52 protein-coding genes (1 of these 52 cut by a window edge) are annotated in these 56,446 nt (G+C 67.6%); 20 read left to right on the top strand and 32 right to left on the bottom strand.

Going from position 1 to position 56,446, the window contains the following annotated elements:
- On the bottom strand, positions 1-873 hold the 5' portion of the coding sequence (locus BME24068_RS32675; protein ID WP_040144221.1) for a saccharopine dehydrogenase family protein. It extends 228 nt beyond the left edge of the window; 873 of the gene's 1,101 nt are visible here — the first part of the coding sequence; its start codon is at positions 871-873; its stop codon lies beyond the left edge, outside the window.
- A gap of 125 nt (positions 874-998) precedes the next feature.
- Between BME24068_RS32675 and BME24068_RS32670 the strand changes: the two genes are divergently transcribed.
- Positions 999-1,193, top strand: a complete 195-nt coding sequence (locus BME24068_RS32670) for a hypothetical protein (RefSeq protein ID WP_174928551.1) — start codon at positions 999-1,001, stop codon at positions 1,191-1,193.
- Positions 1,194-1,317: 124 nt separating this feature from the next.
- Here BME24068_RS32670 and BME24068_RS32665 read toward each other — a convergent pair whose 3' ends face one another.
- Positions 1,318-1,782, bottom strand: coding sequence for an Lrp/AsnC family transcriptional regulator (locus BME24068_RS32665; protein WP_006755043.1), 465 nt, complete (start codon positions 1,780-1,782; stop codon positions 1,318-1,320).
- 360 nt (positions 1,783-2,142) lie between these two features.
- Between BME24068_RS32665 and BME24068_RS32660 the strand changes: the two genes are divergently transcribed.
- Both BME24068_RS32660 and BME24068_RS32655 read left to right on the top strand, forming a co-directional pair.
- A complete protein-coding gene (locus BME24068_RS32660; RefSeq protein ID WP_096505227.1) occupies positions 2,143-2,691 on the top strand; it encodes a Spy/CpxP family protein refolding chaperone in 549 nt (182 codons plus the stop codon).
- A gap of 128 nt (positions 2,692-2,819) precedes the next feature.
- Positions 2,820-3,251, top strand: coding sequence for a PGDYG domain-containing protein (locus BME24068_RS32655; RefSeq protein WP_174928550.1), 432 nt, complete (start codon positions 2,820-2,822; stop codon positions 3,249-3,251).
- A 33-nt stretch (positions 3,252-3,284) separates the two neighbouring features.
- Here BME24068_RS32655 and BME24068_RS32650 read toward each other — a convergent pair whose 3' ends face one another.
- The 8 genes from BME24068_RS32650 to BME24068_RS32615 form a co-directional block, all read right to left on the bottom strand.
- A complete protein-coding gene (locus BME24068_RS32650; RefSeq protein ID WP_174928549.1) occupies positions 3,285-3,647 on the bottom strand; it encodes a DUF3022 domain-containing protein in 363 nt (120 codons plus the stop codon).
- 13 nt (positions 3,648-3,660) lie between these two features.
- Positions 3,661-4,449, bottom strand: coding sequence for a YhfC family intramembrane metalloprotease (locus BME24068_RS32645; RefSeq protein WP_174928548.1), 789 nt, complete (start codon positions 4,447-4,449; stop codon positions 3,661-3,663).
- A 54-nt stretch (positions 4,450-4,503) separates the two neighbouring features.
- Positions 4,504-5,547 (bottom strand): LacI family DNA-binding transcriptional regulator, encoded by a 1,044-nt coding sequence (locus BME24068_RS32640; RefSeq protein ID WP_174928547.1) that lies wholly within the window; start codon positions 5,545-5,547, stop codon positions 4,504-4,506.
- A 358-nt stretch (positions 5,548-5,905) separates the two neighbouring features.
- Positions 5,906-6,871: an NAD(P)-dependent oxidoreductase gene (locus BME24068_RS32635; RefSeq protein ID WP_174928546.1), complete on the bottom strand. Its 966-nt coding sequence runs from the start codon at positions 6,869-6,871 to the stop codon at positions 5,906-5,908.
- 4 nt (positions 6,872-6,875) lie between these two features.
- The gene (locus BME24068_RS32630) at positions 6,876-8,156 is read right to left on the bottom strand and encodes an MFS transporter (protein ID WP_124830450.1); all 1,281 of its coding nucleotides are present in this window, start codon (positions 8,154-8,156) and stop codon (positions 6,876-6,878) included.
- Between the two features lie 250 nt (positions 8,157-8,406).
- A complete protein-coding gene (locus tag BME24068_RS32625; protein ID WP_174928545.1) occupies positions 8,407-9,399 on the bottom strand; it encodes a sugar kinase in 993 nt (330 codons plus the stop codon).
- A gap of 28 nt (positions 9,400-9,427) precedes the next feature.
- Complete coding sequence (locus BME24068_RS32620) at positions 9,428-10,192, bottom strand: sugar phosphate isomerase/epimerase (RefSeq protein WP_174928544.1); 765 nt, start codon at positions 10,190-10,192, stop codon at positions 9,428-9,430.
- A 163-nt stretch (positions 10,193-10,355) separates the two neighbouring features.
- Entirely contained in the window at positions 10,356-11,249 is an 894-nt protein-coding gene (locus BME24068_RS32615) for a LysR family transcriptional regulator (protein WP_096505211.1), read from the bottom strand.
- Between the two features lie 111 nt (positions 11,250-11,360).
- On the opposite strand from BME24068_RS32615, the gene BME24068_RS32610 reads away from it, so the two are divergent.
- On the top strand, positions 11,361-12,428 hold the full coding sequence (locus BME24068_RS32610) for a YeiH family protein (RefSeq protein WP_174928543.1): 1,068 nt from the start codon (positions 11,361-11,363) through the stop codon (positions 12,426-12,428).
- 115 nt (positions 12,429-12,543) lie between these two features.
- Complete coding sequence (locus BME24068_RS32605; protein ID WP_203368169.1) at positions 12,544-14,277, top strand: ClcB-like voltage-gated chloride channel protein; 1,734 nt, start codon at positions 12,544-12,546, stop codon at positions 14,275-14,277.
- A 93-nt stretch (positions 14,278-14,370) separates the two neighbouring features.
- Here the strand turns inward: BME24068_RS32605 and BME24068_RS32600 are convergent, their stop codons facing one another.
- Positions 14,371-14,991, bottom strand: coding sequence for a TetR/AcrR family transcriptional regulator (locus BME24068_RS32600; RefSeq protein ID WP_096505203.1), 621 nt, complete (start codon positions 14,989-14,991; stop codon positions 14,371-14,373).
- A 192-nt stretch (positions 14,992-15,183) separates the two neighbouring features.
- Here BME24068_RS32600 and BME24068_RS32595 point away from each other — a divergent pair, with 192 nt between their 5' ends.
- The 4 genes from BME24068_RS32595 (at position 15,184) to BME24068_RS32580 (ending at position 22,199) form a co-directional block, all read left to right on the top strand.
- Complete coding sequence (locus BME24068_RS32595; protein WP_174928542.1) at positions 15,184-16,293, top strand: efflux RND transporter periplasmic adaptor subunit; 1,110 nt, start codon at positions 15,184-15,186, stop codon at positions 16,291-16,293.
- On the top strand, positions 16,290-19,439 hold the full coding sequence (locus BME24068_RS32590; protein ID WP_174928541.1) for an efflux RND transporter permease subunit: 3,150 nt from the start codon (positions 16,290-16,292) through the stop codon (positions 19,437-19,439). Before BME24068_RS32595 ends, BME24068_RS32590 begins: the two co-directional genes overlap by 4 nt.
- Positions 19,440-19,441: 2 nt before the next feature.
- A complete protein-coding gene (locus BME24068_RS32585) occupies positions 19,442-21,040 on the top strand; it encodes an efflux transporter outer membrane subunit (RefSeq protein ID WP_174928540.1) in 1,599 nt (532 codons plus the stop codon).
- Between the two features lie 130 nt (positions 21,041-21,170).
- Positions 21,171-22,199: a MerR family transcriptional regulator gene (locus BME24068_RS32580; RefSeq protein WP_174928539.1), complete on the top strand. Its 1,029-nt coding sequence runs from the start codon at positions 21,171-21,173 to the stop codon at positions 22,197-22,199.
- A 123-nt stretch (positions 22,200-22,322) separates the two neighbouring features.
- On the opposite strand, the gene BME24068_RS32575 is transcribed toward BME24068_RS32580, so the two are convergent.
- Positions 22,323-22,850: a M949_RS01915 family surface polysaccharide biosynthesis protein gene (locus tag BME24068_RS32575; protein ID WP_174928538.1), complete on the bottom strand. Its 528-nt coding sequence runs from the start codon at positions 22,848-22,850 to the stop codon at positions 22,323-22,325.
- A 75-nt stretch (positions 22,851-22,925) separates the two neighbouring features.
- Positions 22,926-24,323, bottom strand: coding sequence for a sigma-54 interaction domain-containing protein (locus tag BME24068_RS32570; protein WP_174928537.1), 1,398 nt, complete (start codon positions 24,321-24,323; stop codon positions 22,926-22,928).
- A gap of 223 nt (positions 24,324-24,546) precedes the next feature.
- On the opposite strand from BME24068_RS32570, the gene BME24068_RS32565 reads away from it, so the two are divergent.
- Genes BME24068_RS32565 through BME24068_RS32555 form a run of 3 tightly spaced genes read left to right on the top strand, consistent with a single transcriptional unit; the run spans position 24,547 to position 27,978 of the window.
- Complete coding sequence (locus BME24068_RS32565; RefSeq protein ID WP_239008141.1) at positions 24,547-25,458, top strand: MBL fold metallo-hydrolase; 912 nt, start codon at positions 24,547-24,549, stop codon at positions 25,456-25,458.
- 29 nt (positions 25,459-25,487) lie between these two features.
- A complete protein-coding gene (locus BME24068_RS32560; RefSeq protein ID WP_174928536.1) occupies positions 25,488-27,155 on the top strand; it encodes a bifunctional protein tyrosine phosphatase family protein/NAD(P)/FAD-dependent oxidoreductase in 1,668 nt (555 codons plus the stop codon).
- Positions 27,156-27,171: 16 nt separating this feature from the next.
- Positions 27,172-27,978 (top strand): sulfite exporter TauE/SafE family protein, encoded by an 807-nt coding sequence (locus BME24068_RS32555; RefSeq protein ID WP_096505191.1) that lies wholly within the window; start codon positions 27,172-27,174, stop codon positions 27,976-27,978.
- An 88-nt stretch (positions 27,979-28,066) separates the two neighbouring features.
- On the opposite strand, the gene BME24068_RS32550 is transcribed toward BME24068_RS32555, so the two are convergent.
- The 4 genes from BME24068_RS32550 to BME24068_RS32535 form a co-directional block, all read right to left on the bottom strand.
- Positions 28,067-28,888 (bottom strand): ABC transporter permease subunit, encoded by an 822-nt coding sequence (locus BME24068_RS32550; RefSeq protein ID WP_096505189.1) that lies wholly within the window; start codon positions 28,886-28,888, stop codon positions 28,067-28,069.
- Positions 28,885-29,814, bottom strand: a complete 930-nt coding sequence (locus BME24068_RS32545; protein ID WP_096505187.1) for an ABC transporter permease subunit — start codon at positions 29,812-29,814, stop codon at positions 28,885-28,887. The genes BME24068_RS32550 and BME24068_RS32545 overlap by 4 nt, the downstream gene beginning before the upstream one ends.
- The gene (locus tag BME24068_RS32540; protein ID WP_096505185.1) at positions 29,811-30,971 is read right to left on the bottom strand and encodes an ABC transporter ATP-binding protein; all 1,161 of its coding nucleotides are present in this window, start codon (positions 30,969-30,971) and stop codon (positions 29,811-29,813) included. The genes BME24068_RS32545 and BME24068_RS32540 overlap by 4 nt, the downstream gene beginning before the upstream one ends.
- Before the next feature lie 86 nt (positions 30,972-31,057).
- Positions 31,058-32,152 (bottom strand): polyamine ABC transporter substrate-binding protein, encoded by a 1,095-nt coding sequence (locus BME24068_RS32535; RefSeq protein WP_096505183.1) that lies wholly within the window; start codon positions 32,150-32,152, stop codon positions 31,058-31,060.
- Positions 32,153-32,623: 471 nt separating this feature from the next.
- Between BME24068_RS32535 and BME24068_RS32530 the strand changes: the two genes are divergently transcribed.
- The gene (locus BME24068_RS32530; RefSeq protein WP_174928535.1) at positions 32,624-32,827 is read left to right on the top strand and encodes a DUF1289 domain-containing protein; all 204 of its coding nucleotides are present in this window, start codon (positions 32,624-32,626) and stop codon (positions 32,825-32,827) included.
- Between the two features lie 75 nt (positions 32,828-32,902).
- On the opposite strand, the gene BME24068_RS32525 is transcribed toward BME24068_RS32530, so the two are convergent.
- From BME24068_RS32525 to BME24068_RS32515, 3 genes are all read right to left on the bottom strand, one after another.
- A complete protein-coding gene (locus BME24068_RS32525) occupies positions 32,903-33,547 on the bottom strand; it encodes an OmpW/AlkL family protein (protein ID WP_174928534.1) in 645 nt (214 codons plus the stop codon).
- Between the two features lie 65 nt (positions 33,548-33,612).
- Entirely contained in the window at positions 33,613-34,803 is a 1,191-nt protein-coding gene (locus tag BME24068_RS32520; protein WP_174928533.1) for an NAD(P)H-dependent flavin oxidoreductase, read from the bottom strand.
- A 129-nt stretch (positions 34,804-34,932) separates the two neighbouring features.
- Positions 34,933-36,369 (bottom strand): aldehyde dehydrogenase family protein, encoded by a 1,437-nt coding sequence (locus tag BME24068_RS32515; RefSeq protein ID WP_174928532.1) that lies wholly within the window; start codon positions 36,367-36,369, stop codon positions 34,933-34,935.
- Positions 36,370-36,626: 257 nt separating this feature from the next.
- Here BME24068_RS32515 and BME24068_RS32510 point away from each other — a divergent pair, with 257 nt between their 5' ends.
- On the top strand, positions 36,627-36,992 hold the full coding sequence (locus BME24068_RS32510) for a hypothetical protein (protein WP_096505175.1): 366 nt from the start codon (positions 36,627-36,629) through the stop codon (positions 36,990-36,992).
- Positions 36,993-37,026: 34 nt separating this feature from the next.
- On the opposite strand, the gene BME24068_RS32505 is transcribed toward BME24068_RS32510, so the two are convergent.
- Positions 37,027-37,491, bottom strand: a complete 465-nt coding sequence (locus BME24068_RS32505; protein WP_098556359.1) for an Lrp/AsnC family transcriptional regulator — start codon at positions 37,489-37,491, stop codon at positions 37,027-37,029.
- 133 nt (positions 37,492-37,624) lie between these two features.
- Between BME24068_RS32505 and BME24068_RS32500 the strand changes: the two genes are divergently transcribed.
- Positions 37,625-38,671: a zinc-dependent alcohol dehydrogenase family protein gene (locus BME24068_RS32500; RefSeq protein ID WP_174928531.1), complete on the top strand. Its 1,047-nt coding sequence runs from the start codon at positions 37,625-37,627 to the stop codon at positions 38,669-38,671.
- A gap of 112 nt (positions 38,672-38,783) precedes the next feature.
- On the opposite strand, the gene BME24068_RS32495 is transcribed toward BME24068_RS32500, so the two are convergent.
- The 3 genes from BME24068_RS32495 to BME24068_RS32485 all read right to left on the bottom strand — a co-directional run bounded on the left by BME24068_RS32495 (position 38,784) and on the right by BME24068_RS32485 (position 43,904).
- The gene (locus tag BME24068_RS32495; protein ID WP_096505169.1) at positions 38,784-39,263 is read right to left on the bottom strand and encodes a YjjA family protein; all 480 of its coding nucleotides are present in this window, start codon (positions 39,261-39,263) and stop codon (positions 38,784-38,786) included.
- Between the two features lie 389 nt (positions 39,264-39,652).
- Positions 39,653-41,245 carry an ABC-F family ATPase gene (locus BME24068_RS32490; RefSeq protein WP_096505167.1) on the bottom strand — a complete coding sequence of 531 codons (1,593 nt, stop codon included), beginning with the start codon at positions 41,243-41,245 and terminating at the stop codon, positions 39,653-39,655.
- 376 nt (positions 41,246-41,621) lie between these two features.
- Positions 41,622-43,904 (bottom strand): AsmA family protein, encoded by a 2,283-nt coding sequence (locus BME24068_RS32485; RefSeq protein ID WP_174928530.1) that lies wholly within the window; start codon positions 43,902-43,904, stop codon positions 41,622-41,624.
- 151 nt (positions 43,905-44,055) lie between these two features.
- Here BME24068_RS32485 and BME24068_RS32480 point away from each other — a divergent pair, with 151 nt between their 5' ends.
- Together BME24068_RS32480 and BME24068_RS32475 are read left to right on the top strand one after the other, a co-directional pair.
- Positions 44,056-44,757, top strand: a complete 702-nt coding sequence (locus BME24068_RS32480) for an ABC transporter ATP-binding protein (protein ID WP_174928529.1) — start codon at positions 44,056-44,058, stop codon at positions 44,755-44,757.
- Positions 44,754-45,557 (top strand): ABC transporter permease, encoded by an 804-nt coding sequence (locus BME24068_RS32475; RefSeq protein ID WP_096505161.1) that lies wholly within the window; start codon positions 44,754-44,756, stop codon positions 45,555-45,557. The genes BME24068_RS32480 and BME24068_RS32475 overlap by 4 nt, the downstream gene beginning before the upstream one ends.
- A gap of 117 nt (positions 45,558-45,674) precedes the next feature.
- Here the strand turns inward: BME24068_RS32475 and BME24068_RS32470 are convergent, their stop codons facing one another.
- Together BME24068_RS32470 and BME24068_RS32465 are read right to left on the bottom strand one after the other, a co-directional pair.
- Positions 45,675-46,226, bottom strand: a complete 552-nt coding sequence (locus BME24068_RS32470; protein WP_174928528.1) for a DUF6013 family protein — start codon at positions 46,224-46,226, stop codon at positions 45,675-45,677.
- Positions 46,227-46,398: 172 nt separating this feature from the next.
- Positions 46,399-47,415, bottom strand: a complete 1,017-nt coding sequence (locus BME24068_RS32465) for a zinc-binding alcohol dehydrogenase family protein (RefSeq protein ID WP_174928527.1) — start codon at positions 47,413-47,415, stop codon at positions 46,399-46,401.
- Positions 47,416-47,546: 131 nt separating this feature from the next.
- On the opposite strand from BME24068_RS32465, the gene BME24068_RS32460 reads away from it, so the two are divergent.
- A complete protein-coding gene (locus BME24068_RS32460; protein ID WP_174928526.1) occupies positions 47,547-48,488 on the top strand; it encodes a LysR family transcriptional regulator in 942 nt (313 codons plus the stop codon).
- A gap of 204 nt (positions 48,489-48,692) precedes the next feature.
- Positions 48,693-49,538 carry a phosphoserine phosphatase SerB gene (gene serB, locus BME24068_RS32455; protein ID WP_096505155.1) on the top strand — a complete coding sequence of 282 codons (846 nt, stop codon included), beginning with the start codon at positions 48,693-48,695 and terminating at the stop codon, positions 49,536-49,538.
- Between the two features lie 72 nt (positions 49,539-49,610).
- On the opposite strand, the gene BME24068_RS32450 is transcribed toward serB, so the two are convergent.
- From BME24068_RS32450 to rimO, 4 genes are all read right to left on the bottom strand, one after another.
- Positions 49,611-50,795, bottom strand: a complete 1,185-nt coding sequence (locus BME24068_RS32450) for a cystathionine beta-lyase (protein WP_096505153.1) — start codon at positions 50,793-50,795, stop codon at positions 49,611-49,613.
- A gap of 122 nt (positions 50,796-50,917) precedes the next feature.
- Complete coding sequence (locus tag BME24068_RS32445; protein ID WP_174928525.1) at positions 50,918-51,460, bottom strand: hypothetical protein; 543 nt, start codon at positions 51,458-51,460, stop codon at positions 50,918-50,920.
- Positions 51,461-51,622: 162 nt separating this feature from the next.
- Positions 51,623-52,549 (bottom strand): sugar kinase, encoded by a 927-nt coding sequence (locus BME24068_RS32440; protein ID WP_174928524.1) that lies wholly within the window; start codon positions 52,547-52,549, stop codon positions 51,623-51,625.
- 3 nt (positions 52,550-52,552) lie between these two features.
- A complete protein-coding gene (gene rimO, locus BME24068_RS32435; RefSeq protein WP_096505147.1) occupies positions 52,553-53,914 on the bottom strand; it encodes a 30S ribosomal protein S12 methylthiotransferase RimO in 1,362 nt (453 codons plus the stop codon).
- 290 nt (positions 53,915-54,204) lie between these two features.
- Between rimO and BME24068_RS32430 the strand changes: the two genes are divergently transcribed.
- Positions 54,205-54,459: a hypothetical protein gene (locus tag BME24068_RS32430; protein ID WP_096505145.1), complete on the top strand. Its 255-nt coding sequence runs from the start codon at positions 54,205-54,207 to the stop codon at positions 54,457-54,459.
- A gap of 359 nt (positions 54,460-54,818) precedes the next feature.
- Here BME24068_RS32430 and phaR read toward each other — a convergent pair whose 3' ends face one another.
- Complete coding sequence (gene phaR, locus BME24068_RS32425; protein WP_011549704.1) at positions 54,819-55,385, bottom strand: polyhydroxyalkanoate synthesis repressor PhaR; 567 nt, start codon at positions 55,383-55,385, stop codon at positions 54,819-54,821.
- A gap of 118 nt (positions 55,386-55,503) precedes the next feature.
- Complete coding sequence (locus tag BME24068_RS32420) at positions 55,504-56,244, bottom strand: 3-ketoacyl-ACP reductase (RefSeq protein ID WP_096505142.1); 741 nt, start codon at positions 56,242-56,244, stop codon at positions 55,504-55,506.
- Between the last annotated feature and the right edge of the window lie 202 nt (positions 56,245-56,446).

Here is a 56,446-nt window from a genome sequence, read left to right as displayed (position 1 = left end):
CACGTCCTGCACGAGCTGGCCGTCCTTCACGCCCGTCACCGTGACGAACACGAGCACGACGTCCTGCTTCGTCGACGGCACGGCGCGGCGCATGATCGACTTCAGCGTGTCGCGGTCGCTCGACAGGCGCAGGTCTTCGAGCAGGAACTGCACGAGTTCGCGGTGGCCCGGATAGCGCACCGACTTGTAGTCGAGCGTCTCGACCTTGCCCGACAGCGTCTCGCACAGCGTGCCCAGGCCGCCCGACGTATTGAACGCTTCGTATTCGGTGCCGTCCAGCGAGAAGTGCTCGAGGCCTTCGAGCGGCTGCACCCACTGCTTGCGGCCGTCGCGGATCGCTTCGCACGGCTGGCAGTATTCGTTGATCAGACCGTCGACGCTCCACGTCAGGTTGTACTTCAGCGCATTGGTCGGATACTCGGGCAGCGCGCCGACGCGCATCTTCACGTCGCGCACTTCGCTGAAGCCGTTCACGAGCTCGTGTGCGGCGATGCCGATGAAGCCCGGTGCGAGGCCGCACTGCGGCATGAATGCACGGTCCGAACCGTCGGCGAGTTCGCGGATTGCGTGGGTCGCGCGCACGTCTTCGGTCAGGTCGAAGTAGTGAACGCCGGCAGCCTTCGCAGCGGCCGCGACGTTGACCGCGAGGTAGTACGGCAGCGCGTTGACGAGCGCATCGAAACCCTTCACGGCTTCACGGATCGCATTGGCGTCGGCCGAATCGACACGCTGCGTCGCGATCCCTTCGCGCGACAGCTTCGCGAGCGCATCGGCATCGCGGTCGAACGCGACAACTTCGTAGTCGCCCGTTTCACGCAGCATGTGAGCAATGGTGTGGCCGATCAGACCTGCGCCGACGATGGCGATTTTCATGCGCTTATCTCCTGATGATGGGTTTGGTGTTTGTGTACGGCGTCGAGCCATGAACACAGTTTAGGGACGCGCAAAATCAGTTCCAAGACGAAGAATGATGCGAAACGACCGATGGATTCGACGGAATGACGACATTTTTCGTCGTAACGACCAAACCGTCTGAAAATCGTATCAATCGCCGGCTGCAACGGGCCGCGCAAGCGGCGTCCGGGCGCTCGGAAAGAACGAACTCAAACGGGGTCGAGGCGGAATGCAGGAAGGCGCATGAGCCGTTGCTCGCGCCGGCACCGGCAGCAGTCGACGCAACGACGCCGGCGTGACGATGCGCACGCCAACGCGCCGCCCTGCGGCAAGCGCAAACGGCGAGCGTCAATGAAAGATAAAGGAGGAAGGCCTGCGCAACGATCGCGCTGCGACGTCACGCGCGACGCCGCACGCGACGCATTACCCGCCGATCGTGCCGCGATCGATCTTGCGCGACAGAATGATCGACGTCGTCGTGCGCTCGACGCCCTCGAGCGTGCCGATCTGGTCGAGCAGATCGTTGAGGCGCTCCGGCGAATCGGCGCGCAGCCAGGCGACATAGTCGTACTCGCCGCTCACCGCGCACAGCAACTGCACCTCGGGCATCCGGTCGAGCCTGCGCAGCACGTCCTTGCCGAACTTCGGCGTGAGGATGATGCCGACGTACGCGTAAATGCTCGCATCGAGCACATCCTGTCCGAGCCTCACGCTGTATCCGGCAATCACGTTCGTCCGCTCGAGCCGCGCGATGCGTGCGACGACGGTCGTGCGCGCGACGTCGAGCTGCCGCGCGAGATCGGCGACGCTTGCGCGCGCATCCGCTTGCAGCAGCGCAACGAGTTGCCGGTCGAGGTCGTCGAGTTGGTCGAGGCGGGGTGGACGCATGAGGCTGGGCCGGCGTGCAGCGCACCGGCGAAATGGAACGTGACGCGATGATAGCGCCGAACGCCGGGCCGCCCAACCGGGATCGTGCATCGTGGCAACGATCGCACCGGGACATCGCGCGGCCTGTTTCGCACGCATCGATCGCGCGCCGATCGAGCGCTGCCGTCGTCGCCCGAACGTGCCCGACACCGCGTCCACCCACTATGTCCCTTTCAATTTCTATTCGTATCGGTTGTAAGCAAGTGTCGCTTTCGCTGTCGTGTCGTGCACAACGTGCTACTAATAGCGGCGACGCGAGATGCGCGCTCGCGGCAGTTGCCGCCGCGCCCGCTCGCACGACACCACCCCGGAGAGCCAACCATGAAGAAAATCTCGCTCACCCTCGCTACGCTCGTCGTTGCGGCCAGTGCATTCGCGCAGACCCAACCGCAATCGCAGCCCGCTCCGGCCGCGGCCACGCCGACGGCCGCGTCGGCACCGAGCGCCGAGCAGCGTGCGGCGCACCGTGAAGCGCGCATCGAGCAGCGCATCAAGTATCTGCACGACCAGTTGAAGATCACGTCGGCGCAGGAACCGCAGTGGAAAACGTTCGCCGACGCGATGCGCGAGAACGGCGAAACGATGGGCCGCCTCTATCGCGCGCGGATCGAGAACCACAACGTGTCGGCGGTCGACGACGTGAAGCAGTACGCGGAGCTCGCGCAGGCGAACGCGGACGGCGCGAAGAAGCTCGCCGACGCCTTCGCGCCGCTCTACGAGAGCTTCCCGGCCGAACAGAAGGCGCTGGCCGACACGACGTTCCGCAACTGGCTGCACCACGGCGGCGAACACCGCGGCAAGGGCAAGGCCAGGAGCAAGGAAGGCAAGGCAGCCGCCGCGCCCGCCGCAAGCGCTCCCGCCCAGCCCTGATCTCCGCATTGCCGGCGCCGCGCTGCCCGTCCGGGCCGAACGGCGCCGCGCGTCCCGCAGGCAGTCGGCGCGTCACACGGCGCGCCGATTTCGGGATAAGCTGCCGGCTTTTCCCGCACTTCCCCGCCATGCTCGAACTCAAGCACCTCGATCTGCGTACCGATCCGCAGGCCCGTCGCGTCGTCAAGGACGAAACCGTCGCGGTCGCCTTCGCGGATGCCGACGGCGAACTGATGAGCCTCGAAGGCCCGAACCGCTACGTCGCGGGCGACGCGCTGATCACCGGTTCGACCGGCGATCGCTGGGTCGTGTCGCGCGCGCGCTTCGATGCCAAGTACCTGCCCGCGGACTCCGCGCTCGTGCACGGCGCGCCGGGCGCGTACCGGAACCGGCCGACCGTCGTGCTCGCCCGCCGGATGGACGAGCCGTTTACGATTGCCCGCTCGGAAAACGGCGACACGCTGCGCGGCATCGCCGGCGACTGGGTGATGCAATATGCGCCCGGCGACTACGGCGTCGTGCAGGCACAGCGCTTCGCGCAGGTCTACCACGACGCGTAACCGGCCGCGCCGGCATTGCGCCGGCGCTTACGCTTACGCGAAATCTTCGTCGAGTTCGAGTTCCGCGTCGCGCTCGATGGCCTGGCCGGCCGCGTGCCGCTCCTCGAGCGAACCCAGCATCGCTTCCGTATACGCATGCAGCACCGCGTGGCTGCGTGCGCGCTGCATCGGCCGAAGCGCCAGATAGCGCGCGAGCGCGGCCGGCACGATACGGATATCGAGCGTCATCCGCTTCGGCGTCGCGCCGAAACGCATCGCGAGCCAGTGCACGGACAGGAACCGCCCGCGCGCGTCGCTGCTTTCGACAAAACGCGTCTGCTCCGGAAAGAGATCGCAGATCACGCGCGCGAGCGCGTCGAATTCAGCGCTCCGGCATTCGATCAGATAGTCATCCATTCCCGCTCTCCCGTCAGGCCGCCGCACGCCGCGGCCGGCACGTTTTCACCAGCACGACGACCAGGATCGCGGTCAGCACGAAATACACGGCTTCGAGCCATCCGGCCGGCAGCACACGGACCTGGTAAAGCAGCGTCGGCGCGAGCGCGAGCGCATGCAGCACGATCGCGAGCGGCAGCACGCCTGCGCGGCCGGCGCGCACGCCGCGCCACACCAGCACCGACAGCGCGAGCTGCACCACGAAGCCCGAGCAGCGTTCGAGCAGCAACAACAGGATCGACGGCGCCGACAGCGTCGCCAGCATCACGTGCAGCCGCACGACGGTATCGCCCGGCAGGTCCGCGAGCTGCGTTTCGAGCTGGCCGCGGCTCGCGAGCCACGCGAGATACGACCACTGGCCCCACACGAGCACGCCGACGAACCACGCTTCGGCGCCCGCATGGCCGATCCCGTAGCCGATGCCGCGACCATCGCCGGCCGATGCGCCATAGCGGCGATTCAGGAAACGCATCCCCAGATAGCGGCCGGCTTCCTCGAATACGGCGGTCGCGAGCGCGCTGTATGCGACGAACGCGAGCGGCTGCGTGAGCCACCCGCCTGCCGGCGTCTGGCTCAGCACGAGACCGTGGAAAGCGCGTTCGACGATCATCGCGAACAGCGTGAAGACGGCGACGCCGACGATCGTGTCGCGGCGGTCGAGCGCAAGCGGCTTGCGCAAAATACGGAAGAGAACGAACGGCAGCAGCGCGATGATCAGCGTGGCGGCGATCAGCACCGCCAGCGTGACGGGGGCGACAGTCATGTATTTCCTTGTTCAGGGCAGCGCACCTGACGCGCTGCGTGCCCCGAATGATACTCAGCTTGCCGTCGACGCGCGCGCAATCAACTCGCCGGGCAGCATCGCGACGCGCACGTCGCCGGCCGCGCCGTCGATGCGTTCGTGCACGAATTCGACGGCCTTGTAGCCGATTTCGTAGGTCGGCTGGCGAATCGTCGTGATGCCGATCAGCTCGGCCCACTCGGGATCGTCGATCGACAGCAGCGCGGCCTTTGCCTGCCACGCGGCACCGAAACGCGCGCGCAGATGGCGCGCGATCGCGAGCGCGACCGGCGCGTTCGCGGCGAACAGCGCCGCGCGCACGCCGCGTTGCGTCGCGGCGTCGATGCGCGCGTCGAGGTCGGCGAGCGCCGCCGCGGCCGCATCGGGTTCGTTCAGGTCGAGTACGACCGTCGGCGGCACCGGCAGCCCGCGCGCGTCGAGCGCCGCGCGGAAGGCGGCCTCGCGCACGCGCCGCGAACTGACCTGCTCGAACGGCTGCACGACGAAATGGATCGCATCGAAGCCGCGCTCGATCAGGTGCGCGAGCGCCGTCTCGATCGCATCGGCGTTGTCGAGGCCGATCAGGTCGGCCTCGAAGCCCTCGACGGTCCGGTCGACGAGCACGGCCGGAATGCCGCCGCCGCGCAGCGGGCGCAGCACTTCCTCTTCGGCGCCGAGCGCGTTGACGATCAACCCTTCGACGCGATACGTCGTGAGCAGTTGCAGGAAGCGCCGCTCCATCTCGACTTCGTTCGCCGCGTGACAGATCAGCGGCATGTAGCCGAGCGCGTGACACGCGGCCTCGACGCCCTGCAGCACTTCGACGGTGTAGGGATTGGTCAGGTCGGCCGCGAGCATGCCGAGCAGCCGGTTGCGGCCGCGCTTGAGCCCGCGCGCCATCTGGTTCGGCCGGTAGTTGAGCCGGGCGATCGCCGCCTCGATCCGCTGGCGCAGATCGGCGGACAGCACGTGCGTCTCGCCGTTCAGGTAGCGAGAAACGCTGGTCTTGCCCGTGCCGGCTTCGCGCGCGACGTCGCTGATCGTCGCCGGACGCTGCGTGGTAAGTTGCGAATCGGTCAAGTCGTGCCTCGCGACGGTCGATCCGCGCCGCTTCATGTGCGGACGGACTTTGTTGTTGGATACGAAAGCCACCCGGCGCGGGCCGCTGTCGATCAGCGTCGGCGCTTCAGCGCCCATGCCGATCCGATGCCGCGCGATCGACCGAAGCCGGCGCATTCGCGCCCGCTCCGGTCATCTGCTGCAACGAACAGCGGCCGGCCGCACCGGATCTGGCACGGATGCCCGTCGCCGGACGCCGCCGGCAAGGTGGGCCGGGCCGCGGATGCGACGAGCGGGCGATCATAACGCAGCCTGCCCTCCGGTACCAATACTACCGGCTCTAATGGGGCCGGCGGCCTCGCCGGCCGGCCGTCGGCGCTCAGGCGCGCGCGAGCGCGCCGGGATTGACGAGATTCGTGCGCAGCGTGCCGGCCAGCGCGCCGACCAGGTTTTCCGCGGCGCAGCGCGCCATCGCGTGGCGCGTCTCGTGCGTCGCCGAGCCGATATGCGGCAGCGCGACGACGTTGCGCATCTGCAGCAGCGGCGAATCCGCCGGCAACGGCTCCTTCTCGAACACGTCGAGCCCCGCGCCGCGGATCGTGCCCGCGCGCAGCGCGTCGATCAGCGCGGCCTCGTCGACCACCGGCCCGCGCGATGCGTTGATCAGGATCGCGCCGCGCTTCATCTTCGCGAATTCGGCCGCGCCGATCATATGATGCGTTTGCGGCGACAGCGGCACCTGCAGGCACACGAAATCCGACTGCGCGAGCAAGGCGTCGAGCGTCACGCGGCGCGCGCCGTACTGCGTCTCGGCTTCCGCGTGCGCGGACCGGTTCGCATACAGCACCTGCATCCGGAAGCCGAGCGCCGCGCGGCGCGCGACCGCCCCGCCGATCCGCCCGAGCCCGACGATGCCGAGCGTCTTGCCCTGCACGTCGGTGCCGTACAGGTCGGGGCCGATGCTGCGCTGCCAGTGGCCCGCCTTCACCCACTCCGCCAGTTCGACCACGCGCCGCGCGGACGCGAGGATCAGCGAGAACACGGTGTCGGCGGTCGATTCGGTCAGCACGTCGGGCGTATGCGCGAGCACGATGCCGCGCCGCGTCAGGTCGTCGACGTCGAAGTTGTCGTAGCCGACCGAGATCGTCGACCAGGCCTTCAGCCGCGGCGCGCGATCGAGCATTTCGGGCGTGACCTTCAGGCTCGCGCCGATCGCGCCGTCCGCGTCGCCGAGCGCATCGGCGAGCGTGTCGGCGCCGTCGGCCTGCACGACCTCCGCATGCTCGCGCAGGTACGCGAGAACGTCATCGGGCAGCGGCTTGTACGCGACGATACGGGGCTTCATCGTTTCATTTTCCTTGCAGCGGCGCCGCGAGCGAGTGCTCGTCGCGCGCCTGGGGTTTGACGGACAGCGTGAGGATCACCGCCGCGACGAGCGCGACGCTCATGAACGCATACGATGCGACCGGCGACCCGGTCGCCCCGTTCAGGTAGCCGACGAAGTACGAGCCGACGAACGAGCCGAGCGCGCCCATGCTGTTGATCAGCGCCATCGCGCCGCCGGCGACGTTCTTCGGCAGCAGTTCCGGCACGATCGCGAAGAACGGGCCGTACGGGGCATACATCGCGGCGCCCGCGACGACGAGCAGCGCATACGAGATCCAGAAATGCGACGAGCCGAGCGCATACGACGCGGCGAATGCGGCAGCGCCGACCAGCAGGAACGGCCACACGAAGCCGCGGCGCGAGCCGACCTTGTCCGACGCCCACGATGCGACGAGCATCGCGATCGTCGCCGCGAGATACGGCAGCGCCGACAGCCAGCCGGTCGCGACCATCCCCAGTGCGGAGCCGTTCTTGACGATCGACGGCAGCCACAGCACGAAGCCGTACACGCCGATGCTCCAGCAGAAGTACTGTGCGCACAGCTTGATCACGGCCGGCGAACGGAACGCCTCGCCGTAGTTGCGCATCGGCTTGATCGCCGCCTGTTCGGCCGCGAGCGCCGCGTCGAGGTCGCGTTTCTCCTGTGCGGTGAGCCACGGCGATTCGGCCGGCTTGTCCTGCACGAGGAACCACCAGCACACGGCCCAGATCACGGCCGGCACGCCTTCGGCGATGAACATGTGGCGCCAGCCGAATTCGTGGACCAGATAACCGGACACGACCGACATCCACAACACCGTCACCGGGTTGCCGAGGATCAGGAACGTGTTCGCGCGCGAGCGCTCGTTCTTCGTGAACCAGTTGCTGATGTAGATCAGCATCGCGGGCATCACGGCCGCTTCGACGACGCCGAGCACGAACCGGATCGCCATCAGCGACGGGATGTTGCTGACGATGCCCGTGAGCGCCGCGCAGCCGCCCCACAGCACGAGGCTGACGAACACGAGCTTCTTGACGCTGCGGCGCTCCGCATAGATCGCGCCCGGGATCTGGAAGAAGAAGTAGCCGAGGAAGAACAGCGCGCCGATCAGCGACGACAGGCCCTTGCTGATCCCGAGGTCCTGGTTGATGCCGGCCGCCGCCGCGAACCCGTAGTTCGCGCGGTCGAGGTAAGCGAGGCTGTAGGTGATGAAGACGATCGGCATGATCGTCCACCAGCGTCGGGCTGCGAGATTGGCTGCCATCAGTGTGTCTCCTATGTCGGTGGGAGTTAGCGCTTCAGCGCTGACTCCCACCCCATGCCGCTGTTGGTGAGTGTTGGCGCTTCAGCGCCTACTCTCACCCTGCGGCGGTCGGTGGAAGCCGGCGCTTCAGCACTGCCCCCCACCCTTTCGGGAATCGACCGGCATCGGCGCATCGGCGCCGGATCCGGCCTCATGCAAAACCGTGCACGAAGCACGAACTGGGTCCGCGGATTGTGCCGTGCCCGGCCTCTCATTGCGCGGCGGCGGTTTCCTGCAAGCGCTCGGCGCAATTGTCGACGTTTTCGAGCCGATCGAGTGCCGCACGGGTCGGCAGGCCTTCCGAGTCGCCGATCACCTGGATCGCCAGCGCCCCGATGCGGTTGCCGCGCGCGACGGCCTGCTCCACGGAGCGGCCTTCCAGCAGCGCGCTGACCACACCGACCGCGAAGCCGTCGCCGGCCCCGACCGTGTCGACCACGTTCGCGACGCGCTCGCCGGTCACCGTGCCCTCGCGGCCGTCGGCCGTGCGGAAGTACGCGCCTTCGGCACCCAGCTTGATCACCACGCCGCGCGCACCCTGCGCCAGGTAGAAACCCGCGATGTCGGCCGGCGCGTCGTGCCCGGTAAGCTGCCGCCCTTCGGACAGGCCCGGCAGCACCCAGTCGGCGAGTGCCGCCAGCGCGTTCAGCGTCGTCGCCATCACGTCGGCGGACGGCCACAGCGTCGGGCGCAGGTTCGGGTCGAACGAAATCGTCTTGCCGGCCGCGCGCATCTCGCGTGCGAGACGAAACGCGAGCTCGCACGACGTCGCGGAGATCGCCGGCGCGACACCCGTCAGGTGCAGGTGACGCGCGCCGAGCACGTAGTCGGCCACGTAGTCGTCGCACGACAGGTGGCTCGCGGCGGAGCCCTTGCGGAAATATTCGACGGCCGGGTCGCTGCCGTCGTCGTTGCGCGACTTCAGCTGGAAGCCGGTCGGATAGCGCGGATCGACGGTCACGCACGACGCATCGATGCCTTCGCGCGCCAGCGTGTCGAGCACGTAGCCGCCGAACGAATCGCGGCCGACCCGGCTCATCCAGCCGACCCGGAAGCCGAGCCGCGACAGGCCGATCGCCACGTTCAGGTCCGCGCCCGCGATCCGCTTCGTGAATTGCGCCGCGTGCGCGAGGTGGCCCGGCTCGGCGGCGACGAACATCGCCATCGCTTCGCCGTAGGTCACGACATCGAGTGCTGCTTTCATGACTGAATTCCTCCGTGTCCTTCCGATGTCACGCGGCGGCGAGCCACGCGACGCGCCGGCCGGCATCGCCCGCCAGGTCGGCCGCATCGAACGGAAACTCGATGCCGCGCGGCACCGCTTGCGGCAAGGCCGCGAGCACGCCCGCGACGAGCGGATCGCCCGGCGCCGGGGCCACCGCGAAACGGCGCGCACCCTCGCCTTCAACGGCCTTGCAATGAATGTATTCCACATGCGGCGCGAGCACCTGCGCGCATGCGAGCGGCGCTTCGCCCGGCCACTGCCAGTTGCCGATATCGAACGTCATGCCGACCGCATCCGGCATGCCCGCGGCGCTCAACGCGGCGAACAGCCCGCGAAACTGCGCGAGCGCGCCGCCCACCGGCAGCTGGCCGTTCTCGACCACCACGCGGGCCCGCGCGCCGCGCGACAGCGCGACGAGGTCGGCCGCGTGCGCGTCGCCGGCGAAGCCGCCGAGCTGGAATTTGACGAAGCGCGCGCCGAGCGCGTCGGCTTCCACGAGCGTGTCGCGCAACGCGTCGGCATCGAGCGCGCCCGTTTCCGTATACAGCGTGGCCGGCGTCGAGTAGACCGACCACAGCCCGTGCGCGGCGAGTTCCGCGCCGAGCGCGGCCAGCGCGCCCGGCGTCGCGTCGTCGTCCGACGCGAACAACTCGCGCCGCACTTCGAAACCGGTCGCACTGGACGCCGCCGCGGTCTCGATGAATGCACGGTGGCCCTGCTGGCGCACGCGGTCCATCCCGAATGCACTCGCCACGATCACGATGTCTGCCATTTCTCGCCCTTTCTTTCCGAAATGGAACCGGTTCCATTTGCTTGAGACGGATGGTGCGCTTCGCCTTTGGCGTGCGCCATAGAGGAAATCCCTAGGCCGGACCGGCGTGCAAGTACGCGCCAGCCGACGCGCACCCGGCGTTCCCGGGCTGCGCCCGGCCCGCTTATCCGGCGTCGTGCGTGAGGCTCATGTCGAGGAACTGGACGGCCACGCGCGATGGCGCGGCACCGTGCGGCACGAGAATCGAGAAATGGCGCGTGAGCGGCTCGGGCGCCAGCGAACGCGCCACGAGCGCCGCATCCTGATGGCGCAGCGACATCGCGGACACGAAACCGACGCCCATCCCCGCGCGCACGGCTTCCTTCACGGCCTCGACGCCTGAAATCTCGAACGCGACGCGCATCGGCGCGCCGCCGTGCGCAAACGCACGCTCGACGAGCTGGCGCACGCCGGAGCCCTCCTCGCGCAACACGAGCGGATGCGCGGCGAGCGCGTCGAGCGCGACGCCCGCGTCGTACCCGGGCGCGGCGAGCGGATGCCCGGCCGGCACGATCGCGACGATCTCGTCCTCGTGCCACGCATGCACGGCGGTGCCGGGCGGCAGCGTCTCGCCGGGCGGCCCTTCGATCATCGCGATGTCGAGCGATGCCAGCGCGGCGACCACGTCGGCCGTATTGCCGCTCATCGTCTGGATCGCCACGCGCGGCGCGCGCGGCTGGAATGCCGCGATCAGGTACGGCAGCAGATAGCTGGCCGGTGTGGTGCTCGCACCGATGCGCAGCGTGCCGGCGTCGAGCCCGCGCACCGCGTCGCGAAACGCGCGCGCCTGCGCGAACGTGTCGCGCTGCGCCTTCGCGTATTGCGCGAGCTGTTCGCCGACCGGCGTCAGCCGGATGCCGCGGCCGTCGCGCTGGTACAGCGGCTCGCCGAACTCGTCCTGCAGCAGGCGCAACTGGCCCGATACGGCCGGCTGCGACAGATGCAGCGCGACAGCGGCACGGCTGATGTTCAGGTGTTCGGCGACGGCGGCGAACGTTATCAGTTGATCCGGGGTCATGGGGATGAATTATCGGCTTTCCGGATAGTTTACGTCACAAATCACAATTTTTCATATCGATATAACCAAATTAGGATTAGAACATCGCAACATGCTTCATACGGTGCCTCCATGTCCACTGCTCCGACTCCCCATCTTGGCCACGCCGCGCCGTCGATGCGCGGCCAGTTGAACGGCGTGCTGTTCGTCGCGCTGTTCGCCGCCGCCGTCACCAGCCTGTCGCAACTGCCGGCCGTCGCCGGGCTCGGCCTGTCGCCGCTGATCGTCGGGATCATCGCCGGCGCGCTGTACGGCAACGCGCTGCGCGACGGCATGCCGGCGAGCTGGGCGGCTGGCGTCAACTTTTCCGCGCGCAAGCTGCTGCGCATCGCGGTCGCGTTCTTCGGCTTGCGCGTGAGCCTGCAGGAAATCGCGCAGGTCGGCCTGCCGGGCCTCACGGTGTCGGTGCTGGTGGTCGTCAGTACGCTCGTGATCGGCACCTGGGTCGGCATGAAGGTGATGAAGCTCGATCGCGACGCGGCGCTGCTGACCGCCGCCGGCAGCGCGATCTGCGGCGCGGCCGCGGTGCTCGCGTTCGAGTCGACGCTGCAGTCGAAGCCGCACCAGAGCGCGATGGCCGTCGGTAGCGTCGTATTGTTCGGCACGCTGTCGATGTTCCTGTACCCGCTCGCGTATCACGCCGGCCTGCTCGATCTCGACTCCGCCGGCCTCGGCCTGTTCTTCGGCGGCACGATCCACGAGGTCGCGCAGGTGGTCGGCGCGGCAAGCGACATCAGCCCGCAGGTCACGCACGTCGCAACGATCGTCAAGATGACGCGCGTGATGCTGCTGGTGCCGGTGCTGCTCTCGCTCGGCTGGTGGCTCGCCCGCTCCGCACGGGCAACCGCCGACGGCGCGCAAGGCAAGCGCAAGGTGGCCGTGCCCTGGTTCGCGCTCGGCTTCCTCGGCTTCGTGATCGTCAACTCGCTGAACGTGCTGCCCGCCGACGTCACGCATACGCTGAACGTGCTCGATACCTTCGCGCTGACGATGGCGATGACGGCCCTGGGCATCGAAACGCGCGTCTCGCAGATCCGCGAGGCCGGCCCCCGCGCGCTGACCACCGGCCTGATCCTGTATGTGTGGCTGATCGCCGGCGGCTACGGCATCACGCTGGCCGTGCAGCACTGGCTTGGCTGAGCCGCACGCCCACGCCGCGACGAGCGCCGCGCCCGACGGGGAAGTCCCGCGGGCGCGGCGCAATGCTATGCTTCGCGACGGTTTCCCTCGTCCTCTTTTCCGCTCTCTTTCAGCCGTGCTCTCGTTCCTGCTGAAGCTGCGCACTCGCGCCCAAACGCTGTTCCGCCTGTCGGACGCCCATACGATGCTGATCTGGTCGGCCATCGTCGGCGTCGGCGGCGCCTTCGCCACGATGGCGTTCCGCGAAGGCATCGACCTGATGCAGCGCCTGATCTCGGGGCACAGCGGCAGCTTCGTGCAGATGGCGAAAAACCTGCCGTGGTACGTGCGGTTCTGGATGCCGGCCGCGGGCGGCTTCCTCGCCGGCTGCGTGCTGCTGCTCGCGACGCGCGGCGACAGGCAATCCGGCAAGACCGACTACATGGAAGCCGTCGCGCTCGGCGACGGCATCGTGCCGGTGCGGCAGAGCCTGTGGCGCAGCGTGTCGTCGCTGCTGACCATCGGCAGCGGCGGCTCGATCGGCCGCGAAGGCCCGATGGTGCAGCTCGCGGCGCTCGCCGCGTCGCTGGTCGGCCGCTTCGTGCACTTCGATCCGCCGCGTCTACGCCTGCTCGTCGCGTGCGGCGCCGCGGCCGGCATCACGTCCGCGTACAACGCGCCGATCGCCGGCGCGTTCTTCGTTTCCGAAATCGTGCTCGGCACGATCGCGATGGAAAGCTTCGGACCGATGGTCGTCGCGTCGGTCGTCGCGAACATCGTGATGCGCGAATTCGCCGGCTACCGGCCGCCGTACGAGATGCCGGTGTTCCCCGCCGTCACGGGCCCCGAGGTGCTGCTGTTCGTCGTGCTCGGCGCGCTGTGCGGCGTACTCGCGCCACAGTTCCTGCACCTGCTCGATGCGTCGAAGAACCAGTTCAAGCGGCTGCCCGTGCCGCTGCCGGTGCGGCTCGCGATCGGCGGCCTCGTCGTCGGCGTGATCTCGGTGTGGATTCCGGACGTGTGGGGCAACGGCTACAGCGTCGTGAACCACATCCTGCATTCGCCGTGGACCTGGCAGGCGCTCGTCGCGGTGCTGGTGTTCAAGATCGTCGCGACGGCCGCGACGGCCGGCTCCGGCGCGGTCGGCGGCGTCTTCACGCCGACGCTGTTCGTCGGCGCGGTGTTCGGCTCGCTGTTCGGGATCGCGATGAACGCGCTGTGGCCGGGCCACACGTCCGCGTACTTCGCGTATGCGATGGTCGGAATGGGCGCGTTCATGGCCGGCGCCACGCAGGCGCCGCTGATGGCGATCCTGATGATCTTCGAGATGACGCTGAGCTACCAGGTCGTGCTGCCGCTGCTGGTGTCGTGCGTGTTCGCGTATTTCGTCGCGCGTGCGACGGGCACGACGTCGATGTACGAGATCACGCTGCGCCACCACCAGGACGCGGAAGAACGGGTGCGCCTGCGCACCACGCAGATGCGCCAGTTGATCCAGCCCGCGCAGACGGTCGTGCCGCTCACCGCGAGCGTGGCCGACATGACGCGCGTGTTTCTCGAATATCCGGTGAAGTATCTGTACGTGACCGACGACACCGGGCGCTTTCGCGGTGCGGTCGCGCTGAAGGACATCACGTCCGACCTGCTCGACAAGCGCGATACGACCGACAAGACGGCCGCGCACTACGCGCATACGCCGTTTCCGCTGCTCACGCCCGACATGCCGCTCGCGAGCGCGCTCGAACGCTTCATGGCGTTCCAGGGCGAACGGCTGCCGGTGATCGAAAGCGAAGCCGAGCCGACGCTCGCGGGCGTGGTCTACAAGACGTCGCTGCTCGACGCGTACCGGCGGATGACGGGCGAGCGCTGACGGGCTCGGCGCACGTGACCCGGTGTTGCGTGCGCCGAGCCCAGCATCCCGGGCGGCCACCGCCGCACCACCGCGCGCCGCCCGCCTGGACATTCAGTCCGGCGCGCGCCCCAGCACGACCCGTGCGAAGAACCCCGCGAGCACCGATTCGGCCACCTCCGCCGACACGTGCTGCGGATCGGCCGTGTAATACGACTGCACGCCGTCGCACAGGCACATCAATCCGAATGCGAGCGTCTCGGCCGGCAGCAGCAGCGGCGTGCCCGCGCGCTCCGCGAAACGCTGGATGAATTCGGCCATCTGCAGCCGCTTGCCGTGCAGGAACTGGTTGAAGCGCACGCGAAACTTCGCGTCGCGCGCCGCCTGCAGCTTCGCCTCGCCCCACAGCAGCGAATATTCGTCGTCGCGAAAGAGCGTCCGGTAGTACGCGAGCGTCATCGACTCCATCTGCTCGCGCGGGCCGCCTTCCTCGAAGATCGCTTCGAAGTCGGCCCGCACCGAATCGTGGTCGCGCTCGAGCAACTCGAGCAGCAGTTCCGACTTGCTGCGGAAATTCGAATAGAACGCGCCGCGTGTGTAGCCGGCCGCCGCCGCGATGTCCTCGACGCTCGCCGCGACATAGCCTTTCTTCATAAAAATCCGGTGCGCGGCAGTCAGCAGACGCTCGCGCGTCTGGTCCCGGCTCTGCTCGCGAGTTAAGCGCTGTGGTCTCATGGCGCGCAGTCTAGCACCAACTCCCTTTCGGATTCATCTTTGCACTCGGATACAGGTGTGTATTAGAATTCGCCACAGTTTCCGAACGACCTCGTTCGGCTCTATTCGTGCGCGCCGAGGCCGGCGCCACTCGGGGCAAGCGCCCGTCGCGCTTGCCGGCTTCGTTCCGCTCTCACCTGATCTGGGGGTTTCGTGAATCGCTCCGGTTCCCGCGCCGCGCTGCTGATCGGCGCCGCGCTCGTCCTCGCCGCCTGCCATCCGAAGGAAGCCGCGCCGCCCGCGCCGCGCCCCGTCGTCGCGCTGCCCGCGCATGCCGACGATGCGGCGCCCGCGCGCACGCTGCCCGGCGAGATCCAGCCACGCTACGCGACGCCGCTGTCGTTCCGCATCGCGGGCAAGATCGTCGAGCGCAAGGTGCGGCTCGGCGACACGGTCAAGGCCGGCCAGGTCGTCGCGCTGCTCGATCCGTCCGACGTCGAGAAGAACGCCGCGAGCGCGCAGGCGCAGCTCGATGCCGCGTCGCACAGCCTCGCGTTCGCGAAGCAGCAGCTCGACCGCGATCGCGCGCAGGCGCACGAGAACCTGATCGCGACCGCGCAGCTCGAGCAGACCGAGAACAGCTACACGTCCGCGCTCGCGCAGCGCGACCAGGCGCAGCAGCAGCTCGCGCTCGCCAAAAACCAGCTCCGCTATGCGACGCTCGTCGCCGATCACGCGGGCACCATCACCGCCGAACAGGCCGACACCGGCCAGAACGTGTCGGCCGGCCAGGCCGTCTACCAGCTCGCGTGGTCGGGCGACGTCGACGTCGTCAGCGACGTGCCCGAGGCCGCGCTCGCATCGCTCGCGCCCGGTCACGCGGCCAGCGTCACGCTGCCGTCGCTGCCGGGCCGCCAGTTCGCGGCCAAGGTGCGCGAAATCGCACCGGCCGCCGATCCGCAAAGCCGCACGTATCGCGTGAAGCTCACGCTCGCCGCGCCCGATCCGGCCGTCCGTCTCGGGATGACCGCGAACGTCGCGTTCGACGGCGCGCCGGCCGCCGGCAACGCGCCCACCATCACGCTGCCCGCGACCGCGCTGTTCCATGACGGCCCGCATCCGGCCGTATGGATCGTGCGCGCGAAGGACGACACGCTCGCGCTGCGCCGCGTCGACGTCGCACGCTTCAACGAGCGCACCGTCACCGTGTCGAACGGGCTGCAGCCGGGCGAGCGCGTCGTGCTGCAGGGCGTGCATACGGTCAGCGCGGGCGAGAAGGTGCGCGCGATCGCGCCGCTGCATCCGGAGGACTTCGCGTCATGAGCGTCCCCCGTGAAGAAGGCCGGTTCAACCTGTCGGCGTGGGCGCTGCGCCACCAGGCGCTGGTCGTCTACCTGATCGCGCTCGCGACGCTCGCGGGCATCCTCGCGTATACCCGCCTCGCGCAATCCGAAGACCCGCCGTTCACGTTCCGCGTGATGGTGATCCGCACGTTCTGGCCCGGCGCGAGCGCGCGGCAGGTGCAGGAGCAGGTGACCGACCGGATCGGCCGCAAGCTGCAGGAAACGCCGGCCATCGACTTCCTGCGCAGCTATTCGCGCCCCGGCGAATCGCTGATCTTCTTCACGATGAAGGATTCGGCGCCCGTGAAGGACGTGCCCGAAACCTGGTACCAGATCCGCAAGAAGGTCGGCGACATCGGCTATACGCTGCCGCCGGGCGTGCAGGGCCCGTTCTTCAACGACGAGTTCGGCGACGTCTACACCAACATCTGGACGCTCGAAGGCGACGGCTTCACGCCCGCGCAGCTTCACGATTACGCGGACCAGTTGCGCACGGTGCTGCTGCGCGTGCCGGGCATCGGCAAGGTCGACTACTTCGGCGACCCCGACCAGCGCATCTTCATCGAAGCCGACAACGCGCAGCTCACGCGCCTCGGCATCTCGCCGCAGCAGCTCGGACAGGCGATCAATGCGCAGAACGACATCTCGTCGGCCGGCGTGCTGACCACCGCCGACGATCGCGTGTTCGTGCGGCCGAGCGGCCAGTTCGACAACGTCGCGGCGATCGCCGACACGCTGATCCGCATCAACGGCCGCACGTTCCGGCTCGGCGACCTGGCCACCGTGAAGCGCGGCTACGACGATCCGCCCGTCACGCAGATGCGTGCGAACGGTCATGCGGTGCTCGGCATCGGCGTGACGATGCAGCCCGGCGGCGACGTGATCCGGCTCGGCAAGGCGCTCGACGCCGAATCGAAGGATCTGCAGGCGCAATTGCCGGCCGGCCTGAAGCTGACGCTGGTGTCGAGCATGCCGCATGCGGTGGCGCATTCGGTCGACGACTTCCTCGAAGCCGTCGCCGAAGCGGTGGCGATCGTGCTGGTCGTGAGCCTCGTGTCGCTCGGGCTGCGCACCGGGATGGTCGTGGTGATCTCGATTCCGGTCGTGCTCGCCGTCACCGCGCTCTTCATGTACCTGTTCGACATCGGGCTGCACAAGGTGTCGCTCGGCACGCTGGTGCTCGCGCTCGGGCTGCTCGTCGACGATGCGATCATCGCGGTCGAGATGATGGCCGTGAAGCTCGAACAGGGCTACAGCCGCGCCCGCGCCGCCGCGTTCGCCTATACCAGCACCGCGTTTCCGATGCTGACCGGCACGCTCGTCACGGTCTCGGGCTTCCTGCCGATCGCCCTCGCGAAATCGAGCACCGGCGAATACACGCGCTCGATCTTCGAGGTGTCGGCGATCGCGCTGATCGCGTCGTGGTTCGCGGCCGTCGTGCTGATCCCGCTGCTCGGCTATCACCTGCTGCCCGAGCGCAAGAAGCACGCGCACGAAGCGCATCTGCCGGACGATCACGAGCACGACATCTACGACACGCGCTTCTATACGCGGCTGCGCGGCTGGATCGACTGGTGCATCGAGCGGCGCTTCGTCGTGCTGCTGATCACCGGCGCGCTCTTCGTCGTCGCGCTGATGGGCTTCACGCTCGTGCCGCAGCAGTTCTTCCCGAGCTCCGACCGCCCCGAGCTGCTGGTCGACCTGCGGCTGCCCGAAGGCGCGTCGTTCGCGGCGACGCTGCGCGAGACGGCGCGCCTGGAGAAGGTGCTCGACAAGCGGCCCGAGATCGATCATTCGGTGAACTTCGTCGGCAGCGGCGCACCGCGCTTCTACCTGCCGCTCGACCAGCAGCTTCAGTTGCCGAACTTCTCGCAGTTCGTCGTCACCGCGAAATCGGTCGAGGATCGCGAAAAACTCGCGACCTGGCTCGAAACCACGCTGCGCGACCAGTTTCCGGCCGTGCGCTGGCGCCTGTCGCGGCTCGAGAACGGGCCGCCCGTCGGCTACCCGGTGCAGTTCCGCGTGAGCGGCGACGATATCGCGACGGTGCGCGCGATCGCCGAGAAGGTGGCGGCGACGATGCGCGGCGACGCGCGCGCGGTCAACGTGCAGTTCGACTGGGACGAGCCCGCCGAGCGCTCGGTGCGCTTCGAGCTCGACCAGAAGAAGGCACGCGAGCTGAACGTCACGTCGCAGGACGTGTCGAGCTTCCTCGCGATGACGCTGTCCGGCACCACCGTCACGCAGTATCGCGAACGCGACAAGCTGATCGCGGTAGATCTGCGCGCGCCGCGCGCGGACCGCGTCGACCCGGCCCGGCTCGCGGGCCTCGCGATGCCGACGCCGAACGGCCCGGTGCCGCTCGGCTCGCTCGGCCGCTTCACGCCGACGCTCGAATACGGCGTGGTGTGGGAGCGCGACCGCCAGCCGACCATCACCGTGCAGTCCGACGTGCGCGCCGGCGCGCAGGGCATCGACGTCACGCATGCGATCGACGCGAAGCTGAATGCGTTGCGTGCGCAACTGCCGGTCGGCTATCAGATCAACATCGGCGGGTCGGTCGAGGAAAGCGCGAAAGCGCAGGCATCGATCAACGCGCAGATGCCGCTGATGGCGATCGCGGTGTTCACGCTGCTGATGATCCAGCTGCAGAGCTTCTCGCGCGTGCTGATGGTCGTGCTCACCGCGCCGCTCGGCCTGATCGGCGTGGTCGGCACGCTGCTGCTGTTCGGCCAGCCGTTCGGCTTCGTCGCGATGCTCGGCGTGATCGCGATGTTCGGGATCATCATGCGCAACTCGGTGATTCTGGTCGACCAGATCGAACAGGACATCGCCGCCGGCCACGGACGCTTCGACGCGATCGTCGGCGCGACCGTGCGGCGCTTCCGGCCGATCACGCTGACCGCCGCGGCCGCCGTGCTCGCGCTGATCCCGCTGCTGCGCTCGAACTTCTTCGGGCCGATGGCCACCGCGCTGATGGGCGGGATCACGAGCGCGACCGTGCTGACGCTGTTCTACCTGCCCGCGCTATACGCCACGTGGTTCCGCGTGAAGCGCGACGAACGCGATCCGCGCGACGGCCCGCCCAACGACGGCAGCACGCCTGCCGCGCCGTCGGGAGCCTGATCATGGAACTGTCGATGACCCTGAAAACGAAGGCCGCGCGGGCGCTCGCGGCCGCGACCCTCGCCGGCCCGCTCGCCGGCTGCGCATGGTTCGCGCCGAGCGGCGAGGCGCCCGCGATGCCGTCGCCCGCCCATTACGGCGCCGCGCCGCAAGTGCAGCAGACGGTTGCCGCGCAAGGCGTCGCGCAACAGTTCGAGGTCGGCGCGCAACCCGTGCCCGACTGGTGGACGCAGTACCGCTCCGATGCGCTGAACGCGCTCGTCGACGAAGGGCTGCGCAACAGCCCGACGCTCGGCGCGGCGTCGCATTCGCTCGATGCCGCACGCGAACAGCTGCGCGGGCAGATCGGCAGCTCGATGCTGCCGTCGATCGATGCGGTCGGCCAGGCCGCGCGCCAGCGCGCGCTGGGCGTGCCGATTCCGGCGCTCGGCGCGCCGACGCTGCTGTACGACACCTTCGTCGGACAACTGCAGGCGAGCTACACGATCGACCTGTTCGGCGCGTCGCGCTTCGCGAACCGGGCGCTCGCCAAACGCGTCGACGTCAGCGCGTTCCAGCTCGAATCGGCGCGGCGCGCGCTCGCCGCGAACATCGTCACCGCGTCGATCACGGTGTCGGTGCTCAACGCGCAGATCGCGACGACCGAGCGGCTCGTCGCGCTCGCGAACGACCAGGCGCACGACGCGCAGCGACGCTATGCGCTCGGTTCGGCATCGCGCAGCGACGCGCTGAACGCGCAACAAAGCGCGGATACGTTCGCGGCCAGCCTGCCCGCGCTGCGCCAGCAGCGCGACGCAGCGCGCCATGCGCTCGCGGTACTGATCGGCCGTACGCCCGACCAGCCGCCCGCCGATCTCACGCTCGCCGACCTGCACCTGCCCGCGCAGGTGCCCGTGGTCGTGCCGTCGGTCCTGCTGCAAAGCCGACCCGACGTCCAGGCCGCCGATGCGGGGCTGAAGGCGGCCGCCGCCGAAGTCGGCGTCGCGACCGCGCAGATGTTCCCGCAACTGTCGCTGTCGGCGGCGCTGGGCAAAGGCGGCTTCAGTTGGCCGGCGATGCTGTCGGGCGCCGGCGCGATCTGGAATGTCGGTGCGTCGCTGAGCCAGCCGCTGTTCCATGGCGGCGCGCTGCTCGCGCAGCGCCGGGCGGCAAAGGCGACCTACGAGGCCGCGGTCGACCAGTACAAGCAGACCGTGCTGGCCGCGTTCCAGAACGTCGCCGATTCGCTCGCCGCGCTCGAACACGATGCGCAAGCGCTCGATGCGTCGTCGCGTGCCGCGCTGTCCGCGCGCGGCGCCTATGACGATGCGGCCGCCCGCGTGCGGCTCGGCGCGTTGCCGCCGTCGGCCGCGCGTGCGAGCGAACTGCAGTACCGCAATGCGCGGCTCGACGAGATCCGCGCGACCGGCGCGCGCTTCGCCGACACCGCGCGGCTCTACCAGGCGATGGGTACGCCGCCGGTCGACCCGGCCGGCAACGCCGCGAAGGCCGGGAAAGCCGGGAAAGCCGATTCAACCGGCACGACCGGCAACGCGGATCAAAACACCCCCGGCGCCCAGGCACGCACGGCCACCCCCGACGCGCCGCCGTCACCGCAATAACGCAAACGCGCCCTTCGTGTCGGGCGCCACGGCGCGCGGAGCCACCCGCGCGCCGATTTGCGATCTTCCGCTTGACCCTCACGTAGCGTAACGTTCGAGACTCCAGTGTGCGCACCGAACGGAGGACACCATGCGGCTGAAAGTGGGAGAACTGGCGAAGCGAAGCGGGCTGACCGTCCGCACGCTTCATCACTATCACGCGATCGGCTTGCTGACGCCTTCGGCGCGTGCCGACAACGGCTACCGGCTGTACGACCGCGACGACATCGCCCGGCTCCACCAGATCCAGGCCCTGCGTCGCTTCGGACTGTCGCTCACCGAAATCGGCGACCACCTGAACCAGCCCGGCACACCGCTCGTCGAGCTCGTCGCGAAGCAGATCGCATCGCTCGACCACCAGCTTGCGCAGACCGCGCGGCTGCGCGAACGGCTCGTGCATCTGCACGCGCAGCTCGCCGCGGGTATGGCGCCGGAGCTGGCCGACTGGCTCACCACACTGGAGTTGATGACCGTGTACGACCGCTATTTTTCCGAGGAAGAACTCGCGCGCCTGCCGATGTACAGCAAGAGCCAGACTGGCGATGCGGAATGGATCGCGCTCATCACCGACGTGCGTGCGCTGCACGACGCGGGCGTGCCGCCCGAGGATGCGCGCGTGCGTGCGTTCGCCGATCGCTGGATGACGCTGCTCGTGCGCGACACGAACAACGATCCGCGCCTGCTGGCCAAGCTGAACCTGATGCACGAGCGCGAACCGTCGATGCAGTCGCAGATCGGCATCTCGACCGGGCTGCGCGACTACGTGCTGAAAGCGGTGGCCGAAACCAAGATGCGGATCTTCGAGACCTATCTGGCGCCCGACGAGATCCGTTTCATGCGGGCGCACTATGGCGAGCGCTCGATGGAGTGGCCGCAGTTGATGGCGGACGTGCGCGATGCAATCGAGGCCGGTGCGCAGCCTGATTCGCCGGAAGGCCGTGCGCTCGCGACACGCTGGCTCGACCTGTTCTGCAGCTATGCCGGCCGCGATCCCGCCACGCACGCGAAATTCCGCCACGCGATGATGACCGAGCCGGCGCTGACGAAGGACGCATGGGTCAACGACACGCTGCTCGGCTTCATGCGGGAAGCGATGGCGCAACTCGCGCCCGCGCGCTGATCGCACGACGTCGGTTTTCCGGACGGCGCGCGGCGGTTTCGCGCGCCGCCCGGAGAATCGTCGTGTCGGCGGATTGTCGCCGAACCTTCCGCGTGACACGCACTGAAGCGCCCGCCCGCGCCCTCAGCGATAGTCCTGCAGGCTGATCGCGCGCCAGTGCTTCGTCATGTAGCGCAGGAACACGGGTTGCGCCTTCAGGTCCGCACTCGGCGCGGGCGCCGCACCGCCGTCCATGAACTTGCCTTTGACCGTGACGGTCTCCTCGCCGCGCAGCACGTATTTCGTCCCCTGGTCGATCAGGAAGTACTTGACCTGGTCCGCGCTGACGTCGCCGCGGCAGCCGATCTTGTATGCGAACAGGAACTGCTTGCGACCGTTGCCGAGCAGGTCGGTCATCTCGATCGACGCCGGCACGACGTCGAGGATCACGTCGACCGGGCATTCCTTCACATAGTCGCGCACCGTCCAGTCGGGCCGGCCGTCGAGTGTCGCGGATACCTTGAGCTGCACGTCGTCGCCGGACTCGGTCCGCGCGAACGTCACCGCATGCGCGCCCAGCGCATCGGTCCACGCATATTCGGCGGCCTGTGCCGGGTTGGCCAGCGTAGCGGCAGCCAGCAACATGCAACCTGAAAGGAGAGGATTCTTCATCGGCGACGGCGTTGGAATCGAACGCGCCATTATCGACAAAGCCGCCCGTGGCCGCCAGTTACCGCGACGCTGCGCTCACCGGTCGCGCATCCCGAGCCCGAGCGCCTTCATCCGCCGATACAGCGTCCGCTCGCTCATCCCGACATGCTCGGCCAGCGCCTTGCGCGTGCCTTCGAACGTGCCGGCAATCCGCACGAGTTCCGCATCCGACACGCCGCGCGAGTCCGCCGCGCGCGCGTGCGGCGCCGCCGATGCCGCGACCAGCTCGGCCGGCAGATGCTCGACGCGAATCGTCCCGTCGTCCGCGAACAGGCACGCGCGTTCGAGCACGTTGCGCAGCTCGCGGATGTTGCCGGGCCACGCATACGCATCGAGGCAGGCCCGTGCGCGCTCGGTCAGCACGAACGGCCGGGCCGCGAACGGCCGCGCGCCGGCATCGCCCGCGCCGGCGCGCGCATTCGCGATCCGCCGCAGGATCGATTCGGCCAGCAGCGCCACGTCGCCGCGCCGTTCGCGCAGCGCGGGCAGCGGAATCGGAAACGCGTTGATCCGGTAGTACAGATCCTGTCGGAACCGGCCGTCGTCGATCATCTCGCGCAGCGGCTTGTGGGTCGCCGCGACGAGCCGGAAATCCGCGCGCAGCGCCTCGACGCCGCCGACGCGCCGGAACGTCCCCGACTCGATCAGCCGCAGCAGCTTCACCTGCATCGGCAGCGGCACGTCGCCGATCTCGTCGAGAAACAGCGTGCCGCCCTGCGCGGTCTCGACGAGGCCCGGCTTGCGCTGATTTGCGCCGGTAAAGGCGCCCTTCTCGTAGCCGAACAGCTCGCTCTCGAACAGCGTCTCGGCGATCCCCGAACAATCGACGACCACGAACGGCCCCATCGCGCGATCGCTCGCCTCGTGCAGCGCCCGTGCGAACAATTCCTTGCCGGTGCCCGACTCGCCGAGCAGCAGCACGGGCAGCGTCGACGGCGCGACCCGCTGCAACGCGCCGAGCGCCGCATTGAACGCGTCGGCGCCGCCGACGAGCCCTTCCGCGCTCGGCTGCGCCGACGCACTGCGCACCGTCGTCAGCCGCTCGACGTACGCGATCACGGTGCCGCTCGCATCGAAGATCGGCCGCAGCTCGACGTCGACGTGCTCGGGGCCGCGCGGCGTATGGTGGATGTGCAGCACGCGGTTCAGGCTGCGCGATTCGCGCGCCTGCTTCATCGGGCAATGCTCGCCGGCCTGGTCGCACGGCACGTCGTAGTGATGCGAGACCTGGAAGCAGTGCCGGCCCACGTGCTCGACGCCCGCCACGCCGAACTGGCGGCGGTACGCATCGTTCGCTGCGAGGATGCGGTAATCGGGATCGACGACGATCATCGGCTGCGGGTCGTGCTCGAGATACGCGACGAGCGCACGCACGTCGGGCATCACGTCGCGCGGCGGCGCGGGAACGATCGGAATGGTGTCGCGCGGATTCATGCGGAGGCTCGAAAGCGGATGGCCGGGCGGGCTGCCAGACCGACTGCCAATTCTGCCACGACACTGCCAGTCGTGGCAGTCCACATGGACGGCAGCACGTCGCCCGCCGTTGCAGATCGCCGCAATCGCTCCGAAAAGACGAGCCAAATCAAGCACCTGTCAAGTCACCAAGCGCCGCGACGCCGGTTGGCACGCTTCTTGAACATGAGATTCCCGATTGCAGATGCAGAACCCGATCGAGGACATTCCCGTGAGCCCTACTCCCACGCTGTCGGTCGAAGGCTTTTTCGACCCGGCGACCCACACCGTCAGTTATCTGCTGCTCGATACGGCGAGCCGCGCGTGCGCGCTGATCGACAGCGTGCTCGACTACGATCCGAAATCCGGCCGCACGCACACGGCCAGCGCCGACCGGCTGATCGCGCGCGTCGCCGAACTCGGCGCGACCGTGCACTGGCTGCTGGAGACGCACGTGCATGCCGACCATCTGTCGGCCGCGCCGTACCTGAAGGCGCACGTCGGCGGCCGGATCGCGATCGGCTCGCACGTGCGCCGCGTGCAGCACGTGTTCGGCACGCTGTTCAACGCCGGCCCCGGCTTCGCGCAGGACGGCAGCCAGTTCGACCGGCTCGTCGACGACGGCGACACGCTCGCGCTCGGCGCGCTGACGATCCGCGCGCTGCACACGCCGGGCCATACGCCCGCGTGCCTGACCTACTGCGTCGACGACGCGACGCAGCGCGCGGCCTTCGTCGGCGACACGCTGTTCATGCCCGACTACGGCACGGCCCGCTGCGACTTCCCCGGCGGCGACGCACGCACGCTGTACCGCTCGATCGCGCGCGTGCTGGAACTGCCGCCCGACACGCGCCTGTATCTGTGCCACGACTACCAGCCGGGCGGCCGCGACGTGCAGTACGTGACGACCGTTGCCGAACAGCGACGCGCGAACGTGCACGTGAAGGACGGCGTGACCGAGGACGCGTTCGTCGACATGCGCACCGCGCGCGACGCGACCCTCGACATGCCCGTGCTGATGCTGCCGTCCGTGCAGGTCAACATGCGCGCCGGCCACCTGCCCGAACCCGAAAACAATGGCGTGCGCTACCTGAAGATCCCGCTCGACGCGATCTGAGCCGCCGCCCCGACCGGAGAACCCCCGACATGACCATCCGCAAGCTGACCGACACGCTGTCGGTGTCACCCCAGATCGCCGCGACCGACCTGCCCGCGCTGCACGCCGCCGGCATCCGCGCGATCGTCTGCAATCGCCCCGACGGCGAAGGCGCCGACCAGCCGACCGTCGCCGAGATCCGCGCCGCCGCCGCGCCGCTCGGTATCGCCGTGCATGACCTGCCCGTCGATACGGGCAAGGTCACCGACGACCAGGCCGCGCAGTTCGGCGCGCTCGTCGCGTCGCTCGCCGGCCCGGTGCTCGCGTACTGCCGCAGCGGCACGCGCTCGGCGACGCTGTGGGCGCTGTCGCAGGCCGGCCTGCGCCCGCTGAACGACATCGTCGCGACGGCCGCCGCGGCCGGCTACGACCTCGGCGCACTCGCGTCGCGTCTCGCGCAAGGCGGCCGGTCCGCCGCACCGGCCGTCGACGCGCGGCACGACATCGTGATCGTCGGCGCGGGCGCGGCCGGCGTCGCGGTCGCATCGAGCCTGCTCGCACGCGACGCGTCGCTCGATATCGCGGTGATCGATCCCGCCGATATCCACTACTACCAGCCAGGCTGGACGATGGTCGGGGCCGGCGTATTCCAGCCGGAAACGACCGCGCGCCGGATTGCCGACCTGCTGCCGCGCGGCGTGAAATGGATCCAGGCCGCCGTCGCCGGCTTCGAACCCGACGCGCATACGGTCGTGCTCGACGGCTGCCGGCGCATCGGCTACCGCAAGCTCGTCGTGTGCCCGGGGCTCAAGCTCGACTGGCACGCGATCGACGGTCTCGCCGACACGCTCGGCCGCAACGGTGTGACGTCGAACTACCGCTACGATCTCGCGCCGTACACGTGGGAACTGGTGCAGGCGTTCCGCGGCGGCAATGCGCTTTTCACGCAACCGCCGATGCCGATCAAATGCGCGGGCGCGCCGCAAAAGGCGATGTACCTGTCGTGCGATCACTGGCGGCGCACCGGCCGCCTCGGCGCGGCGAACGTCGAATTCCTGAACGCGGGCGGCGCGCTGTTCGGGGTGGCCGACTACGTGCCCGCGTTGATGGAATACGTGAAAAGCTACGACATCGCGCTGTCGTTCGGCCACAACCTCGTCGCGATCGACGGGCCGGCGCGGCGCGCGACGTTCACGCGCACGCTGCCCGGCGGCGGCACCGAGACCATCGAGCGCGCGTTCGACATGATCCACGTCGTGCCGCCGCAGAAGGCGCCCGACTTCGTGCGCGCGAGCCCGCTCGCCGACGCGGCCGGCTGGATCGACGTCGATCCGGCGACACTGCGCCACAAGCAGTTCGAGAACATCTTCGCGCTCGGCGACGTCACCAATACGACCAACGCGAAAACCGCCGCGGCCGCCCGCAAGCAGGCGCCCGTCGTCGCGCACAACGTGCTCGCGTCGCTCGGCCGCGCGCAAGGCCACGCCGCGTACGACGGCTACGGCTCGTGCCCGCTCACCGTCGAGCGCGGCAAGATCGTGCTCGCGGAATTCCTGTACGGCGGCAAGGTCGCGCCGACCTTCCCCGCCTGGCTGATCGACGGCAGGCGCCCGTCGCGGCTGGCATGGCTGCTCAAGGAGCGCGTGCTGCCGCCGGTCTACTGGAAGGCGATGCTCAAGGGCCGCGAATGGCTCGCGAAACCCGCGATCGCACGTTGACCCACCGGATGACGCCATGCTGATTTCCCTCGTACTGGGCGGCTTCGTCGGCGCCGTGCTCGGTCTCACCGGCGCGGGCGGCGGCATTCTCGCGGTGCCCGCGCTCGTCGTCGGGATGGGCTGGCCGATGCAGCAGGCCACGCCCGTCGCGCTCGTCGCGGTGGCGGGCAGCGCCGCGCTCGGTGCGCTCGAAGGCTTTCGCCGCGGACTCGTGCGCTACCGCGCGGCGCTGCTGATGGCCGTGGCCGGCGTGCCGCTCACGACACTCGGCGTGAAGCTCGCGCACGTGCTGCCGCAACACGTGCTGCTGGCGTTGTTCGCGCTGACGATGCTGGTCGTCGCCGTCCGCCTGCTGCGGCAGGCGCTGCGCAACGCGCCCGGCGACGCCGACGAATCGCGGCTGTGCGTCGGCCGCGTGAATCCCGATACGGGCCGGCTCGTGTGGTCCTGGCCGGTCGGGCTCGCGCTGGCGTCGACCGGCGCGGTGACGGGCCTGATGACGGGGCTGCTCGGCGTCGGCGGCGGTTTCGTGATCGTGCCGATGCTGCGCAAGTTCACGAACGTGTCGATGCACGGCGTGGTCGCGACGTCGCTGATGGTGATCGCGCTGGTCGGCACCGGCGGCGTGTTCGCGACGCTGGTGTCGGGCACGCGCGCGCCACTCGACATGATGCTGTGGTTCACGGTCGCGACCGCCATCGGCATGGCGGCCGGCCGCGGCGCGTCGCGGCATCTGTCGGCACGGCACGTGCAGGTCGGCTTCGCGGCCGTGCTCGTGTGCGTCGCGCTCGGGTTGCTGGCGAAGGCCGCGTTCGGCGCGTAACCGCTCCGGCCTGCACCTGCCAGACAAAACGCCCGGCCCGACTGATCGTCGGCGCCGGGCGTTTTTCGTTGCGTCGGCAACCGGTGCGTCAGGTCGCGAACGCGGCCATCCGCTTGCGCTCCTGACGCAGCATCACGAAGTTCGCGATCACCACGCCGGCCGTCACCGCGATGATGAACAACGTCGCGAGCGCGTTCATCTCCGGATTCAGGCCGAGACGCACGCGCGAGAACACGACGAGCGGCAGCGTCGTCGAGCCCGGGCCCGACAGGAACGCCGACAGCACGAGGTCGTCGATCGACAGCGTAAACGACAGCAGCCAGCCCGCGATCAACGCCTGCGAGATCAGCGGCAGCGTGATCGTGAAGAACACCTTCAGCGGCGTCGCGCCCAGATCGAGCGCGGCTTCCTCCAGCGACGGGTTCAACTCGCGCACGCGCGACTGCACGATGATCGCGACGTACGAGATGCACAGCATCACGTGGCCGAGCCAGATCGTGAACACGCCGCGCTCGGCCGGCCAGCCGATCCACTTCGCCAGTTCGATGAACAGCAGCAGCAGCGAGATCCCCTGGATCACCTCGGGAATCACGAGCGGCGCGTTGATCATCCCGCTGAACAGCGCGAAGCCGCGAAAGCGGCCCATCCGCGCCAGCACGAAGCCGGCCCACGTGCCGATGAACACCGACGCGAACGCGGTCATCACGCCGATCTTCAGCGACAGCCAGGCGGCGGTCAGCAGTTCGTCGTCCTGCACGAGCGCCGAGTACCAGCGCAGCGAAAAGCCCGACCACACGGTGACGAGCTTCGACTCGTTGAACGAATAGACGATCAGGCTGACGATCGGGATGTACAGGAATGCGAAGCCGGCGAACAGCGCCGCGAACTGCAGGTAACGATTCGGCTTCATCGACGGCGGCCCTCCTGCTCCTTCGCCTGGAAGTGCTGGAACATCGCCATCGGCACGAGCAGCAGCAGCACCATCGCGCAGGTCACGGCCGACGCCATCGGCCAGTCGGCGTTGTTGAAGAACTCGTTCCACATCACGCGGCCGATCATCAGCGTGTTCGCGCCGCCGAGCAGCTCCGGAATCACGTACTCGCCGACCGCCGGAATGAACACCAGCAGGCAGCCCGCGATGATCCCGTTCTTCGACAGCGGCAGCGTGATCTGCACGAACGCCTTCCACGGCTTCGCGCCGAGGTCGTACGCGGCTTCGAGCAGGCGCAGGTCCATCTTCACGAGGTGCGCGTACAGCGGCATCACGAGGAACGGCAGGTACGAATAGACCATCCCGATGTACACCGCGTAGTTCGTGCGGTACAGCTCGATCGGCGCATGGGTGAGCCCGATCCACATCAGGAAGTTGTTCAGCAGCCCGTTGTTCTTCAGGATTCCGATCCACGCGTACACGCGAATCAGGAACGACGTCCAGAACGGCAGCATCACGCCCATCATCAGCAGGTTGCGGCTCGCCGGGTTCGAGCGCGCGATGTAGTACGCCATCGGATAGCCGAGCAGCAGACACAGCAGCGTCGTGATCGCGGCCACCCATACCGAGTTCACGTAGGTCGCGAAATACAGGCTGTCCGTGAACAGGAACGCGTAGTGCGACAGGTTCAGCGCGATGTGCACCACGCCGTCCGTGTACGACGCAAGCTCCGTGTACGGCGGAATGCCGAGCTGCAGCTCCGCGAAGCTGATCTTCACGACCAGCACGAACGGCACGAGGAAGAACAGCACGAGCCACGTGTACGGCCCCGCGACGACCGCGGAGCCGCCCGTCAGGTTGAAGCGCCGCACGGGCCAGGCGAGCAGGGACTTGAGCGTGCTCATGACGTCAGCACCACGCCTGCCGTCGCGCTCCAGCGCACGTAGATCTCGTCGCCGAGCGCCGGCGTCTCGAGCTCGGTGATCGCGAGGCTCGACACGTTCGCGATCACCGTCTTGCCCGCGTCGAGCAGCACGTGATACAGCGAATAGCCGCCCATGTACGCGATGTTGCTGATCTTGCCGTGCGCCCAGTTGAACGCGCCTTCGGGCGGCTTGCGCGTGAGCGCGATCCGCTCGGGGCGCACCGACACCGTGACCGGCATCCCGAGCGGGCCCGTGATCCCGTGGCTCACGTACAGCCGGCTCGGCAGTTCCGGCGATTCGATGTACACGTGATCGGGTTCGTCCTCGACGGTGACGCCGTCGAACAGGTTGGTCGAGCCGATGAACTCGGCCGAGAATCGGCTGTTCGGATATTCGTAGACGTCGCTCGGCGAGCCGATCTGCACGATCTGCCCTTCGCTCATCACGGCAAGCCGGTTCGCCATCGTCATCGCTTCTTCCTGGTCGTGCGTGACCATGATGCAGGTGACGCCGACCTGCTTCAGGATGTTGACGAGCTCGATCTGCGTACGCTGACGGATCTGCTTGTCGAGCGCGGACATCGGCTCGTCGAGCAGCAGCACCTTCGGACGCTTCACGAGCGAACGCGCGAGCGCGACGCGCTGCTGCTGGCCGCCCGACAGCTGGTGCGGCTTGCGCTTCGCGTATTTGCCCATCTGCACGAGGTCCAGCGCCGCGGCCACGCGTTCCTTCAGCTCGGCCTTCGGCGTGCCCTCCTGCTTCAGGCCGAACGCGACGTTCGATTCGACCGACATGTGCGGAAACAGCGCATACGACTGGAACATCATGTTCACGGGCCGCTTGTACGGCGGCATCTGCGCGAGGTCCTCGCCGTCGATCAGGATCTTGCCCGACGTGACCGTCTCGAGGCCCGCGAGCATCCGCAGGAGCGTCGACTTGCCGGAACCCGAACTGCCGAGCAGCGCGAACAGCTCGCCCTGGCGCACCGTGAGGTTCACGTTGCGCACCACCTCGGTCTCGCCGAATTTCTTGACGACGTCGACGATCTGAACAAAGTTCTCGGCGCGTGCATCCGCGCCGGACGAAGGAACGAAGGACGGCGCGCCCGCGACCGTCGCACCCGACTGGCTATTCATGATCTGCTGCTTCTCTCCTGCGTTTGACGAAAAAGCCCCCGGGGGCACCCAGGGGCTTCATGACTGCCGGCTCACTTCGGCTCGCGTCAGCGGCCCGATTTCAGCTCGGTCCACAGACGCGTCTGCAGACGCTGGATTTCCGGCGGCAGCGGCTTGAGCAGGAACAGCGTCTTCACGACGTCGGCCGGCGGGTAGACCGCCGGGTCGTTCGCGACGTCAGGACGCACGTACTTGCGGGCCTCGGCGTTCGCGCTCGGGTAGTACACGGCGTTCGTGATCGCCGCGTGCACCTTCGGATCCTCGATGTAGTTGATCCACTGCAGCGCGGCATCCTTGTCCTTCGCGTCCTTCGGAATCGCCATCACGTCGAACCACACCGGCGCGCCGCCCTTCGGAATGTAGTACTCGATCTTGTACGGCTTCTTCGCCTCGATCGCGCGATGCTTCGCGATCACGACGTCGCCCGACCAGCCGAACGCGAAGCAGATGTCGCCGCCGACCAGGTCGTTGATGTAGCCCGACGAGTTGAATTGCGTGATGTACGGGCGGATCTTCTTCAGCACGTCCATCGCGGCCTTGTAGTCGGCCGGGTTCGTGCTCATCGGATCCTTGCCGATGTAGTGCAGCGCCGCTGCGAACATCTGGTCGGGTGCGTCGAGCACCGACACGCCGCAGGTCTTCAGCTTCGACAGGTTTTCCGGCTTGAACAGGATGTCCCAGTTGTCGAGCGGCACCTTGCCGAGCGCCTGCTGCGCCTTCGTCAGGTTGTAGGCGAGGCCGGTCGTGCCGTACGCCCAGGGCACCGAGAACTTGTTGCCCGGGTCGGCGCCGGCGACGAGCGCCATCAGTTGCGGATCGAGGTACTTGAGGTTCGGCAGCTTCGACTTGTCGAGCGGCGCGAAGATGCCGGCCGCGATCTGCTTGCCGGCATAGTTGCTGGTCGGCACGACGATGTCGTAGCCCGAGCTGCCCGTCAGCAGCTTCGCCTGCAGCGTGTCGTCGCTGTCGTAGTTGTCGTAGCGAACCTTGATGCCGGTCTGCTTCTCGAAGTTCGGGATCGTGTCCTTCGCAATGTAGTCCGACCAGTTGTAGACATTGAGCTGCGTATCCTTCGCCGCCGCCGCCGATGCACCCACGCACAGCGCGAGCGCTGCGAACCGGCCCACTACCTTTGCTTTCATCCCGTTCTCCCTCCGACCGGACACGTTGCCCGGCTGCCGTCTGCCTCGTCATGGCGGCGCATCCTGGTGCTCCGCCCCTCGAAAACCCCGAAAACTACCATCATTCACGCGCCGTCACAAAAAAATCATGCCGGTGTCGCGCAAACGGAACAGATTCCCGCTGCGAGCCGCTCCGGGCGGGCCGCACGGCGGGGTGTTCCGGGGGAATTCTATCGGGTAATCGGCGGCTGTCCATCAGGAAAAGAAAGCGCCGGCGAAACGGCATCCGCACGGCGGGCATGCGCGACGGCCGCGCACACCCGCGTTGCGCCGGTGAATTCGCGGCCCGCGCCGCACGCACTGCCGTCCTGGCCGGCGCGGGCCGCACTGTGACGACGATGCGGCCGGACGGCACGGCGGCGACACCCGCCGGCCGACCGGCGCCGATGCATTAAAATGATGCCCTGACGATTCATGGCACGCACCCTCCCGATGACCTCCAATCTCCACGACCTGCCCGACAGCCCCTGCATCGGCGTGTGCTCGACCCTCTTCGACGAAGTCTGCAAGGGCTGCGGCCGCACGGCCGCCGAAGTATCGAACTGGGTGTTCCTGAGCGACGACGAAAAGCGCGCGGTGTGGGAGCGCATCAAGCGCGAAGGCACCGCGATGCGCTTTCAGTACGACAAGCTGTAAAACCGCCGCACAAAAAAAGAGCGGCATGCCGACCGCCATGCCGCCAACCCCAACTCTGTTCTTTTCCGCGCGCGTCTAGAACTTCATCCCGACGCCCACGCCGACGATCAGCGGATCGATGTGCAGCGTGCCGATGCCCTTGTCGCCGAGCGTCGCATCGGTGCTCATCCAGATCTTCTTCACGTCGACGTTCATGAACACCTTCTTCGTCACCTGCACGTCGACGCCGAACTGCAGCGCCGGACCGAAGCTGCTCTTGTTGATCGACACGCCCTCCCCGCCGACGTTGAGCCCGTTGTTGTAGAAGTACGTGTAGTTCAGGCCCGCGCCGACGTACGGACGCACCTTGCCGGCATGGTTGAAGTGGTACTGCAGCAAGAGCGTCGGCGGCAGCACGCCCACGCCGCCGAGATTGCCGAGGCTCGACGTCATCTGATGCCGCGACGTGCCGAGGATCAGCTCCACGCCGAGGTAGTCGCGGATCATGTAGGTGAAGTCGAGCTCCGGCACGATCGCGTTGTTCACGCCGGTGTTGATCGCACCGAGCGTGTCGCTCGCGCGCTCGTTCGGCTGGATGCTGATCGCGCGCAGCCGGACCAGTACGTCGCCCTGGTTGATGCCGTCACCCGGCGATGCCGCGTGCGACAGCGAAGGCATCGCGACGAGGGCTGCCGCAACGGCGGCGGCAACGGTGGCTTGGATTCGAATTGTTTTGTGCATGGTACGGACCCCCAAAGAATTGATTCCATTCTCGCAGTGGGGTCTTTTCGCCATCTTGATATCCGTCAAGCCAGCGTAAACATGGGGCGGTTTGTCGCAGGCTCGCAAGCACGGCCGGTCAGCAACAGGTCGAGCAAGTCGTGCACGCTGCGGATCGCGTTGCCGAACGGCAGCGTTTCGCGGCCGCGGAAGAACAGGCCGTTCGCGACGTCGCCGCGCAGTGCCGCCGCCAGCCGCGTGTCGATGCAGAAGTGGCCGAATTTCTCGATGCCGTCGCGCAGCCCGCACACGCTCAGGCATTCGAGCGCGGTCGGGCAACGCTGCCGGAACGCGCCGAGCTTGTTGCGAATGCGCGCTTCGTTGCGCAGGTAGCGATCGAGCCACGGCGTCTTCACCGCGCGTGCGGGCAGCCCCGTCACGCTGACGAATTCGACGATGTCGTCGGCGCATGCGTCGGCCAGCACGCGCTTGAAGTTCGGGTGCGCGTCGCCTTCTTCGGTCACCGCGAACGGCGTTCCGACCTGCACGCCGTTCGCGCCGGCTTCGAGCGCCGCGCGCACCGCGTCGTGACTGTTGATCCCGCCCGCAACGATCAGCGGGATCGTGTCGCGCGCGAGGCCGAGCGACGCCATGATGTGTGCGGTCTCGTCGAGCACGCGTGCGAAATCGAAGCGCGCGTCGTGCATGTCGTCGATGTGCGTGACGCCGAGATGGCCGCCCGCATGCGCCGGATGCTCGATCACGATCGCATCGGGCAGTCGCCCCTTCTTCATCCATTTCTTCAGCACCAGCGCGATCCCGCGGCTGTCCGACAGGATCGGGATCAGCGCGATGTCATGGCCTTGCGTGAGGTCCGGCAGGTCCAGCGGCAATCCGGCGCCCATCACGATCGCGTCGGCACCCGCTTCGCACGCGACGCGCACGTAGTCCGCATGCGCGCTCACCGCCTTCATCACGTTGACCGCAATCATTCCGCGCCCTTCGGCGTAGGTCTTCGCGAGGCGAATCTCGCGCGCGAGCGCTTCTAGGTTCGCGGCCTCCAGCGTCGCGCGGTCGGCATTCGCGCGACAGCGCGCGAGCAGGTCCGCATGGTGGTGACGCAAGTCGATGCTCGCGATCGTGCCGAGCGCGCCTTCGCGCGCGACGCTGCCCGCGAGGCGGTGCGCGGAGATGCCGACGCCCATGCCGCCCTGCACGACGGGCAGCAAGGTGCGGCCGCGAATCGTCAGCGGCGGGAAGGAAGTGCGTGCGGTCATCGGGAACCTCGTCGAAACATCGGAAATCGGAAACGCGATGATCGACGATCCACCGGCGCGCACCTTGACGGCCGTCAATAAAAAAACGGCACGCGAGCGTGCCGTTGCCGGTCGTGCGGGGTGAAACGCTCAGCCCTGAGGCGTCTGCCTGAGCTGCATCGACTTGTACTCGAGATACTCTTCGAGCCCGTACACGCCGTTCTCGCGACCGTGTCCCGACTGCTTGTAGCCGCCGAACGGCGCGGCGCCGTTCCACGTGCCGCCGTTGATGTCGACCTGACCCGTGCGGATGCGGCGCGCCACGCGCATCGCGCGCTCGTCGCTGCCGGCCCACACCGCGCCGCCGAGCCCGTATGGCGAATCGTTCGCGATCCGCACGGCTTCGTCTTCGTCGCGGTACGTGATGATCGACAGCACCGGCCCGAAGATCTCCTCCTGCGCGATCGCCGATTTCGGATCGACGCGGCCGAACACGGTCGGCTTCACGAAGAAGCCTTTCGCAAGCCCTTCCGGCAGGCCGGTGCCGCCCGTCACCAGCTCCGCGCCATCGTCGATGCCACGCTGGATGTACGCCTGTACGCGCTGCTGCTGCACGGCCGATGCGAGTGCGCCGAGACGCGTCGTTTCCTGGCGCGGATCGCCCGCGACGTACGCTTCGGCCGCCGCCTTCGCAAACGCGCGCGCGTCGTCGTAGCGCGCCTCCGGCACCAGCATCCGCGTATGCGCCGAACAGGTCTGGCCGGCGTTCAGGTAGCACGCGTTGACCGTGCCCTTCACCGCCGTCGCGAAATCGGCATCGTCGAGGATCACCGACGCCGACTTGCCGCCGAGTTCGAGCGCGACGCGCTTGACGCCCGCGGCCGCCAGCTCGGCCACGCGCTTGCCGGCGCGCGTGGATCCCGTAAACGACACCATGTCGACGTCCGGATCGGTGGCCAGCACCTCGCCGACGACCGGCCCGTAGCCGCACACGAGATTGAACACGCCCGGCGGCAGGCCCGCTTCGTGAATCGCCTCGGCGAGCATGAAGGCATTGAGCGGCGCGACTTCCGACGGCTTCAGGACCACCGTACAGCCGGCCGCGAGCGCCGGCGCGACTTTCAGCGTGACCTGGTTGAGCGGATAGTTCCACGGCGTGATCGCCGCGACGACGCCGACCGGCTCGCGCACCACCAGCGAGTTGCCGACCGTCGCCTCGAATTCGAACGATTCGGCGAGCTTCGCGTACGCCTTCCAGTTATGGATCGGACCGCCGACCTGGATCGCGCGCGACAGCTTGATCGGCATCCCGACTTCGCCGGTGATCGACTGCGCGAGTTCCTCGCTGCGCGCCTGCAGACGCTCGACGATCTTGCGCAGGTAGCCCGCGCGCGTCGCGGCCGGCGTTGCGGCCCACGCATCGAAGGCCGCGCGCGCGGCGCGGACCGCGTCCTGCGCATCGGACGCGGCGCCCTCCGGAATCCGGCCGATCACGGCCTCGGTGCCCGAGTCGATCACGTCGATCGTGCCCGTTCCGGCCGGCTTGCGCCATGCGCCGTCGATGTAAAACTGATCGTAGATTTTCATCGCTTCCTGTCTCCCGGAAAACGGCCATTCTAGCGAGAGTGGCGCGCCGCCGCGATGACGCCGAACGACACCGCAAGGTCCGGCGCACGGGCTGCACGGACGCCGGCACGACTCCCGACGGCCGGCCCGTTCCCGCCGTTGCGGCATTCGCGCCACGCCGACGCGCCACGTGGCCCGCATCGTGCTATGTTTTTAGTATCGGCGCCGGCTGTTGCAAACCGCGCCATCCGGAACCGATGCCTTTCGTGAGCGCTGCCATGACCGACGCATCCCACAACCTCGGCTCGCAAGACCGCCTGGAGCTGCTGTGCTGGCTCACCTGCGGCAATCTCGGCGCGTTTTACCTCAACGAATCCTGGCCCGACGCGTCGTTCCAGGTCCAGGCCGCGCACCGCTGGCTCGACCGCCATCACCGGCAGTCCGACTGGCTCGCCATCGCGAAGCTGGCCGCACTTGCACAGGACATCGCAAAGCGCCACGCCGGCTTCGTCGACGCATCGTGGGCGCGCGACGCGGTCGAGGAAATCGTCGATACCGACGACCTCGACTACCGGGCGAAACTCGTGCAATGGGTATACGAAGACTGCTGCAAGGCGCTCGCCGACAAGCGGCTTGCCGACTGACCGCTCGCGCATGCGCGAGCGTCGGCGCGCGCCGTCACGCGATCGGCAGCCGCTGCGTCGACTTCAGCTGCCGCAGCGACAGGTTCGAGCGGATGCTCAGCACGCCCGGCAGCTTGCGCAGCACTCTTTCGACGAAATGACTGTATTCGTCGAGATCGGCTGCCACCACCTGCAGCAGGAAATCCGCTTCGCCCGTCGTGTTGTCGCACGCCAGCACGTTGGGGCTGGCCTGGATCAGGCGCTCGAACTCCGCCGTCACTTCCTCGCTGTGCTGCGTGCAAACAATCTGCACGAACGCCATCACGCCAAGCCCGAGCTTTCTGCGGTCGAGCCGCGCGTGATAGCCCGCGATCAACCCCGCTTCCTCCAGCCGCCTGAGCCGGCGCCAGCAGGACGTTTCGCTCAGCGAAAACGCTTCGGCGAGCCGCGCATTCGACACGCGCCCGTCCTGCTGGAGCATGTCGAGCATGCCACGATCGATCCTGTCCAGTTGCTCCATGAAAGCTCCTTGCGGCAATCGCGCGATGGTCGCAAGACTATCTCAAAAATACCCGCTTCTTAATTGCGAAACGAAAGATAAATCCACTTTCGCCGGGCTATATTGAAAGAGTCATTCGATCAAGGAGGAGATAGTGAAAGCAGTCGTCTACGAAGCATTCGGCGCCGCACCGCGGTTGATGAACGTCGACGATCCGACGCCGGCACCCGACGGCGTCGTGATCGAAGTCAAGGCGACCGGCGTGTGCCGCAGCGACTGGCACGGCTGGATGGGGCACGACCCGGACATCGTGCTGCCGCATGTGCCGGGCCACGAACTGGCAGGCGTCGTGGTCGCGACGGGTGCGGCAGTCACGCGCTGGCAGGCCGGCGACCGCGTCACAGTGCCGTTCGTCGGCGGCTGCGGCCGCTGCCCGGAATGCCACTCGGGCAACCAGCAGGTCTGCGAGCAACAGTTTCAGCCCGGTTTCACGCACTGGGGCTCGTTCGCCCAATATGTCGGCATCCATCACGCGGACCTGAATCTGGTGCGACTGCCCGATGCACTCGATTTCCCCACCGCGGCGAGCCTCGGATGCCGCTTCGTGACGTCGTTTCGCGCGGTTGTCGACCAGGGCCGCACGTCGGCCGGCCAGTGGGTCGCCGTGCACGGCTGCGGAGGCGTGGGTTTGTCGGCGATCATGATCGCGCATGCGATCGGTGCGAACGTCGTCGCGATCGACATTTCGGACCAGGCGCTCGCGCTGGCGCGATCGGTCGGCGCCGCGGCGACCGTCAATGCGTCGCAGGTCGCCGACGTTGTCGATGCGGTGAAGGAGATCACACGCGGCGGCGCGCACGTGTCGCTCGACGCGCTGGGCCATCCGACGACCTGCTTCAACTCGATCAGCAATCTGCGCCGCCGCGGCAAGCATGTGCAGGTCGGGCTGATGCTCGGCGAGCATGCGACGCCGGCCGTGCCGATGAGCAAGGTCATCGCATACGAGTTGGAGATTCTCGGCAGTCACGGGATGCAGGCGCATCGTTACGACGCGATGCTCGATATGGTGCATGCCGGCACGCTCGCGCCGAGCCGGTTGATCGGCAAGGAAATCCGTCTCGGACAGTCGATCGACGCGCTGATGAACATGAACCGGTTCGAAGGCGCCGGTGTGACGGTCGTGACGGACTTTTCGGGTTGACGCGGCCGGACGTTACCGCCGGTGACGGCGACAGCCTGCTTCCGCCGCCACACCGGCCCTTTCTGTCGTTCGCGCACGGACTCGACGTGCGCGAACGGTACGCGACGCCGGCTTACAGCAGCGACTTCCCTTGTGCGAGCACCTTGTCGCAGATCTGCTTGGTGACCTGCTGCTTCAGACCGCCGCCGCTCAGGTCGACCTTGCTGCCGTTGCCCGCGTCGAGGATCCCGCTCGCGCCGCTCGTATAGCCGCTGTCGGACGACGCATTGCCGCCGAGCTTGCTCATCAGCGCGTCCTTCACCGACGATGCGCCGCCGGACGCGCCGCCGAGATAGTTGTTCTGGATGCAGAACTGCAGCAGGCCCGCGACGTTGCTGCTGCTGCCCGACATCAGCGACGACGCGCCGCCGCCGCCCGTGAGCGCGCCGCCGAGGCCGCCCAGGTTGCCCAGCGCACCGCCCGCGCTGCTGCCCGAGTCACCGCCGCCGACCTGCTTCAGCACATCGCCAAGCTGCGCATGGGCGACCGAAAACGGCGCGAGCAATCCGATCAGCGCGCCGGCTACGGTCGCGCGGTATAGACGTGCATTCATGTGAAGCCTCCCTGTAGTGACTGCATAAGTACCGCGATTCGAATCAAAGCATACTCAATCAATCGGCCGATGACAGCCTCGACACCGGCGCGAAACGTCAGGCATCGTGATATTGCGGCGGATTTGACAATACTTGACGGGGAATGCGGTGCGGAGCGATGGTGTGCGGATGGTGTGCGCGGGTCGTTTTACAATCATTTCCGGCGGCGGCGGCCGATCGCGCGAATGGACGGGCACGCGCTGCGCCCCGTCGGCCGGTGTCCGCTGCGTATCGAGCCGGTTCAGTCACGACGAGCGGCCGGCCCGGATATTCCGGATACGAAAAAGCCCGCCAGGCTTCCACCTGGCGGGCTGCTGATCCATCAGGTCGGGCATGACCGCCCGGGCAATTATTCCTGCCCCTGGCTCGTCAGGAAATCCTCGTAATTCCCGCCGAAGTCGAACAGCGTGCCGTCCGTCTTCACTTCGATGATCCGGTTCGCCAGCCCGCTCACGAATTCGCGGTCGTGCGACACGAAGATCAGCGTGCCTTCGAACTGCTCGAGCGCGATCTGCAGCGACTCGATCGACTCCATGTCCATGTGGTTGGTCGGCTCGTCCATCAGCAGCACGTTGTGGCGGCCGAGCATCAGCTTGCCCCAGATCATGCGGCCCTTCTCGCCGCCCGACAGCACCTTCACCGACTTCTTGATGTCGTCCGACGAGAACAGCAGGCGGCCCAGCGTGCCGCGCACCATCGTTTCGTCGTCGCCATCCTTGCGGTACTGGTCGATCCAGTCCATCAGCGTGATGTCGTTCGGGAATTCCTCGTACGTGTCCTGCGGCATGTAGCCGACATTCGCGTTCTCGGACCACTTCACCGTGCCGTGCTCGAGCGGCAGCGCGCCGAGCAGCGAACGCAGCAGCGTCGTCTTGCCCGCGCCGTTCTCGCCGATGATCGCGATACGCTCGCCCGGCTGCACCGACAGGTTGAAGTTCTGGAAGATCGTGCGCTCGTACTTCTTCGTGATGTCTTCGGCAACCACGGCGACGTTGTGCAGCTTCTTCTCGAACTCGAAGCGGATGAACGGGTTCTGACGCGACGACGGCTTGAATTCCTCGATCTTGATCTTGTCGATCTGCTTCGCACGGCTGGTTGCCTGGCGGGCCTTCGACTTGTTCGCCGAGAAGCGGCGCACGAAGTCCTGCAGCTCGGCCACGCGTTCCTTCGCACGCGTGTTCGCCGCAGCCTGGCGCTCGCGCGCCTGTGCCGATGCGAGCATGTAGTCGTCGTAGTTGCCCGGCCAGACCTTCAGCGTGCCGAAGTCCATGTCGGCCATGTGCGTGCACACCGAGTTCAGGAAGTGACGATCGTGCGAAATGATGATCATCGTCGAGTTGTACTCGTTGAGCGTTTGCTCGAGCCAACGAATCGAGTTGATGTCGAGGTTGTTGGTCGGTTCGTCGAGCAGCAGCACGTCCGGCTTCGAGAACAGCGCCTGCGCGAGCAGCACGCGCAGCTTCCAGCCCGGCGCGACGTCGGCCATCGTGCCGGTGTGGAACTTCTCCTCGATGCCGATGCCGAGCAGCAGCGCACCCGCGCGCGCCTCGGCGTCGTAGCCGCCGTATTCGGCGAACTTGCCTTCGAGCTCGGCCGCGTGCATGTAGTCGTCGTCGGTGGCTTCCGGGTTCGCGTAGATCGCGTCGCGCTCGGTCATCGCGGCCCACATTTCGGTGTGGCCCATCATCACGACGTCGAGCACGCGCACGTCTTCATACGCGAACTGGTCCTGGCGCAGCTTGCCCAGACGCACGTTCGGCTCCAGCGCGACGTTGCCAGCGCTCGCCTCGAGGTCGCCGCCGAGGATCTTCATGAAGGTCGACTTGCCACAGCCGTTCGCGCCGATCAGACCGTAGCGGTTGCCCTCGCCGAATTTGACCGAGATATTCTCGAACAAGGGCTTCGGCCCGAATTGCATCGTGATGTTGGCAGTAGAAAGCACGGCAGGTCCCGTAAGAGAGAAATCGACGGAAAACCGTGTATTTTAGCAGGTGTCGGAGAAACTGCCGACCGCGCCACTGCGACGGCGTGTGACAAGGGGTTTCCACGCGGCCGGGCAACCCGTGAATGCGGCGGCACGCGCCCCTTCGACGGTAGCCGGCGGCGGTCACGCCCGGCCACCCTGAGCCCGGCGGTGAATTGCAGGACGGTCGCCCCCGCGGCCCGAGGGCCATATCGCGCAACCAGACCCCTTTAATGCCAACACGGCGGTACGCTGACCGGTGCAATGGCAATGGACGTGCGCGCCATCCGAAGCGCGCCCCCGGCGCCGACGGCAACCGACCGCAGCAGCCCGGCGCCGCCAGCGCCCTCGCCCCTTACTTCCCTGCCTTCGCCGCCTGCCTCTGCGCAGCCTTCTCCTTCATCTGCCCGAACAGCTGCGAGCACGGCACGCCCTTGTTGTTGCTCGGCGCGATCAGCGGAATCAGCGCCGCGAACGGGTTGATCAGGCCGAGGCCGATCATCGCGCCGGCACGCAGCGCGAGCGCGCCCGCATCGACGCCGACGTCCGGATTCTTGAACGTGCCCTTCGCGTACAGCGGCGAGCGCAGCGAGAAGATCCGGAAGCCCTTCGTATGCGGATGGATCTTCAGATCGAGCGATTCGTCGCGCAGGCTGATCGTGCCGTCGACGTTGATCAGCGCGTCGTCGGTATCGAGCGCGAACACCTTCGGATCGAGAATGCCGTTGGTCGCGGCGAAGTCGATCGCCGCGCAATTGATGTTCACGTCGCGGTTGCCGAACAGCTTCTCGTAGACGACGTTCGCGACGTTCAGCCCCGCCGCCTCCATCAGCAGGCGGCTGATGCGGCCGTCCGTCACGAGCGCCTTCACTTCGCCGTTCGAGGTCGCGGCGAGCGCGGCCGGCGAGTTGCCGGTCGCCGACAGCGACGCGTCGCCGTTGATCTCGCCGAGCGCAGACTGCATCACCTTCTGCGCCGGGAACAGCTGCTTGAGCTTCAAGTGCCGCGCGGCCACCGTGAAGCGGCCCTTCAGCGGCGTGCCGCTGCCGTCGAGATGCGCGGTCGTCGCGAGCGTGCCGCCCGCGACGCCGAACTGCAGCGGTTCGAGCGACAGCACGCCGTCCTGCAGCACGATGTGCGTGTACAGGTTCGTGATCGGCAGGTTCGCGCTCTTGATCAGCTTGCGGCCGGTGAACTTCACGTCCGCGTCGAGCGCGCGCCAGCGGTCGGTGCGGAACGTCTCGACCGGCAGCACGCGCCCCGGCGGCTGGCGCGTCGTGTCGCCGCGCTTGGCCTTGCTCGCGGCGGTGTCCGCGCCGATCACCGGCGCGAGATCGGAGAACTGCAGCAGGTTCGACACGAGTTCGCCCGACAGCTTCGGCCGCGGTTCGCTCTGTGCGTAGGCGAGCGTGCCGCCGAGATCGCTGCCGCCGACGCGGCCGTTGAAGTTCTCGTAGCGGAACGTGCTCGCGTGCGGCTTGAAGTTGCCGATCAGGCGCCCTTCGGTCGCATACGGCGGCGTGTCGGGCAGCGTGATGCCGGTAAGCTGGTACAGGTGCGACATCGACGTGCCCTGCAGCCACAGTCGCAGGTCGATCGCCGCGAGATGCATCGGATCGGTCAGCGTGCCGACGATCGCGAGCCGCGTATCGCCCGCCTTCACATCGGCCTGCAACGGGAACGGTTGCGTCGCATTCTCGATCGCGAGCACGCCGCCCACCTTGCCGGTGCCGTTGATCGGCACGTTCTTGTAGCGGCCGTCGACCTTGAGCCCGAACGCATACGTCGGCCCGGACGGCGCCGCGGCGGCCGCGCCACTGGCGCCGCTTGCACCGGAGGCCGATGCGACCGCCGATGCGGAGGAGCCCGAACTACTCGCGGCAGCCGGAACAGCACCGGGCGACGCCGCACTCGCGCCCTCCGCCGCCGACGCGCTCGACGCGCTCGACGCGGCCTGGGCATGCGCCTTCGCGCTCAGTTGCGCGGCGCCGCGCTTGCCGACGCGCTGGGCCGATGCCGCACGCGACGTCTGCTCCTGCTCCTTCAGCACGTCGCCGAGCGGAATCGGCTGGCCGAGCGTATCGATCGCAACCGTGAGATCGGCCTTGGTGATCGCGTCACGATAGGCGACGGTCCCCTTCGCGAAACCGAAGCTGTCCAGCCGCACCTTCCACGGCGACGGCTGCGACGATTGCTGGAACTGGAAGGTCCACGTATTGCGACCGTCGGCGAGCCGTTCGAGGTCGACCGCGGGATTGACGACGTCGATCGACGGAATGACGATCTCGTGCGCGAAGAGCGGCAGGATCGCCAGATCGAAATGCGCGGCGTCGAGCGTGACGAACTTCGGCGCCTTCGCCCAATCGGGATTGCCGATCTCGAGTTGCGTGGCCGAGAAGCTCGGCCAGGGCACCCACGCGCGCCAGCCGGTCTCGCCCGACGGGCGACGCCAGCCGATCTTGATGTCGCCGTTGATCGCGAATGGACGGCCGAGTGCAGCCGTCACCCGTTCGTTGATCCACGGCTTCGCGTGGTTCCAGTCGAACGTGAAGAGAAAGATGCCGGCTGCCGCAATGACGATTGCGACGATACCGACGATCCATGCAGCCGATTTACCGATGGCTCGGGTTAGCGTCATGGCGGGTCCGTTGTTGTTCTGCCGGGTTTTGCGCCATGTCGGGCCGCTTGCGTGAATGAACGGCGCACGACACCGGCGGCTTTTCAATCGGTATTATGACGCACACTGCGGACACGCTTCGGCACCGTTAACGCTTTTTTTCACTTTTGACATGACAGCCCCGACCGGCCTCATCGATGCGCAGCACATCACGCGCCGCGACACCAGCAGCGGCAAGACGCTGCTCGCCCCGACCGACTTCAGCCTCGCGGCGGGATCGCGAATTGCTGTCACGGGGCCGTCTGGATCGGGCAAGAGCGTGCTGCTGCGCGCGCTCGCGTTGCTCGATCCGCTCGATGGCGGACACATCCTGTGGCGCGGCAAACGGATCCGGCGCAGCGCGATTCCGCGCTACCGGCGCAGCGTCGCCTACGTGCGTCAGCGCCCCGCGCAAATGGACGGCACCGTCGAAGCGCAATTGCGTTACCCGTATTCGCTCGCGATCTATCGCGACGTCGCGTTCGACCGCGCGCGCGTCGAATCGCTCGCCGCGCGTGCCGGCCGCGGCGCCGACTTCCTCGACAAGCGCGCGAGCGAACTGTCGGGCGGCGAAGCGCAGATCGCCGCGCTGCTGCGCGTGCTGCAACTCGATCCCGACGTGCTGCTGCTGGACGAACCGACGTCCGCGCTCGATCCCGATTCGACGCGCGCGATCGAGGCGCTCGTCGGCGCGTGGTTCGATGCGGCGTCCGATGCACGCGCATACATGTGGATCTCGCACGATCCGGCGCAGGCCGTACGCATCGCCGCGACACGGCTCGTGATGCAGGCCGGCGTGCTGCGCGCCACGGACCCGAAGGAGGCCGCGCAATGAGCCCGGCACTGCAGGATCTCAGTCTCGTCGACGTCGGCATCGCCGCCGCGCTCGTCGCGATCAACGGCGCGCTCTCGGCCGCGCTGTCGCTCGGGCTCGGCCGCAAGCTCGCACTCGCGGCGGTGCGAACCGTCGTGCAGTTGCTCGCCATCGGCTACGTGCTCGGCTGGGTGTTCGGCCATCCGCACTGGACCGTCGTGCTGCCGCTCACCGCATTGATGACGCTGATCGCCGGCTTCGCAGGCGCCGGGCGCGGCAAGCACACGTATCGCGGGCAGCGCGTCGACAGCATCGCATCGATCTGGTTCAGCAGCTGGCTCGTCGCGGCGATCGGCCTGTTCGTCGTGATCCGCATTCATCCGTGGTACGCGCCGCAATATGCAATCCCGATCCTCGGGATGATCCTCGGCAATACGCTCACGGGCGTGTCGCTCGGCGTCGAACGGATGATGGAGGAACTGACCGCACGGCGCGACCGCGTCGAAACCGCGCTCGCGCTCGGCGCGACGCGCTGGGAGGCCGCACAGGACGCGGCACGCCAGGCCGTGCGTGCCGGCATGCTGCCGACGCTCAACCAGATGGCCGTCGTCGGCGTCGTGAGCCTGCCGGGGATGATGACGGGCCAGGTGCTGGCGGGCCAGTCGCCGCTGCAGGCCGTGCGCTACCAGATCGTGATCATGTTCCTGATCGCCGCGGCATCCGCGCTCGGTACGGTCGGCGCGGTACTGATGACGTATCGCCGGCTGTTCTCGGCCGATCATCGCTTTCTCGCATCGCGGCTCGAGGAACGCGCGCATTGACGCGCGCCGGTGCGCGGCGCGACGACGCGCGATAGCGGCGTAGCAACACGAAACGCTCACGTGCCGCTACGCCGCTATCGCGCGAATCCGGATGGCAATTGGTTGCGCGCGCACCGCTCAGTGCTTGATCGACACCGTCACCTTCGTGCCGTCGCTCATCGTGACGGACTTCGAGCCGCCATTGGTCGAAATCGATATCCACTTGACCTGGCTCACCGATATGGCGTCCGGACATTGCAGCGACTTGCCGCCGACGCTCACGTTGCGCGTGCCTTTCGGCGCGGCGGCCTGGAAGCTGATCTGCACGTTCGCGATGCCCTTCGCGTCGACCGACGGCGCGAGCCGGATCTGGGTCTGGCGCACCATCGCGCCGTTCTCGTCGCGCGGCAGATTGTCGGCGTTCGGGCAGCCGTCCGGCATCGCGACCGCGCCGCTCGGCGGCACCGACTTCCAGTTGAAGTCGTCCGTTTCGCCCGAGCGGATCTTGCGCGTCTCCTGCGTGTTGCCGAAGGTCTTCGAATCGACCTTGACGGTGTATTCGAGCTGCCCTGTCCCCCCGCCCTTCAGGCTGCCCTTGACCGGCGGCGCCGCGAATACGCTCGCGCTGACGCACGCCGCCGCGAATACGGCCGACCACGATGCGGCGACTGACAAGCTGCGTTGGCTCATGCTGACCTCCTTGTAATGCGGCGGCACGCGCGCGCCGCGCGGTTTTCGATGCATGATGCGTTGTCAGTCTACCGCCAAGCGGCAGGCAATGCGCCGCAAACGCATCGGGTGTTACCCCCCTTGCGTTCGCGACGCGGCATCCCGTACCCGCGATGCCCGCCTCGGCAGCCGCTCAGAAGCCGCTCAGCACGAGCTTGCCGATCGCGCGCCCGGCTTCGAGCAACCGGTGCGCGTGCCGCACGTTCGCGGCGTTGATCGTGCCGAGCTGCGCGCCGAGCGTCGTTCGCAGCGTCCCGCCGTCGACGAGCCGGGCCACCTCGCTCAGGATCCGGTGCTGCTCGATCATGTCCGGCGTCTCGAACATCGCCCGCGTGAACATGAACTCCCAGTGAAACGCGGCGCTCTTCGCCTTCAGTTGTTCGACCGGGACCGGCTTCTCGTTCTCGACGATCGTGCAAATGCCGCCCTGCGGCCGGATGACTTCCGCGGCGGCAGGGAAATGGCGATCCGTGTCGTTGAAGATCAGCACGTAGTCGACGTTCGGGCGGCCGATTTCGCGCAGTTGGGCCGGCAGGTCGCCGAAATGATCGACCACGTCGTCCGCGCCGAGCGAGCGCACCCATTCGGCCGATGCCGGTCGCGACGCCGTCGCGATCACGTGCAGCTTGCCGAGCGTCTTCGCGAGCTGGATCGCGATCGAGCCCACCCCGCCCGCGCCGCCGACGATCAGCACCGACTTGCCGGCGTCCGCGCCCTGCGGCGACACGCGCAACCGGTCGAACAACGCCTCCCAGGCCGTCAGCGCGGTGAGCGGCAACGCGGCCGCGGCGGCAAAATCGAGCGTGCGCGGCTTGAGTGCGGCGATGCGCTCGTCGACCGCGTGAAATTCGCTGTTCGCGCCGGGCCGCGTGATGCTGCCCGCATAGAACACCGCGTCGCCCGGCCGGAACAGCGTGACCTCGGCGCCGACCGCGACGACCGTGCCGGCTGCATCCCAGCCGAGCACGCGCGGCGTTTCCTCGACCTGCGGCTTCGGCGCGCGCACCTTGGTGTCGACCGGGTTCACGGAAATCGCCTCGACCTTCACCAGCAGGTCGCGCGGGCCCGGCACCGGTTGCGGCAGTTCCACGTCGAGCAGCGCCTGCGGGTCGTCGATCGGCAGGTAACGGGTCAGTCCAACGGCTTTCATCACGACACTCCTTCAGGGTTCACGGAAATCGGGCGGGCCGCGACGCAGCCCCCATGAATCCCATCGTAGGCCGCCCGATCATTTCAGAAAACCGCTATATTTCCTGAAACATTTTCAGGAATTTCCGAATAATGACGTCCGATCCGGTATCCGCCCCCGACAAGCCGCTCGACCTGCTCGACGTCGGCCTGTTCGTGCGCGCCGCATTGCTCGCGAACGTGACCGCGGCCGGGCGCGAGTTCGGCGTGTCGGCGGCCGTCGCGAGCGCGCGCATCGCGCAACTGGAGCGCCAGCTCGGCGCACGGCTGCTGCATCGCACCACGCGGCGCATCAGCCTCACGCAGGACGGCGAAATTTTCATGGCGCGCGCCGAGGCGCTGCTGTCGGCCGCCGACGCCGCGCGCGCGTCGGTCGGGCATGGCCGCAGCGAGCCGTACGGGCGGCTGAAGGTGTCGATGTCGTCGTCGTTCGGCCGCCAGCATGTCGCGCCGGTGATTCCCGCGTTCCTGCGCCGCTATCCGTCCGTGTCGCTCGACCTGCGGCTGTCCGACGAGATCGTCGACCTCGTCGACGACGGCTACGACGTCGCGATCCGCCTCGGCGCGCTGAAGGATTCGACGCTCGTCGCGCGCAAGCTCGCGGCAAACCGGCGCGTGCTGTGCTGCTCGCCCGCGTATCTCGCCGAACGCGGCGCGCCGCGCCATCCGGCCGACCTCGCGCAGCACGAATGCGTGATCCTCGGCGACCAGCGCGACTGGTCGTTCGCGACGCCGCAAGGCCCGCTCACCGTGCGGGTCGGCGGCCGGCTCGTCGCGAGCAACGGCGAGGCGATCCGCGAAGCGCTCGTCGACGGCTTCGGCATCGCGATCAAGTCGACCTGGGACGTCGGTCCGCTGCTCGCAAGCGGCGCGCTCGTCACCGTGCTCGACGACTACCCGTTCGCGAACGACATCGCGATCTGGGCCGTCTATCCGAGCCGCGCGCACGTGCCGCTGAAGACGCTCGCATTCATCTCGTTTCTCGCCGATCACTTCGGCGATCCGCCTTACTGGGATCGCGCGGACGAACGATAGGCGCCCGTGCCCGGCAAATCCCACGGAGAGCGGCTTCCGGCGCCGCTCACGGCCGCATCCGCCGTCGATCCGATCGCGACCGGATACCAACCGGCTACAATGGCGCGTTCGCGACGCCGCGGCCCGCAGCCGAACGGGGCCCGCGCTCGCAGGTGGCCGCATGCCGGCCGCGCACGCGTTTCATTCGCTTCCAACCATTCCGTCATGACCCAGAACCTCGTCATCCAGAGTCTCGCGCCGCTGTCGGACGCGCATCACAAACCGCTGCTCGCGCTGTCGCGCGGCACCCGCATCGTGCAGACCGACGATCACGCGCTGCGCATCGAACACGCGAATCCGGCGCAGCGCCTCGACATCGACGCGTACTGCGGCACGCATGCGCTCGACTTCGGCTTCGTCGACGCCGGCCGCGCGCTCGGCGATTTCGGGCTCGTCGTGATGGACATGGATTCGACGCTGATCACGATCGAATGCATCGACGAGATCGCCGACTTCTGCGGGCTGAAGACACAGGTCGCCGAAATCACCGAAGCCTCGATGCGCGGCGAGATCCGCGACTTCAACGAAAGCCTGACGCGCCGCGTCGCGCTGCTCGCCGGCCTCGACGCGCAGGCGCTCGAACGCGTGTACGAGGAACGGCTGCAACTGTCGCCGGGTGCCGAGACGATGCTCGCCGGCGTGAAGGCCGCCGGCCTGAAGACGCTGCTCGTGTCGGGCGGCTTCACGTTCTTCACCGAGCGTCTGAAGGCGCGCCTCGGCCTCGACTACGCGCACGCGAACACGCTCGAGATCGTCGACGGCAAGCTGACCGGCAAGGTGCTCGGCGAGATCGTCAACGCGGACGTGAAGGCGCGCATGCTGCGCGATACGTGCGCATCGCTCGGCATCGCGCCGAGCCGCGCGATCGCGATGGGCGACGGGTCGAACGATCTGAAGATGATGGCAGAAGCCGGGCTGTCGGTTGCGTTCCACGCGAAGCCGGTCGTGCGCGATGCGGCCACCGTCGCGTTCGATCACGTCGGCCTCGACGGGCTGCTGCGGCTGTTCTGATCCGCGCGAGCCGCCAATGCAAAACGCCGGCGCGATGTCGCATCGCGCCGGCGTTGCGTTTTTCTGCCGCGATTATCGGCCGAGCGTGGCCTGCAGCGCGCGCTCGATGTCCGCGCGCAGGTCGGCTTCGTCCTCGAGACCGACGTAGAAACGCACCAGCGTGCCGCGATGCGGCCAGTCCGCGCGCATCGATGCGACGTCGTACGGCATCGCGAGACTGCATGCGCCGCCCCAGCTCCAGCCGATCGCGAACAGCTCGAGCGCCTCGACGAAACGGTCGATCTGCTCGGCGCTGTAGCGTTCGTCGAACACCACCGAGAACAGCCCGCCCGCGCCGGTGAAGTCGCGCACGAACGCTTCATGGCCCGGGCAGTCCGGCAGTTGCGGATGCAGCACCGCCGCGATTTCCGGCCGTGCCTTCAGCCACTGCGCGAGCGCGAGCGCGCTCTTGCTGTGCGCGTCGAAACGCACCTGCATGCTCGGCAGGCTGCGCATCACGAGCGAGCAATCGTCCACCGACACGCCGATCCCGCAGCGCATCCGCGCGAGTTTCAGTTGCGCATGCAGTTCCGCGTTCGCGGTGATCGTCGCGCCCATCAGCACGTCGCTGCCGCCCGACTGATACTTGGTCAGCGCCTGCACCGAGATGTCGACCCCGTGCTCGAACGGCTTGAACGCGAGCCCGGCCGAATACGTATTGTCGATCGCGGTGACGATGCCGCGCGCCTGTGCGACCGTCGTGATCGCGCGCACGTCGGGCACTTCCATCGTCACGGAGCCGGGTGCCTCGATCCAGATCAGCCGGGTGTCCGGCTGGATCAGGTCGGCGATGCCCGCACCCACGAGCGGATCGTAGAAACGCGCGGTGATGCCGAAATCCTTCGCGAGCCAGTTGCCGAAATCGGCATTCGGTCCGTAGATGTTGTGCGGGATCAGCACGTCGTCGCCCGCCTTCACGATCCCGAAGTAGACGTTCATGATCGCCGCGAGACCCGACGGCTGCAGCAGCGCGTGCGTGCCGCCTTCGATCTCGGCGAGCCGCTGCGCGAGCGCGAGCGACGTCGGAGTCGCATGCAGACCGTAGCGCCACTGGTTGTCGTTGTGCCAGACCAGCGCGCGCATCGTCGCGAGATCGGGGAACACGACCGTCGACGCGCGCGCGACCGGCGGCACGAACGAGCGAAAACCTTCCGGAATGACGTCGTCGGGTTGAACGATGCGGGTTTGCAGTGCGCGCTTGGGTGTGGATGCAGTCATGGCAGAGGGCGGGCACAAGGCCGTTCGGTTGCGGAATATCCTGCTAGATTAGCCAAAATCGGCGCGCTTGACCCGGTACAATGCGCGCCGCGCACACCAAGCCAGCGCGCGCTCGGGCGCTCTCAGTCGTCGGTACGCAGGTTGACGACGCCGCCGACCGTCTCGATTTCCTGCACGCGACCGTTGCGGACCTGCAGCGCCGCGCGCTTGGCCGGCGAGGGATGCAGCACGACGGGTTGCGGATCCGATTCGTCGGAATTCATCCGGTCGGCTTTCAGGGCGCCGGTCGAATCGAAGCGGCCGATCCACACGCCCGTGATGTTCGTGCCGTCGTTCGATTCCTCGATCTCGAGCGTATCGCCGTCGCGGTCGCCCGCGAGCAGGATCACCTCGCCGGTATCCGTGAACTGGTATTCGCCATGCACGCCCTCTTCGTCCGTCTTCGGACCGAGATGCACGACGATCGGCCGATCGCCGAGCGTGCCCTCGTAGCGCGGCAGCCGGGCAAATTCAGGATTCGGCCGCAGCGGCCGGGCAGGCGCCGGCGCATCCTGCTGCGCACCCGATGCGGCAACCTGTGCCGCAGCCATGCCCGGCATCGCGAAGCCCGCTGCCAGCGCACCGGCGAGCACGAGCGCTCGCGGCCATTCCGAATATCGACCCACCTTGTATTGCTCCTTGCTTCAGATTCGCTCGCCGATCGCGGCGATTGACCGTGACCGTGCGTCGCCGATACGCCTCGTCGCGAACGCGCAGCGACCGCCGCCACGTCACGTCGTTCGAATGAACCGGTCGTGCGCGGCCGCGGACAGTGTGCGTCGTTCGCGTCAGCCCTGCATCAGGCGTTCCACCGCATCGCGGTGCGGAATCGGCGCGACCGCGCCGTAGCCCGTCGTCGACAGTGCCGCCGCCGCGTTCGCATAGCGCGCGGCCGCGAACGGGTCGTCGCCCGCGACGATCCGCGCGACGAACGCGCCGCCGAAGCAGTCGCCGGCGCCCGTCGCATCGATGGCTTCCACCGCGAAGCCCGGCACGACGCGTCGCTCGTGCGGCGTCGCGACGTACGCGCCTTCCTTGCCGAGTTTCAGCGCGACGACCTGCGGCCCGTGTTCGAGCATCGCGTCGACGATCGCGTCGCGATCGTTCGCACCGGTGAGTGCCGTAACGTCGTCCCAGCTTGGCAGGCAGATGTCCGTCTGGCGCAGCGCCTCGCGCATCACCGCGCGGGCGCGCGGCAGCGGCCACAGCTTCAGGCGCAGGTTCGTGTCGAAGCTGACCTGCGCGCCGTTGCGGCGCGCATGGTCGATCGCGGCGAACGCGGCATCGCACGCGGCCGTGCTGATCGCGAGACTGATGCCGGACAGGTGCACGGCTTTCGCCGCGGCCAGCGCGTCGAGCGGCAGGTCGGCCACCGCATAGCGGCTCGCCGCGGAGCCCGCGCGCAGATAGTCGAACTGATGGCCGTCAGCCCCGTGCGTGACGAAATACACGCCGGTCGGCGCCGTGCGGTCGATCCGCACGTACGTCGTGTCGACGCGTTCCGACGCCCACATGTCGGCCAGCAGCCGGCCGAACGGATCGTCGCCGATCGCCGATACGAAGCCCGTCGACGCGCCCTGGCGCGCCGCGGCGATACAGAAGTTCGACGTGTCGCCGCCGAAGCCCTGCAGGAACTCCGGACGGCCCGGCTGCGACTGGTTGAATTCGATCATCGCCTCGCCGAGCGCGAGGATCTGCGGAAACGCTGCGGTCATCGCTTAAACCTCGCCCCACAGATCATGGCCGTCCGCGCCGGTGATCTTCACCGACACGAAATCGCCGACCTTGTAGCGCTTCGACGCCTTCGTCGCCGGCTCCACATAGACGACGCCGTCGATCTCCGGCGCATCCGCCGCCGTGCGGCCGATCCCGCCTTCCGCGCTGACTTCGTCGATCAGCACCTTGAGCGTCTTGCCGACCTTGCGCTGCATGCGCTGCGCCGACACTTCCTCGGCCACTTCCATGAAGCGCGCGCGGCGTTCCTCGCGCACCTCGTCCGGCAGCGCGCCGTCCAGTTCGTTCGCGGTCGCGCCTTCGACCGGCGAATACGCGAAGCAGCCGACGCGATCGAGGTCCGCCTCGCGGATGAAGTCCAGCAGCGTGTCGAACTGCGCTTCCGTCTCGCCGGGGAAACCCGCGATGAACGTGCTGCGGATCGTCAGGTCCGGGCAGATCTCGCGCCACTTCTGCACGCGTTCGAGCACCTTCTCCGCGTTCGCCGGGCGCTTCATGCGCTTGAGCACTTCCGGATGCGCGTGCTGGAACGGCACGTCGAGATACGGCAGCACGTGGCCCTTGAACGGGCCGTCGGCCATCAGCGGAATCACTTCGTCGACGCTCGGATACGGATACACGTAGTGCAGGCGCACCCATGCGCCGTACTGCGCGGCCAGTTCGCCGAGCGCGGCGACCAGGTCGGTCATGCGCGTCTTGATCGGCTTGCCGTTCCAGAAGCCCGTGCGGTACTTCACGTCGACGCCGTACGCACTCGTGTCCTGCGAGATCACGAGCAGTTCCTTCACGCCCGACTTGAACAGGTTCTCCGCCTCGAGCATCACTTCGGCGACCGGACGCGACACGAGGTCGCCGCGCATCGACGGGATGATGCAGAACGTGCAGCGGTGGTTGCAGCCTTCGGAGATCTTCAGGTACGCGTAGTGACGCGGCGTGAGCTTGATGCCGGCGGGCGGCACCAGGTCGACGAACGGGTCGTGCGGCTTCGGCAGATGCGAATGCACGGCCTGCATCACTTCGCCCACCGCGTGCGGGCCGGTGACGGCGAGCACCTTCGGGTGGACTTCCTCGATGAGGTTCGAGCCGCTGGCGCTCGACTTCGCACCCAGGCAGCCGGTGACGATCACCTTGCCGTTTTCGGTCAGCGCTTCGCCGATCGCGTCGAGACTCTCCTGCACGGCTTCGTCGATGAAGCCGCAGGTGTTGACGACGACGAGGTCGGCGCCGTCGTACGTGCCGGAGATTTCATAACCTTCGGCACGCAACTGGGTGATGATTTGTTCGGAGTCGACGAGCGCCTTCGGGCACCCGAGCGAAACGAAACCTACTTTGGGGGACTGGGACATCTGGAATGTGGGGGCGTGGCGGCAAAAGCGTGAGTTTACAGCTATTTATGGGTCAGCGAGGCAAAACAGGCGGTTGGCACGCAGCGGATCGCGATGCCGATGTGCGACCCGTGCGGGCGCGCCGGGCGGACAGAGAAAAGCGATCCAGCCCTTTCCATGCGGCACGACGCGCCCGCCGACACGGCCGACCCGCGCCGCGCCGCGAGAAACCGCCAAGAATCGCCGTGGAACCGCCCCGCTGCCATGCGAAAATCTCGGCATCCGCTCTCTTCACACCCAACGGGGTTCGCATGACCACCCACATCACGATCGAATTCACCGAGCACGCCGCCGAAACCATCGGCGAGCAAACCAGCACCAGCTTTTCATATGACCAGGGCGCGCATGTGCCGCAACCCGGCGACTTCGTCGAACTCGAGAATTCGCGGCAGACGTTTCTCGTGATCGGCCGCGTGTTTTCGCTGAAGGCGAACTACAGCGCGGTGAAGCTCGTGCTGGACCTTCCGCCTGCGGACGATCATCAGGATCTCGATCCGGCACGCTGAGCGAGGAATGCCGGCGCACCGCGCCGGCATCGCGCGTGGCGTGTCGTACGGGCACGAAACGTCATCGCGGGCAGTCATCGCGGGCAATCGCGGCCGGCACGCGCGCGAACACGTGCAACCGGACACGCAATGCGCCGATTCGGCTGGACTGACGTCTGGAATTCGCTCGACCGGACAACGGTCTTGCCCGCCTCGCGCGAAGGCACGGGCATCCGGCGCCGACGATCAGGAACGACCGTCGGCGGCATCCTGCGGCGGCCGGCCACCGGCCGTCATCGTGCCCGGGCACACGATCGGTCGCCTCGCACCGCCGCACGTCGCGGCGCCGACCGTCCCGCGGCCGGCGCGCCGCAAATACGTTACTTCTTCTCCGGCTCCGGCGCGCCCGGCTGCTTGAACGGGAACGTGCTGAACATCGACTTTGCCTGGTTCTGCATCTGCTCCTGCATCTGCACGAACATGTTCTTCGACTGCTCGATGTAGCTCGTCATCATCCCTTGCATCATCGGCGCCTGCATGTTCATGAACTGCGACCAGACTTCCGGATTCATCGCGTTACCTTCGTAGAGGTTCTTCGATTGATCCGCGAGCTTGTTCTGGATGTCGATGAACGCCTGGATGTTCTTTTCCAGATACGTGCCCATCATGCCCTGCATCGCATGACCGTAGAAACGGATGATCTGCGACAGCATCGACGACGAGAACATCGGCACGCCGCCACTTTCTTCCTCGAGGATGATCTGCAGCAGGATGCTGCGCGTCAGGTCTTCGTTGGATTTCGCATCGACGACCTTGAAGTCCTCCTGTTCCAGCACGAGCTGCTTGACATCGGTCAGCGTGATGTACGTGCTCGTCTCGGTATCGTAGAGCCGGCGGTTCGGGTACTTCTTGATGAGCCGCTCGGCCGTTTTCTTTGTAGTAGTCATGTAACGCCTTCGTGTGCAGCGTAGCGCAAGTGACAAATCCCCGCCGCCCGAATCCGGGAGGCGGGGGCCTTCGGACACGCCGGGCCGCGCAGCCATTTCGCCTGCGCAGCCCGGACGTTCAGCCCATGTGCAGGCCGCCGTTCAGCGAGAAGTCGGCACCCGTCGCGAAGCCGGAATCGTTCGACGCGAGCCACGCGACGATCGAACCGATTTCCTCCGGGCCGCCGAGACGTCGCACGGGAATCGTCGCGACGATCTTCTCGAGCACGTCCGGGCGGATCGCCTTCACCATGTCGGTGCCGATGTAGCCGGGCGACACAGTGTTGACCGTCACGCCCTTCGTTGCGACTTCCTGCGCGAGCGACATCGTGAAACCGTGGATGCCTGCCTTCGCGGTCGAGTAGTTCGTCTGGCCGAATTGCCCTTTCTGGCCGTTCACCGACGAAATGTTGATGATCCGGCCCCAGCCGCGCTCGACCATCCCGTCGATCACCTGCTTCGTCACGTTGAACAGGCTCGTCAGGTTGGTGTCGATCACGGCCGTCCAGTCTTCATGCGTCATCTTGCGGAACACGACGTCGCGCGTGATGCCCGCGTTGTTGACCAGCACGTCGATTTCGCCGACTTCGGCCTTGACCTTGTCGAACGCCGCCTTGGTCGATTCCCAGTCGCCGACGTTGCCTTCCGATGCGATGAAATCGTACCCGAGCGCCTTCTGGTCCTCGATCCATTTCACCCGGCGCGGCGAATTCGGGCCGCAACCCGCGACCACCTTGAAGCCGTCTTTCGACAGACGCTGGCAGATGCTGGTGCCGATGCCGCCCATCCCGCCCGTTACGTACGCAATTCGCTGAGACATAAATCTCACTCCATTTCTTGGTTTTGAGAGCCGCCGGAGGCCCCTCTGACTTCACGTGGCGCCGGCCGAAGCCGCAATCGGCCGGCGCACGGATCGGTTTGGCGGTGACGAACGGCCGGTTACGGACGTTCGACCGCGAGTGCGACGCCCATCCCGCCGCCGATGCACAGCGACGCCAGCCCGCGCTTCGCGTCGCGCTTGA

It is taken from the genome of Burkholderia anthina (genome assembly GCF_902498995.1).
Taxonomy (GTDB): domain Bacteria; phylum Pseudomonadota; class Gammaproteobacteria; order Burkholderiales; family Burkholderiaceae; genus Burkholderia; species Burkholderia anthina.
Note: the sequence above shows the minus strand (reverse complement) of the source record. Positions and strands in the feature narration are given on the sequence as shown.

Excerpts from the sequence above, each read along its gene's own strand:
- BME24068_RS32615 (WP_096505211.1), bottom strand. The coding sequence starts at position 11,249 with ATGACCCCGGATCAACTGATAACGTTCGCCGCCGTCGCCGAACACCTG.
- BME24068_RS32600 (WP_096505203.1), bottom strand. The coding sequence starts at position 14,991 with ATGAGACCACAGCGCTTAACTCGCGAGCAGAGCCGGGACCAGACGCGC.
- BME24068_RS32590 (WP_174928541.1), top strand. The coding sequence starts at position 16,290 with ATGAGCGTCCCCCGTGAAGAAGGCCGGTTCAACCTGTCGGCGTGGGCG.
- BME24068_RS32460 (WP_174928526.1), top strand. The coding sequence starts at position 47,547 with ATGACGTCCGATCCGGTATCCGCCCCCGACAAGCCGCTCGACCTGCTC.
- BME24068_RS32620 (WP_174928544.1), bottom strand. The coding sequence starts at position 10,192 with ATGGCAGACATCGTGATCGTGGCGAGTGCATTCGGGATGGACCGCGTG.
- BME24068_RS32660 (WP_096505227.1), top strand. The coding sequence starts at position 2,143 with ATGAAGAAAATCTCGCTCACCCTCGCTACGCTCGTCGTTGCGGCCAGT.
- BME24068_RS32585 (WP_174928540.1), top strand. The coding sequence starts at position 19,442 with ATGGAACTGTCGATGACCCTGAAAACGAAGGCCGCGCGGGCGCTCGCG.
- BME24068_RS32630 (WP_124830450.1), bottom strand. The coding sequence starts at position 8,156 with ATGGCAGCCAATCTCGCAGCCCGACGCTGGTGGACGATCATGCCGATC.
- rimO (WP_096505147.1), bottom strand. The coding sequence starts at position 53,914 with ATGTCCCAGTCCCCCAAAGTAGGTTTCGTTTCGCTCGGGTGCCCGAAG.
- BME24068_RS32625 (WP_174928545.1), bottom strand. The coding sequence starts at position 9,399 with ATGAAAGCAGCACTCGATGTCGTGACCTACGGCGAAGCGATGGCGATG.
- BME24068_RS32530 (WP_174928535.1), top strand. The coding sequence starts at position 32,624 with ATGACCTCCAATCTCCACGACCTGCCCGACAGCCCCTGCATCGGCGTG.
- BME24068_RS32465 (WP_174928527.1), bottom strand. The coding sequence starts at position 47,415 with ATGAAAGCCGTTGGACTGACCCGTTACCTGCCGATCGACGACCCGCAG.
- BME24068_RS32520 (WP_174928533.1), bottom strand. The coding sequence starts at position 34,803 with ATGACCGCACGCACTTCCTTCCCGCCGCTGACGATTCGCGGCCGCACC.
- BME24068_RS32525 (WP_174928534.1), bottom strand. The coding sequence starts at position 33,547 with ATGCACAAAACAATTCGAATCCAAGCCACCGTTGCCGCCGCCGTTGCG.
- BME24068_RS32645 (WP_174928548.1), bottom strand. The coding sequence starts at position 4,449 with ATGACTGTCGCCCCCGTCACGCTGGCGGTGCTGATCGCCGCCACGCTG.
- BME24068_RS32430 (WP_096505145.1), top strand. The coding sequence starts at position 54,205 with ATGACCACCCACATCACGATCGAATTCACCGAGCACGCCGCCGAAACC.
- BME24068_RS32580 (WP_174928539.1), top strand. The coding sequence starts at position 21,171 with ATGCGGCTGAAAGTGGGAGAACTGGCGAAGCGAAGCGGGCTGACCGTC.
- BME24068_RS32420 (WP_096505142.1), bottom strand. The coding sequence starts at position 56,244 with ATGTCTCAGCGAATTGCGTACGTAACGGGCGGGATGGGCGGCATCGGC.
- BME24068_RS32510 (WP_096505175.1), top strand. The coding sequence starts at position 36,627 with ATGACCGACGCATCCCACAACCTCGGCTCGCAAGACCGCCTGGAGCTG.
- BME24068_RS32450 (WP_096505153.1), bottom strand. The coding sequence starts at position 50,795 with ATGACTGCATCCACACCCAAGCGCGCACTGCAAACCCGCATCGTTCAA.
- BME24068_RS32475 (WP_096505161.1), top strand. The coding sequence starts at position 44,754 with ATGAGCCCGGCACTGCAGGATCTCAGTCTCGTCGACGTCGGCATCGCC.
- BME24068_RS32635 (WP_174928546.1), bottom strand. The coding sequence starts at position 6,871 with ATGAAGCCCCGTATCGTCGCGTACAAGCCGCTGCCCGATGACGTTCTC.
- BME24068_RS32555 (WP_096505191.1), top strand. The coding sequence starts at position 27,172 with ATGCTGATTTCCCTCGTACTGGGCGGCTTCGTCGGCGCCGTGCTCGGT.
- BME24068_RS32570 (WP_174928537.1), bottom strand. The coding sequence starts at position 24,323 with ATGAATCCGCGCGACACCATTCCGATCGTTCCCGCGCCGCCGCGCGAC.
- BME24068_RS32560 (WP_174928536.1), top strand. The coding sequence starts at position 25,488 with ATGACCATCCGCAAGCTGACCGACACGCTGTCGGTGTCACCCCAGATC.
- BME24068_RS32550 (WP_096505189.1), bottom strand. The coding sequence starts at position 28,888 with ATGAAGCCGAATCGTTACCTGCAGTTCGCGGCGCTGTTCGCCGGCTTC.
- BME24068_RS32495 (WP_096505169.1), bottom strand. The coding sequence starts at position 39,263 with ATGAATGCACGTCTATACCGCGCGACCGTAGCCGGCGCGCTGATCGGA.
- phaR (WP_011549704.1), bottom strand. The coding sequence starts at position 55,385 with ATGACTACTACAAAGAAAACGGCCGAGCGGCTCATCAAGAAGTACCCG.
- BME24068_RS32505 (WP_098556359.1), bottom strand. The coding sequence starts at position 37,491 with ATGGAGCAACTGGACAGGATCGATCGTGGCATGCTCGACATGCTCCAG.
- BME24068_RS32575 (WP_174928538.1), bottom strand. The coding sequence starts at position 22,850 with ATGAAGAATCCTCTCCTTTCAGGTTGCATGTTGCTGGCTGCCGCTACG.
- BME24068_RS32655 (WP_174928550.1), top strand. The coding sequence starts at position 2,820 with ATGCTCGAACTCAAGCACCTCGATCTGCGTACCGATCCGCAGGCCCGT.
- BME24068_RS32515 (WP_174928532.1), bottom strand. The coding sequence starts at position 36,369 with ATGAAAATCTACGATCAGTTTTACATCGACGGCGCATGGCGCAAGCCG.
- BME24068_RS32485 (WP_174928530.1), bottom strand. The coding sequence starts at position 43,904 with ATGACGCTAACCCGAGCCATCGGTAAATCGGCTGCATGGATCGTCGGT.
- serB (WP_096505155.1), top strand. The coding sequence starts at position 48,693 with ATGACCCAGAACCTCGTCATCCAGAGTCTCGCGCCGCTGTCGGACGCG.
- BME24068_RS32650 (WP_174928549.1), bottom strand. The coding sequence starts at position 3,647 with ATGGATGACTATCTGATCGAATGCCGGAGCGCTGAATTCGACGCGCTC.
- BME24068_RS32540 (WP_096505185.1), bottom strand. The coding sequence starts at position 30,971 with ATGAATAGCCAGTCGGGTGCGACGGTCGCGGGCGCGCCGTCCTTCGTT.
- BME24068_RS32480 (WP_174928529.1), top strand. The coding sequence starts at position 44,056 with ATGACAGCCCCGACCGGCCTCATCGATGCGCAGCACATCACGCGCCGC.
- BME24068_RS32440 (WP_174928524.1), bottom strand. The coding sequence starts at position 52,549 with ATGACCGCAGCGTTTCCGCAGATCCTCGCGCTCGGCGAGGCGATGATC.
- BME24068_RS32535 (WP_096505183.1), bottom strand. The coding sequence starts at position 32,152 with ATGAAAGCAAAGGTAGTGGGCCGGTTCGCAGCGCTCGCGCTGTGCGTG.
- BME24068_RS32470 (WP_174928528.1), bottom strand. The coding sequence starts at position 46,226 with ATGAGCCAACGCAGCTTGTCAGTCGCCGCATCGTGGTCGGCCGTATTC.
- BME24068_RS32610 (WP_174928543.1), top strand. The coding sequence starts at position 11,361 with ATGTCCACTGCTCCGACTCCCCATCTTGGCCACGCCGCGCCGTCGATG.
- BME24068_RS32665 (WP_006755043.1), bottom strand. The coding sequence starts at position 1,782 with ATGCGTCCACCCCGCCTCGACCAACTCGACGACCTCGACCGGCAACTC.
- BME24068_RS32670 (WP_174928551.1), top strand. The coding sequence starts at position 999 with ATGACGACATTTTTCGTCGTAACGACCAAACCGTCTGAAAATCGTATC.
- BME24068_RS32545 (WP_096505187.1), bottom strand. The coding sequence starts at position 29,814 with ATGAGCACGCTCAAGTCCCTGCTCGCCTGGCCCGTGCGGCGCTTCAAC.
- BME24068_RS32565 (WP_239008141.1), top strand. The coding sequence starts at position 24,547 with ATGCAGAACCCGATCGAGGACATTCCCGTGAGCCCTACTCCCACGCTG.